Source organism: Pantoea sp. GW821-FHT03E06, from assembly GCF_059420725.1.
Genome location: NZ_JBWKUG010000001.1, coordinates 746,084 through 803,754 on the forward strand (window position 1 = coordinate 746,084; position 57,671 = coordinate 803,754).

Sequence of the window (57,671 nt, forward strand, 5' to 3'; positions counted from 1 at the left end):
GCATCGTGTTCCTGCTGATAGTGTTAGGCATTATGGTGGCGGGCGGCCTTGTGGTGCTGAAGTGGATGAATGACGCGTCGCGCTTGCCGTTATCCAGGCTGGTGGTGACGGGGCAAACCCACTACACCACGCATGATGATATTCGCCAGGCGATTTTATCGCTCGGCGCGCCTGGGACCTTCATGTCGCAGAACGTCGATATCATTCAACAGCAGATCGAGCGTTTGCCCTGGATAAAGCAGGTCAGTGTGCGGAAGCAGTGGCCTGATGAGCTGAAGATAAATTTGGTGGAGTATGTTCCGGTGGCACGTTGGAACGACTCACATATGGTTGACGCCGATGGCGTCTCCTTCAGCGTTCCGGCCAGTCACATTGGCAAAGAAACCTTGCCAATGCTTTATGGCCCGGAAGGCAGTGAAAATGAGGTGTTGGCCGGCTATCACACCATGAGTGATGTGTTAAAGGCTAACAAGTTTACCCTGAAGGTCGCGTCGATGACGGCGCGGCGCTCATGGCAATTAGTGACCAGTGACGATGTGCGCATTGAGCTGGGACGCAGCGATACCATGAAGCGTCTGAACCGTTTTATTGAGCTCTATCCGGAGCTGCAGCAGCAGGGCCAGAGTCATAATCAGCGCATTACCTACGTCGATTTGCGCTACGACTCGGGCGCCGCAGTGGGCTGGGCAGCGGCACCGATAGAGCCACAGGACAGTAATCAGCAACAGAACCAGGCACAGGCTAAACCACAATGATCAAGGCAACGGACAGAAAACTGGTAGTAGGACTCGAAATTGGCACCGCAAAGGTGTCCGCCCTGGTTGGGGAAATTCTGCCCGATGGTATGGTCAATATTATTGGGGTGGGCAGTTGCCCGTCTCGCGGTATGGATAAAGGCGGCGTAAACGACCTTGAGTCGGTGGTGAAATGCGTACAGCGCGCCATCGATCAGGCTGAACTGATGGCGGATTGCCAGATTTCTTCGGTCTACCTTGCATTATCGGGCAAACATATCAGTTGCCAGAACGAAATCGGGATGGTTCCGATTTCGGAAGAGGAAGTGACTCAGGATGATGTAGAGAACGTAGTGCATACGGCGAAATCCGTTCGCGTACGTGATGAACATCGTATCCTGCATGTGATACCGCAGGAATATGCCATCGATTATCAGGAAGGCATCAAAAATCCTGTAGGCCTTTCCGGCGTACGTATGCAGGCGAAGGTGCATCTGATCACCTGCCACAACGATATGGCAAAAAATATTGTTAAAGCCGTTGAACGTTGCGGCCTGAAAGTTGACCAACTGATTTTTGCCGGGCTGGCTTCCAGTTTTTCCGTCTTGACTGAAGATGAACGTGAGCTGGGAGTCTGTGTTGTTGACATCGGTGGCGGTACAATGGATATCGCTGTTTATACTGGCGGAGCGCTGCGTCATACCAAAGTGATCCCGTATGCCGGGAACGTGGTGACCAGCGATATTGCTTACGCCTTTGGTACACCGCCTACCGATGCGGAAGCGATTAAAGTGCGTCACGGTTGTGCATTAGGCTCGATTGTCGGCAAAGACGAAAACGTCGAAGTGCCGAGCGTCGGTGGACGTCCACCTCGCAGCCTGCAGCGCCAAACGCTGGCCGAAGTGATTGAGCCGCGTTACACCGAACTGTTGAATCTGGTTAACGACGAGATTCTGCAACTACAGGAGCAGCTGCGCCAGCAGGGCGTAAAACATCATCTGGCGGCCGGTATCGTGCTGACCGGTGGTGCGGCGCAGATTGAAGGTTTGGCAGCCTGTGCACAGCGTGTATTCCACACGCAGGTGCGCATTGGACAGCCGCTCAACATCACCGGCCTGACGGATTATGCGCAGGAGCCGTATTACTCTACGGCGGTTGGACTGCTGCATTATGGCAAAGAGTCACATATGAACGGTGATGCGGAAACGGAAAAACGTGCTTCGGTGGGCAATTGGTTTAAGCGAATCAATAGCTGGCTGAAGAAAGAGTTTTAATTTTTGAAAAAGGAGATCATGCTGGCAATGTTTATGATCTCCAGGCGACAGGCACATAACGGAGAGAAATCATGTTTGAACCTATGGAATTAACCAATGACGCGGTGATTAAAGTCATCGGCGTCGGCGGTGGCGGCGGTAACGCCGTAGAGCACATGGTACGCGAGCGTATCGAAGGTGTGGAATTCTTCGCTGTGAACACCGACGCGCAAGCGTTGCGTAAGACAGCGGTCGGCCAGACGATCCAGATCGGGACCAATATCACTAAAGGTCTCGGTGCAGGTGCGAACCCAGAAGTGGGTCGTAACTCTGCAGAAGAGGATCGCGAAGCACTGCGTGCTGCGCTGGATGGTGCAGACATGGTGTTTATCGCAGCAGGCATGGGCGGCGGTACCGGTACGGGTGCTGCGCCAGTGGTCGCTGAAGTAGCCAAAGATTTGGGTATCCTGACTGTTGCAGTGGTAACGAAGCCATTCAACTTTGAAGGCAAAAAGCGTATGGCTTTTGCTGAGCAGGGTATCGCTGAGCTTTCGAAGCACGTCGATTCATTGATCACTATTCCAAACGACAAGCTGTTGAAAGTATTAGGCCGTGGTATTTCGCTGTTGGATGCGTTCGGCGCAGCTAACGATGTACTGAAAGGCGCTGTACAGGGTATTGCTGAGTTGATCACGCGCCCTGGCTTGATGAACGTTGACTTCGCAGACGTGCGTACCGTGATGTCAGAAATGGGTTACGCCATGATGGGTTCAGGCGTGGCATGCGGTGAAGATCGTGCGGAAGAAGCCGCTGAAATGGCGATTTCAAGCCCGCTGCTGGAAGATATCGATCTTTCTGGCGCGCGCGGCGTGCTGGTCAACATCACCGCTGGCTTCGATCTGCGTCTGGATGAGTTTGAAACCGTGGGTAACACCATTCGCGCCTTCGCGTCTGACAACGCTACCGTAGTAATTGGTACTTCTCTGGATCCAGAGATGAACGACGAACTGCGTGTCACCGTGGTTGCGACCGGTATTGGCATGGATAAGCGTCCAGAAATCACCCTGGTAACGAATAAGCCAGCCACACAGCCAGTGATGGATCATCGCTACCAGCAGCACGGCATGGCGCCGCTGCCGCAGGAGCAGAAACCTGCTGCTAAAGTGGTTAATGACCAGCCAGCCGCATCAAGCAAAGAACCTGATTATCTGGATATTCCAGCCTTCCTGCGTAAACAGGCTGACTAAGAATATCCCGAGAATTGGGATTCTCCGCTCTTTGTGCTAAAGTATTCCCCCGCCGGTAATTTATACTGGCGGTCGGAAGGGTAATATTGCGAGATAATGCGATGATCAAACAAAGGACATTAAAACGTATTGTTCAGGCGACAGGTGTCGGTTTACATACCGGCAAGAAAGTCACGCTGACATTACGCCCTGCGTCGGCTAATACCGGGGTCATCTATCGTCGCACTGACTTGAATCCACCGGTTGATTTCCCGGCTGATGCAAAATATGTGCGCGACACCATGCTAAGTACGTGCCTGGTGAATGATGAAGGCGTGCGTATTTCAACAGTTGAACACCTGAACGCCGCACTGGCTGGTTTAGGCATCGACAACATTATTGTTGAAGTTGATGCACCGGAAATCCCGATTATGGATGGCAGTGCCGCACCTTTTGTCTATCTGCTGATGGATGCAGGCATTGAAGAGCTGAGCAGCGCGAAGAAATTTGTGCGTGTTAAGCAAACCGTGCGTGTGGAAGATGGCGATAAGTGGGCTGAGATCAAACCTTATAACGGGTTCTCACTCGACTTTACTATCGACTTTAAACATCCAGCGATTGACTCAAGTTCGCAGCGTTACCAGCTCAACTTTTCGGCTGAGAATTTCGTGCGTCAAATCAGCCGTGCGCGCACTTTTGGCTTTATGCGTGAAATCGAATATCTGCAGTCTAAAGGCCTGTGCCTGGGCGGTAGTTTAGATTGTGCGATTGGCCTTGATGATTTCCGCGTATTAAACGAAGACGGTTTGCGCTTTGAAGACGAGTTTGTTCGTCACAAGATGCTCGATGCGATCGGTGACCTGTTCATGTGCGGCCACAATGTTATTGGCGCATTTACCGCCTATAAATCGGGCCATGCATTGAATAACAAGTTACTGCAAGCGGTTCTGGCGAAGCAGGAAGCTTGGGAATGGGCTACCTTCGAAGACGAAGCTGAACTGCCACTGGCATTCAAAGCACCTAATTTAGTTCTGGCGTAAGTCAGACGTAATGCGGCAGGTTTCGCTGACACCCTCTCCGGTCAGTGGAATCTGCCGTTTTTTATTGCCTCGCTTTTAATCCTGCAAAACCGATCTCATTTCACTGTCGTGACTGGCGAAACCCTGTACAAAAAAACGTGAATTCCGCCGAAGCCCCTTTAATCACTGGTGTCGAAGCGCAACATAAGTGCTATCATCTGGCGCTCATATAAGCCGGGTAACGCAGACTCACGCGAAGGCTTTATCCTTTTATTCAATGCATTGTGGACGGGTTGTGATCGGGATTTTCTCACGCTGGCGACAATTAGGCAGACGCTACTTCTGGCCTCATCTCCTATTAGGGATGGTGGCGGCCAGTTTAGGTTTGCCTGCCTGTGCGCAAAGTTCTGAGCCCACGGCGAACGATTCGCCGATCAGCAGCCTGTTTGTTGGCAATGTTGTCCATTTCGATCATCTGATTCGTCTGCAGGAAAGTGCGCGTCGACCAAGTTTTAACGTCGATTACTGGCATCAACATGCCATCCGCACAGTTATCAGACATCTTTCTTTTAGCATGACGCCGCCTGCTCAGGCGGAGGCCAATCAAGCTGTACCATTAGCGGCACAAAAACTGGCGTTGATTGGTTCGCTTCAGGCGCTACTGACATCACCTACGCAACCGCTTAATGCCGTTGAGCCGCAGCTAGCACTGCGCCACCGGGAACCGCAAATCCACACTTCTGCTGACTGGCAGGCTGCTATCCATGGCATCCGCGCCGGACCTTTCATTGCCTAACTGCTAACGTTTTTTTCCACATCCTGTTTTAGATTTTGCAGTCCGTGAAGTCACGGCTGAAAAGAGAATAATTTATTATGTTAATCAAAATGTTAACTAAAGTATTTGGCAGCAGCAATGATCGTACTCTGCGTCGTATGCGCAAAGTGGTAGACATCATCAACAAGATGGAGCCGGATTTCGTTAAGCTCTCTGATGATGAACTGAAAGCAAAAACCGATCTGTTCCGTGAGCGCCTGAAAAAGGGCGAAAGCCTTGAAAGCCTGATTCCTGAGGCCTTCGCCACCGTGCGGGAAGCGAGTAAGCGTGTATTCGGCATGCGTCATTTTGACGTCCAGCTGATTGGCGGCATGGTGTTAAACGATCGCTGCATCGCTGAAATGCGCACCGGTGAAGGTAAAACCTTGACCGCGACCTTGCCTGCTTATCTGAACGCGCTAAGCGGTAAAGGTGTGCACGTGGTCACCGTCAACGACTATCTGGCGCAGCGCGACGCCGAAAATAACCGTGCACTGTTTGAGTTCCTTGGCCTGACCATCGGTATTAACCTGCCTAATATGCCAGCCGTAGCGAAGCGTGCAGCCTATGCGGCTGATATTACTTACGGTACGAACAATGAATACGGCTTCGACTATCTGCGCGATAACATGGCGTTCAGCCCTGAAGAGCGTGTTCAGCGCAAACTGCACTATGCGCTGGTGGATGAAGTTGACTCCATTCTGATCGATGAAGCGCGTACGCCGCTGATCATCTCTGGTCCAGCCGAAGACAGTTCTGAGCTGTATACCAAGGTAAACAAAATTATCCCGCACCTGATTCGTCAGGAAAAAGAAGATTCTGACACCTTCCAGGGTGAAGGCGATTTCTGGGTTGATGAGAAAGCGCGCCAGGCACACATGAGCGAGCGCGGCCTGGTTAAAGTTGAAGAGCTGCTGGTTAGCCAAAACATCATGGAAGAAGGTGAGTCTCTCTACTCTCCAACCAACATTATGTTAATGCACCACGTTACTGCGGCACTGCGTGCCCATGCGCTCTTTACCCGCGACGTGGATTACATCGTGAAAGATGGCGAAGTGGTCATCGTTGATGAACATACCGGTCGTACCATGCAAGGTCGTCGCTGGTCAGATGGTCTGCATCAGGCGGTTGAAGCGAAAGAAGGCGTGGAAATTCAAAATGAAAACCAGACGCTGGCCTCCATTACTTTCCAGAATTACTTCCGTATCTACGAGAAACTGGCCGGTATGACCGGTACCGCCGATACCGAAGCGTTTGAATTCAGCTCAATCTATAAGCTCGATACTATCGTGGTGCCAACTAACCGCCCGATGGTGCGTAAAGATATGGCCGACTTGGTTTATATGACCGAGAAAGAGAAGATCGACGCCATTATTGAAGACATTCGTAACTGCACGGCAAAAGGTCAGCCGGTATTGGTAGGTACAATTTCGATTGAAAAATCTGAAGTGGTTTCCAATGAGCTGACGCGCGCGGGCATCAAACACAGCGTACTGAACGCCAAGTTCCACGCCAGTGAAGCGGATATCGTGGCACAGGCAGGCCAGCCATCGGCAGTAACCATCGCCACCAACATGGCTGGTCGTGGTACCGATATCGTGCTGGGCGGTAGCTGGCAGGCTGAGCTTGCCGCCATGGACGAGCCGACTGAAGAGCAAATTGAGGCGATGAAAGCCGCCTGGAAACTGCGTCATGATGCAGTGCTGGCGGCGGGCGGCCTGCACATCATTGGTACTGAGCGTCACGAATCACGTCGTATCGATAATCAGCTGCGTGGTCGTGCTGGTCGTCAGGGTGATGCCGGTTCTTCACGCTTCTACCTGTCGATGGAAGATGCCTTGATGCGTATCTTCGCTTCGGACCGCGTATCAAACATGATGCGTAAACTGGGTATGAAGCCAGGTGAAGCGATTGAGCATCCATGGGTGACCAAAGCAATTGCCAACGCTCAACGCAAAGTGGAAAGTCGCAACTTCGATATTCGTAAACAGCTGCTGGAATACGATGACGTCGCTAACGATCAGCGTCGTGCTATCTATAGCCAGCGTAACGAACTGCTGGATGTTTCTGATGTGTCTGAAACCATCAACAGCATCCGTGAAGATGTCTACAAAACCACTATCGATACGTACATTCCACCGCAGTCGCTGGAAGAAATGTGGGATGTGGCGGGACTGGAAGAGCGTCTGCGTAATGACTTCGATCTGAATTTGCCGATTGCCGAATGGTTGGATAAAGAGCCAGACCTTCATGAAGAGACGCTGCGCGAACGTATTATGAGTAACGCTGCCGAAAACTATGCTGCTAAAGAAGAAGTGGTTGGCGCTGAGATGATGCGTAACTTCGAGAAAGGCGTGATGTTGCAAACGCTGGATTCACTTTGGAAAGAGCATCTGGCGGCAATGGATTATCTGCGCCAGGGGATCCACCTGCGTGGTTATGCGCAGAAAGATCCCAAGCAGGAGTACAAACGTGAATCCTTCGCAATGTTTGCCGCCATGCTGGAGTCGCTGAAGTATGAAGTGATTAGCACCTTAAGCAAGGTGCAGGTACGCATGCCAGAAGAAGTTGAAGCGATGGAGCAGCAGCGTCGTGAAGAAGCTGAGCGTTTAGCACAGCAGCAGCAGTTGAGCCATGTTGATGATGCAACTGCAGCAGCCGAAGCCTTAGCGGCACAAGGTGGCGAACGCAAAGTAGGGCGTAATGACCTTTGCCCATGCGGTTCCGGCAAAAAATACAAACAGTGCCACGGACGTTTGGCCTGATAGAAAAAGGAGCCTCAGGGCTCCTTTTTCTTTGCTATCGCGTTATGAGAATCTCTGCGTAAAAGCGATCAGTTCCTCTTCGTTTAATCGTACGCCGTGGTAAGGCAGAGTAATAAGCAGCCCATCCGGCAAGCCAAAGCGCTTAAACAATGCTCTGCTTTGAAAGAGCAGCTGATGGTAATTATTATCACTGATGCTCGGATAGCTTTCATTCCATACAGTGGCAATGATCTGATGTTTAGAGGTGATGCGCAGCAACAGGCAGGAGAGAAAACGCTTTTGCGCTTCATTTAGCGGGATGATTTTATGGTCAGGCCACCAGGTTAAGGTGTTTTGCGTACTGTCTAACGTCAACACATCGTGAAATGCCAAATGTCGAAGAGCGTGGGGATGTTCAGGTTTGTTTTGCTCCAGCAGCGTTGTATCTTCGAATTCCATAGGTAATCGGGTTTAGCAGAAGAGAGAAGCAGCGAGTATTCCCAACATTCCCGGTCGGGATCATTACGACCTGTCTCAATACGCGAGTTTTGTGCGACACCAGACGTCACTTCCCCTTCGCGGGTTAACATCGCTTAGCATCTGATTTACACTTTGCGCTCACTTATTAAAAGCGGAATCCAGCTTATGAAACACCTGCAGGTTGCGGTGGGCATCATTCGCAATACAGATGGTCAAATCTTTCTGGCTCAGCGCGCGGCAAGCTCCTACATGGCTAATAAATGGGAGTTTCCTGGTGGAAAAATCGAACAAGATGAAACTGCTGAGCAGGCGTTAAAACGTGAATTAATGGAAGAAACCGGCATTGAAGTCACTGCGGCTACTGCGATTGGCCAAGCCGATCACAGTTATGAAGACCTGCGCGTTACGCTGCATTTCTTCCTGGTGGAAGGCTGGAACGGTGCGCCTTATGGCCGTGAAGGACAGCCACAACGCTGGGTTGAACAGCAGGATTTGGTTGCGGATGAATTTCCTCCGGCAAACCATGAGCTGATAGGTCGTCTGGTAGCCGGCGAGATTTAAGTTAAGGGGCTGCTGGCCCCTTACTTTTTTGTTACTGCTGCTCTTCGCTCCAGTCATCGCTGTCCGTCAGGTCACCGCTGCTGGGAATGCGTTTTTCTTCCGCAGCCCACTCACCTAAATCAATCAACTGGCAACGTTTACTGCAAAATGGCCGCCACGGACTCAACTCATCCCAGATCACATCTCTGCGGCAATTAGGGCAAGGTACGGTAATAATCTCTTCCGGCATAACGTCCTCTAGCAACAAGCTAATTCAAAATTCAGTCGGGCTGGCACTTCTCCGCGTTCACTGTCTAACGGTAGAAAACGAATCGCATAGCGGCTTTTGTGGCCCGAGACTTGCGGGTACAACGCATCTTCCAGGGTTAACTGCAGACGCAATAGGTCAGAGCCTTCGGCGTTGTCTTGATAAAACCCATTGAGGCTGGTTTGATGACGGAAAACGCCGGACTGACGAACCAAATCGAGGATCATCGTCAAACTGTTACGCAACGGATTCAATGACTCAAGCCAGCCATTAACCTGCACATCACGTACGGATTGTTCCTGATGCAGCCAGATATGCAGGCTCGGCAGATCGAAACTACAGCAGCCGCCGGGAATGCTTAGACGCTGCCGTACCAGCGCAATCAGGCGATCTTCGCGTAACTGTTGGCCCATACGAGGTGCCGCCATTAACTCGCTCGAAAATTGCTTCAACTGCAGGCGTAAGTTATCGACGCGCAGCTCGTCAACGCCGGGCACATCCAGCCAGGCGCGTAATTTCTGCTGCTGACGCTCAAGCTCTTTCAGCAGTTCAGTGCGCATATCACCGCGTTCAAAAATATCCAGCAGGTCGCTAAGGGTACGAAAAACGCCAAGTGCCGAGACCGATCCATCTACGGGTACGGTTTCATGCAGCTGGTCGATCAGATATTCGACGCGTAACCAGGTACGCATCTTCTCGTTTAAGGGGTGTTCAAAGAGAACAACTGTACTCATGATGTTAATCCTTTCCGGTTGCTGCCAGGCGTAAATAGCACTGGTGGAGTTCAGCAACGCGCAGTAGAGCCTGTTCAGGCTTACCGCTGTTATCAATGATGTCATCCGCACAGGCGAGGCGCTGTTCACGGCTGGCCTGTGCGGCAAGAATATTCTTCGCCTGACTCAATGAAATGCCATCGCGCTGTTGTGTACGCTGCAACTGCGTCTCCGCATCCACATCAACAACTAATACCCGATCGGCCTGGTGCTGTAGGCCGTTTTCCACCAACAGCGGTACCACCCAAAGAACATAGGGTGAAGCGGCCAGTAACTTTAGCTGCTGCGTGCGGGCATTAATAAGCGGATGGAGCAAATGATTGAGCCAGTTTTTTTCTTGCGGCTGCTGGAAAATAATTTCGCGCAGGCGAGCACGATAGAGTGTGCCTTCAGCCGTCAGGATGGCATCTCCGTGGCGTTGAACAATCGCCTTTAGCGCCGGCGTTCCAGGTTCAACCACTTCTCTGGCAATGACGTCAGCGTCAATGATATCAACGCCTAGCGCGGCGAAAGCATTGGCGATCGTGGTTTTACCACTGCCGATGCCACCGGTGAGCGCAACGGTATAAGGCATAGCGTTCTCGCAAAAATTTAAATCGTGAGCAGCCATTGACCGCAGCAAGATGAGAGCAGGATCACAATCATTTTTCTCAGCTAAATTTAAGGGATTGTAGCCTAAATAAAGTGAAATTCGCAGTCTTGTCGCGGAACGAATGGCGCGTATGATAACGACACTGGAGCCGTGAGTGCTACCCGAACTGCGGTTCGTCGTCACCAACCAGGACAATCAGCTATGCGTATTGAAGAAGATTTAAAACTGGGTTTCAAGGATGTGTTGATCCGCCCAAAACGCTCCACCCTGAAAAGTCGTTCTGAGGTTGAACTGGAACGCACCTTCACCTTTAAACATTCTGGCTTAAGCTGGAGTGGCATACCGATTATTGCCGCCAATATGGATACCGTTGGCACATTCACCATGGCTGAAGCTCTCGCCAGTTTTAACCTCCTCACCGCGGTGCACAAGCATTATAGCGTCGAGGCCTGGCAAGCGTTTGTGCAGCGTGTCCCGTCAACGGTGCTGAACTATGTGATGGTTTCCTCCGGTACATCAGAATCAGATTTCACAAAGTTGTCTGCGATTCTGGCGTTATCGCCGCAGCTTAATTTTATCTGTATTGATGTGGCCAATGGCTATTCTGAGCACTTCGTGCAATTTCTGCTGCGGGTACGTGAAAGCTTCCCAGGCAAGACTATCTGCGCAGGAAACGTGGTAACCGGCGAGATGGTAGAAGAGCTTATTTTGTCTGGTGCAGATATCGTTAAAGTCGGGATTGGCCCCGGCTCGGTATGCACCACGCGAGTGAAAACCGGTGTTGGCTATCCTCAGCTTTCCGCTGTTATTGAGTGCGCCGATGCTGCGCACGGCTTGGGTGGACAAATTGTCAGCGATGGCGGATGTTCGGTTCCTGGCGATATTGCCAAAGCGTTCGGTGGCGGTGCAGATTTCACCATGCTCGGCGGAATGCTTGCGGCGCACGACGAGTGTGAAGGCACCATCGTTGAAGATCAGGGCGAGAAGTTTATGTTGTTCTACGGCATGAGCTCCGAATCTGCGATGAAGCGCCATGTCGGCGGCGTGGCGCAATACCGTGCAGCTGAAGGTAAAACTGTGCGCTTGCCGTTGCGTGGCCCGGTTGAAGATACCGTAAAGGATATCCTCGGTGGTTTGCGTTCAGCCTGTACCTATGTGGGCGCAGAGCGTTTGAAAGAGCTGACTAAGCGCACCACCTTTATCCGCGTAGCAGAACAGGAAAACCGCGTGTTTACGCGTTAAGCAGAGATAGCGGGCGCGCACTGCGCGTGCCCGTTAACGAATCGCATCCCCTAAGCCAAATACCGGCAGATACATCGCAATGACTAGTGTGCCGACAATCCCGCCAATCACCACCATCATCATCGGTTCCAGCGAGGCAGCCAAAGCGTCTGCACGCGCCAGCGTTTGTGCTTCATGCCATTCTGCTAAACGCGCAAGCATCACATCCAGCGCACCTGCCTCCTCACCCACTCTGATCAGCTGCGCGCAGAGTGGCGTAAAAAGCAGATGTTGCTGAAGAGCCTGATAGAGCGGAGCACCCGCAGCAATGTGCTGTTGCAACTGAACAATCGCATCACGCCATAGACGAGACACCAGCGTAACCTCAACCGCCTGCAGGCTTTGCAGCAAGGTTAAACCTGATTGCTGCGTGAGTTGCAGGATGGCGTAAATCTGGCTGAGTTGTCCGCCGCGCCACAGCGGAGAGAGTAGCGGCATACGTAGCAGCCATTGATGCGTGCGCTTTTGCCAGGGCACTGAACGCCGATATGTTTGCTGCGCAATCCCCAGCACAGTCGCACATATTAGCGACAGCGGAAGTGCGGCTTGCTGCAACAGCGCCGATAGCGACATCACGGCGACGGTAAATGCGGGCAACGGTGCATCAAAGCTGGCATACACCGAGACAAACTCCGGCAGGACGAACAGCAGCATGCCGGCACTGACCGCGAGCGCCACCAATAAGATAAATAAGGGATAGCGCAGCGCCTTCACTACTTTTTGCCTTAGGTATTGTTGCTTACTCTGCTGCTGAGCCAGCTGGCGACAGCATTCGTCGAGTTGTCCTGTTAACTCACCCACTTGCATCAGCGCGGGAAACAGCGGCGGAAAGATTTGCGGCCACTCCTGCAGGGCCTGCGAGAAGGGTTCTCCCGCGATGACCCGCCGCTGTAATCCTTTCAGTAGTACCCGCCAACCGCTATGTGGATGGCCTTCCGCCAGCAGTATCAGGCTCTCTGCCAACGGTAAACCGGCTTTAAGGAGAGTGGCCAGCTGTCGTACCAGATCGATCTTCTGCTGCCACTTCCAGTCACGCGTGCGCCAGCATTTACCACGCTGCCAGCTCACCGGCAGCATGCCGCGTTCGGAGAGTTGATTAAGCAGCGCATCCTGGCTGACGCTAAGCGATTCCCCCTCCTGCAGCACGCCCATCGTATCAAGTGCCTGCCAGCGGAAATGATAAAGATTAGCCATCGCCTAGCCCTACCACGCGCTGCATCTCTTCAAAGGAGGTTTCGCCTCGGCTCACCGCCTCCAGTCCTGCAGCCAGCAGCGTTTTCATTCCCTGCTCATTGGCTAGCGCCAGCAGATGCTCCAGCGGCATATCGGCCGAAATCGCATTTTGCAATTTGCTGGTAACGGGCAGTATTTCAAACAGCGCCAGCCGCCCGTAATAACCCGAAAAGCAGTGATCGCAACCGGGTGCTCGCCAGGTTTGCAGCGTGCCTGGCCAGAGTTCTGTGGGTAAATGAGCGATGGCTTGTCCTGGCTGACGACAATGCACGCACAGGCGTCTGACCAGCCGCTGCGCTACCACCAGTTGCAACGCGGGGCCCAGCAGATAACCGGGAATATCCATCTGCCGCAGGCGCGTGAGTGTTTCAGCGGTTGAGTTGGTATGCAGCGTGGAGAGCACCAGGTGGCCGGTTTGTGCTGCCTTGACGGCAATACTTGCGGTCTCGGCATCCCGGATTTCTCCTACCATAATCACATCAGGATCCTGGCGCAGCAGCGCGCGCAGCACACGATTAAAATCGAGTCCGCTACGCGGTTGTATCTGCGTTTGATTGATCCCCTCCAGCGGAATTTCGACTGGGTCTTCAACGCTGCATACATTTTTTTCGGGCACGTTAAGTGCGCTTAACCCGCTGTAGAGCGTGAAGGTTTTGCCGCTGCCGGTAGGGCCGGTAACCAATATCAACCCCTGAGGTTTTGCCAACGCGCTTTTCAGCAGCCGCAACTGTATGGCTGGCATGCCCAGTTTATCGAGCGTGATGGCGCTATTCTCACTTTGCAGTAGCCGCACCACGGCTTTTTCGCCGTGGCTAATCGGCAGCGTTGAGAGGCGGAAAGCCGCCAGTTTGCCATCCATCTCAAGGGTAAATTGCCCATCCTGCGGCAGACGTCTTTCGGCAATATCCAGTCCACCGAGGATTTTCAGGCGCGCCAGTATTGCAGCCGGCTGGGCTTCCGCAGGCTGCGGCAATTTGTGCAGCACACCATCAATGCGCAGGCGCACACGCAATCCATGCCGCTGCGGTTCGAAATGTACATCAGACGCACGGCGCTGAATGGCCTGGCGCAGTATTTGATCCACCGCGTTAATCGCCGATTCCGCATTGGCATGCTCGCGAGGGGCCGCGTCGGGCTCAGGTTCGTGCAGCAATTGCTCAATTCGCGCTGCAGGCCAGCACTCAATATCGACGTTGCATTGGCTAGCGAATCGCAGGGCCTCCAGCAGCAGCGGATCGGGTGTCTCAGCCACTGCCACGCGAAGTTGCGTGTCATCGTGATGCAAAATCACCGCCTGATAGCGTGCGCACAACGCTTGCAGTGCAGCATTAGCATTGTCCATCATTTGGCATCCTTATCAGCAAAGCGGAACTGTTCGAGACAGCTATCACGCAGGCTGCTGTTATCGCTGGTGCAGGTACGCTGCCAGCTTAAGGTGCCATCGGTGGCGTTCCAGTTTGGTGTCATTTCAACCGCCAGCCCGGTAAGGCTCTCCTGCCCAGTAAGGGTGATCGTGCCATTAACCACGCTAAGCGTTGCCACATAGCGCGAACCCTTAGCCGCAGGAATACCGCGTTGTCCTGCCTGGCATTGGGCGGGGCCGCCACGCTCAATGGCACAGAGTTCTACCGCGGTTTTGTAGGGCACCATGGTTTGCAGCATGTCGGTGAGCGCTGCGCGTTGCAGATAATTTTGGTAGGCCGGTAAACCGATGGCGCTAAGAATGGCGACGATGCCAATCACAATCATCAGTTCGATGAGGGTAAAACCGCGTTGTCTTTCCATGATAAGGCTCCTTGTTGTGGAGCCGCTACGGTAGAAAAGGGGGAGCCAAAGCGGAAGTCAGGTCTGCGCGAGGTTGGAAAGCGACGCGCAAAGAATCGTCAGAATTGCAGGTGAGAAAGCAGAAATGTGGAAGTCATCACGCAAATCCGCCGCACGACTAAGGCGGCGGAGAGAGGAAATCACAACTCGCGGAAGCGCATCGATAGATCCAGCGCGTGCACATGTTTGGTCAGTGCACCAACCGAAACATAGTCGACACCCGTCTGCGCAATGTCCGGCAGGGTGGTTTCCGTCACATTACCGGAGACTTCGAGCAACGCGCGCTTATTGGTTAGCACTACCGCTGCGTGCATCATTTCAAGGCTGAAGTTATCCAGCATGATGATATCTGCACCTGCATCAATGGCATCCTGTAGCTCGGCGATGGATTCAACCTCAACTTCTACCGGCACATCGGGTGAAAGCCACAGCGCTTTTTCTACTGCGTTGCGCACCGAACCGCTGGCAATAATGTGGTTCTCTTTGATCAAAAAAGCATCCGACAAACCTAAACGATGATTATTACCGCCACCGCACAGCACCGCATATTTCAATGCCGTGCGCAGGCCAGGCAATGTTTTGCGCGTATCAAGCAGTTGGGTTTCGCTGCCTTGCAGCAGGGCGACATAGCGACTGACTTCGGTGGCAACGCCTGACAGCGTTTGCACGAAATTAAGTGCGGTACGTTCAGCCGTTAGAAGCAGGCGCGCCGGGCCGGTAAGCTCAAACAACGGTTGATCGGCAACGAGGGCCTGGCCATCTTCAACTTGCCAATTTATCGTTACTTTGTTGCCCAGTTGAATAAACACTTCTTCCACCCAGCGTTTACCACAAAAAACACCGGGCTCACGTGTGATGACTTGTGCCACAGCCTGTTTCTCTGCGGGGAGCAGCAACGCGGTGATATCACGGTCGGCATCAATTTCACCCCCTAAATCCTCCTGAAGCGCGCGGGATACGGCTTCGGGGATGTCCTGTTCAATTCGTTTAATCAATGCCTGATGGCGTTGATCGGGATCGTAACGACGCGTTGCCATGGTTTTACCACTCTACAAGACGAAATTTCGTGCGCTCACCTTAGCGTGATTTATCATCTATTGCCAGTTATCACCAATGAAATGTTTAGTATCCTGAACTCACATGGGCGGGCGCATTAAGTCGCAAGCCCCAAGTCTGAAACATGTTATTCTCAGCCTGATTTTGCTTAGGATTTAACGGCATGAAACTGGAAGAGGGCTGGATTACCAGCGCACGCAAAGTACCTTCACCGCACTTTAATCAGCGTCCGAATGATGAAGTTCCCTCGCTGTTAGTGATTCACAACATCAGCTTGCCGCCGGGTGAATTTGGTGGGCCGTGGATCGATCGGCTGTTTACCGGCACGCTACCTGCCGATGCACATCCCTATTTTGCCGATATCGCCCATCTACGCGTGGCAGCGCACTGTTTGATTCGCCGCGATGGCGAGCTGGTGCAATATGTCTCTTTTGACCAGCGTGCGTGGCATGCTGGGGTGTCGCAGTTTGAAGGGCGCGAGAGCTGCAACGATTTTTCGATAGGCATCGAACTGGAGGGCACGGATACGTTGCCCTTTACCGACGCGCAATATGCCACCTTACAGCAGGTGACATCGTTGTTATTACAGCATTATCCGCTGACGCCCGCGCGCATCACCGGTCACAGCGATATAGCACCAGCGCGAAAAACGGATCCCGGTCCCGCTTTTGACTGGTTGCGCTATAGAGAGTCCATCAGGCAAAAGAATCCCTGAGACAGCAGGAGCAGGTATGACGTTGTTTAGCTTGTTATTAGTTTTAGGTTGGGAGCGCCTTTTTAAGTTAGGTGAACATTGGCAGCTGGATCATCGGCTTGAGGCTCTGTTCCGTGGACGCCAGCGCTTTTCGTTGTTGCGCACAGTCGTCATGACCGTCATCGCGATGCTGATTGTCTGGCTGGTGGTGTGGAGCCTAAAAGGTATTCTGTTTGGTGTGGCGCAATTGCTGTTCTGGATTGTCGTGGGGTTGCTGTGTATCGGTGCGGGCTCGGTACGCTTGCATTATCATAGCTATCTCAAGGCCGCGAGCCATGATGATGAAGCTGCGCACAAGGCGATGGCCGCTGAGCTGACGCTTATTCACGGCGTGCCGGTGGAGTGCAGTGAGCGTGAGTTCTTGCGTGAACTGCAGAATGCGCTGATTTGGATTAACTTCCGCTACTATCTTGCGCCGATGTTTTGGTTTGTGGTCGGTGGTCCTTATGGTCCGGTACTTCTGGTGGGTTATGCATTTCTGCGTGCCTGGCAGAGCTGGCTGGCAAGACATCATTCGCCGCTGGAACGCTCGCAGTCCGGGGTTGATCGCCTGCTGCACCTGCTTGACTGGGTTCCTGTGCGGCTGGCCGGCGTAGCTTACGCGCTCCTTGGACACGGCGAGCGCGCGCTGCCAGCCTGGTTTGCCGCCTTGGGCGATCTGCATCGCCCACAGTATCAGGTGCTGACCAGCCTGGCGCAGTTCTCACTGGCGCGCGATCCGCATATGGATAAGGTGGAAACGCCACGTATTGCGGTGGCGTTGGCAAAACGCATTTCCTTAGTGCTGGTGGTGGTGGTGGCGCTGTTGACCATTTACGGCACGCTGGTGTGATCGGCCGGCGGCACACCGAAATCGGGTGTGCCGTCTTCGCGCCAATGGAAGTATTTCAATCGCGTATGACGATTTGGATCCCACAGCGGATCGCCTTCAATTTCGGTGTAATTTCGTGCGTGATACACCAGCACATCTCTTCCTGCTTCATCCACCGTAAAGCTGTTATGCCCCGGCCCGTATTGTTGATTATCCCAACTGGTAGCAAAGACCGGCCGCGCCGATTTGCGCCAGGCGCTGAGGTTGAGCGGATCGGCCAATATATCGATGCTTAAAATGCCCAGGCAGTAATTTTCATCGGTCGCACTGGCGGAATAGGTGACAAACAGCTTATCGCCGTGCTGAATCACCGCCGGTCCTTCATTGACGCTAAATCCCGCGCACTCCCACTCATATTCAGGACGGCTCAGCATCACAGGCGCACTTTTCAACGTCCACGGATTGAGTAACTCGGCGAGATAGAGATTAGAGTTGCCGGGAATGGCCGGATCTTTCTGCGCCCAGAGATACCAGTGTTTACCCTGGTGTGCGAAGTAGGTGGCATCCAGAGCGAAGGAGTCAATGGGCGTATGTACGCGGCGGCAGGGCTGCCAGTTGCCACTGAGCGGATCGGCATCATTGCACACCAGCGCATACATGCGGTGCTGGAACAGACCGTCCTTGATCTCACGCGTGGGCGCCGCAGCAAAATAGATTACCCATTGCCCATTAATGTGATGCAGCTCCGGTGCCCAAATCAACGCGCTGAACGGACCGGTATCCGGTTTATGCCATACGGTAACGGCTTGCGCATCAATGAGGCCAGCCAGCGTGGGCGCAAAGCGAATCTCCAGCCGGTCATACTCTGGCACCGAGGCGATAAAATAGTAGCCATCCGCATGGCGCAGAATAAAGGGATCGGCGCGTTGGGTAATAAAAGGGTTGGGCCAGCTCATTTGATCTCTCCAGGTTGCGAAGTCGCTGAGGACACGACAGGGGATAGGTGAGGTGAATGGGCACGGCGTAGCGCCAGATCGGCCTGGATGGTACGCATCAGTTGGCGATCCACTTTCATCAGGCGCACCACGCCAGCGGTAATCAGATAACCCACGCCCGGAATCATGGTAAACAGCAGCATAATGCCGTTAATGGCGCTGGGCGCTTGCTGTTTGGCACCGGCATCGTAGCCATAAATCGACAGCAGGAAACCAACCATCGCACCCGCCACCGCCAGCCCGACTTTAAGGAAGAACAGATTGCCGGAGAAGCTCATCCCGGTGATGCGTTTGCCGGTTTTCCATTCACCGTAATCATCCACGTCGGCCATCAGCGACCAGTGCAGCGGTGATGGAATCTGATGCAGGATATTCAGCAGGAAATAGGCGATGACCACCGCCGCGGTGGCGTGCGGATCGATCCAGTAGAAACCGCAGGAGAACAGCGCCAGCGCAATATTGGTCCAGAAAAACACTTTCAGCTTGCACCAGCGATCGGTAAGGATTTTCGCCAACGTGCTGCCGAACATCATGCCAATAACACCAAGACTGATAAACAGCGTGGCGAAGTGCGTCGACTGCCCCATCACCCAGGTAACGTAATACATGGTGGCAGCCATGCGAATAAAGCCAGGGCAAACGTTGCAGAAGGTCAGCAGCAAAATACGCACCCACTGATCGTTTTTCCAGACATCGCGCAGGTCCTGTTTCAAATCATCGTTGCTTGGCGCCGCAGGCCGAATGCGTTCACGCACGGTAGCAAAGCAGAACAGGAACATCGCCAGGCCAATCAGCGCCAGCACGCTCATCGCCAACTGATAGCCACGCGCTTTGTTGTCGCCGCCAAACCATTCGGCCATCGGCAGCAGCGAAAGCGAAAGAATAAGCGTGGCGACGCCCACCATCACAAAGCGATACGACTGGCACGACACGCGTTCGCCGGGATCGTTGGTAATCACACCGCCCAGCGAGCAGTAAGGAATATTGATGGCGGTATAGGTCAGCGACATGAGGAAGTAGGTGACAAATGCCCAGATAACTTTGTTGTCATAGCTCCAGTCCGGCGTGGTAAACATCAAGACGCTGAACAGCACGTAAGGCACGGAAATCCACAGCAGCCACGGGCGGAAACGGCCCCAGCGGCTTTGCGTGCGGTCAGCAATCGCGCCCATGATCGGATCGGTGACGGCATCCAGTACGCGCACCGAAAGCAACAGCGTGCCGACCAGCGCCGGCGCTAATCCAAACACATCAGTGTAGAAATAGTTGAGGAATAACATGATAGCACCGCCAATCATGTTGCATCCGGCATCACCCATGCCATACCCCAGTTTCTCCCGGAACGAGAGGGCTGCTCCTTTCATTGATCGTCTCCAGCGACAAGATGAGCAGGAATTATCTGTGCTAAATCAGTAATCTGCTGGGGAGCAAATGGTTAGGTAGATGGACAAAACGCGCGGGCGGGGAAAAGTGTGAGCCAGATCGGTGGAACTGCCCGGCAGCGGCGTGCCGGGCAGAGAGAAACATTAAGCTTTTTGCAGTTTGTTTTTGATGGTGTAGCCGATACCCAGGATCACCAGCCAGACCGGAATCAGCCATACCGAAATCGCCATGCCAGGCGTCATTAGCATAATCACCAGAACGCCCGCGAGGAAGATCAGGCAAACCCAGTTACCCAGCGGATACAGCACCGCTTTAAAGCGCGTGGTGACACCCTGCTGATCTTTCTTCTTACGGAATTTCAGGTGCGCAAGGCTGATCATCGCCCAGTTGATTACCAGCGCAGATACCACCAGCGCCATCAGCAAGCCGAAGGCTTCGCCAGGCATCAGATAGTTAATCAGTACGCAGAGGGCCGTCGCGACGGCAGAGACCAGAATCGTTGCCACCGGCACGCCGCGACTATCGACTTTCAGCAATGCTTTAGGCGCGTTGCCCTGCTGTGCCAGACCGAACAGCATGCGGCTGTTGCAGTAAACACAGCTGTTATAGACCGACAGCGCCGCCGTCAGGATCACCACGTTTAGCGCATTCGCCACAAAGGCATCGCCCAGCTCATGGAAAATCAGTACGAACGGGCTGGTATCGGCGGTTACGCGCGTCCACGGCAGCAGTGACAGCAGCACGGCCAGTGAGCCGATATAGAAAATCAGGATACGCCACAGCACCTGGTTCGTGGCTTTGGGAATGCTCTCTTCTGGATTGTCGGCTTCGGCGGCGGTGATGCCCACCAGCTCAAGGCCGCCAAACGAAAACATAATGATCGCCATCATCATGACCAGTCCGGTCATGCCGTGCGGCAGGAAGCCACCCTGATTCCATAGGTTGCTTACGCTGGCCTGCGGGCCGCCGTTGCCGCTGAACAGCAGCCAACCGCCAAACAGAATCATGCCGATAACGGCGACGACTTTAATAATGGCGAACCAGAACTCCATCTCACCAAAGACTTTTACGTTAGTCAGGTTGATGGCGTTGATCAGCACAAAGAAGATGGCAGCCGTGGCCCAGGTGGGGAAGTCTGGCCACCAGAACTGCACATATTTGCCGACGGCGGTCAATTCAGCCATGGCAACCAGCACGTACAGCACCCAGTAGTTCCAGCCTGAAGCGAAACCGGCGAAGTTGCCCCAGTATTTGTAGGCGAAGTGACTGAAGCTACCGGCAACCGGCTCTTCAACGACCATCTCACCCAGTTGGCGCATAATCAGAAAGGCAATAAAACCGGCAATCGCGTAGCCGAGAATAACGGCAGGACCGGCCGATTTAATCACTGATGCGCTGCCCAGAAACAGGCCAGTACCTACGGCTCCGCCCAGCGCAATCAGCTGAATATGGCGATTCTTTAAGCCGCGATGCAGCGTGTCGCCATGCTGTTGTTCCATACAAACCTCGTGATGTTGTTATTGTGCACCTGCAGTGCGCGCACTGTAAGGCTGTTTATCCTAATGTACTCTTTTCTTTACGGTATCTGGCGTGCTGTGTGCATGCGTGAGCTACCAAGGCGTCCAGAATAGTGATAAGCGCGCCGCTTTGCACCTGCTTTTGCTTTTTGTGCTGAGAGATGACTGAAAAAGCAGCAGCATCCTCTGGGCACTGCGCAAATTATTTCTGCCACGAACCTGGCGAAAACACGAATAGCTTTCCCTTATATATCAGCCAGGATGAAGGTGCTAACTCAGTGTAAGGTTTGGTAAAAGTGCAATTTATTAACATTTACCTCACCCAGGAAATTTCTTGCTTTATGCCGGTAAGTTAGCGCATTCCAACAGCATTCTTCCCCTGAAGTGTGACCGCGACCATATAGACACAAGGTGAATACTTTGTTACTTTACGGGCACTATTTTTCAATTGGTATTACCAATTTACTCCGGACGTTTGGCTCATAAGAAGGGAAGATGGCTTACAGTAAAATTCGCCAACCCAAGCTCTCCGATGCGATTGAGCAGCAGCTGGAATCCCTGATTATGGAAGGGACGCTCCAGCCGGGTGAAAAACTGCTCCCCGAGCGCGAACTGGCGAAACAGTTTGATGTCTCACGTCCATCCTTGCGCGAAGCGATTCAGAGCCTGGAAGCCAAAGGCCTGCTGATGCGCCGTCAGGGCGGTGGCACCTTCGTCCAGAAAAATCTCTGGCAAAGCCTGAGCGACCCGCTGGTCGGTCTGCTTGCCGAACATCCAGAATCTCAGTTTGACCTGCTGGAAACCCGCCATGCGCTGGAAGGTGTTGCTGCCTACTACGCGGCGCTACGGGGTACCGATGAAGATCTGCAGCGCATCCGCGACTGCCATGTTCATATTCAGCAGGCACAGGACAGCGGCGATCTCGACGCCGAAGCTGATGCGGTGATGAAGTATCAGATCGCTGTCACAGAAGCAGCCCATAATGTGGTGCTTCTGCATTTGCTGCGTTCCATGGGCCCTATGCTGGAACAAAACGTCCGCCAGAATTTTGAATTGCTCTACGCTCGCCGGGAGATGCTGGCGAAAGTGAGCGGTCACCGCGCCAGTATTTATGAGGCGATTGTGGCTCGTGAGCCAGAACAAGCACGCGAGGCCTCTCATCGTCACCTGGCGTTCATTGAGGAAATCTTGCTGGATAGAAGTCGGGAGCAGAGTCGTCGTGAACGCTCCCTGCGTCGTTTACAGCAACGTAAGGAATAACGCACGGCAACGAACGTGCGGAAAACACGACGGGCCTGTCTTCTTGTGCTGTGAACCAGAAGCAAAGCACAAGCAGACAGGCTCCTGATAATTTCAACGTATTAGACACAGATAAGGAATACACCCCATGTCAGAACGTTTACAGAATGACGTGGATCCGATCGAAACTCGTGATTGGCTACAAGCGATCGAATCGGTCATCCGTGAAGAAGGTGTTGAGCGCGCGCAGTATCTGATTGATCAGGTAATGAGTGCAGCACGCAAAGGTGGCGTGAAAGTTGCCGCAGGTTCCTCTGCAATCAGCAACTACATTAACTCTATTGCTGTTGAAGATGAGCCGGAATACCCGGGCAACACCTCTCTTGAACGTCGTATCCGTTCCGCAATTCGTTGGAACGCCATCATGTCGGTGCTGCGTGCGTCGAAGAAAGATCTGGAGTTGGGTGGCCATATGTCCTCCTTCCAGTCTTCCGCGACCATTTATGAAGTGTGCTTCAACCACTTCTTCCGCGCGCGTAGCGACAAAGACGGTGGCGATCTGGTTTACTTCCAGGGTCATATCTCTCCAGGCATCTATGCACGTGCGTTCCTTGAAGGTCGTCTGACTGAAGAGCAGATGAACAACTTCCGTCAGGAAGTGCATGGCAACGGCCTGTCGTCTTATCCGCACCCGAAACTGATGCCAGACTTCTGGCAGTTCCCGACCGTTTCTATGGGCCTGGGCCCGCTGTCGGCGATCTATCAGGCGAAATTCCTGAAGTATCTGGAGCACCGCGGTCTGAAAGACACCTCAGCCCAAACCGTTTATGCCTTCCTTGGTGATGGCGAGATGGATGAGCCGGAATCCAAAGGTGCGATCACCATCGCTACCCGTGAGAAGCTGGACAACCTGGTGTTCATCATCAACTGTAACCTGCAGCGTCTGGATGGCCCGGTCACCGGTAACGGCAAGATCATCAACGAGCTGGAAGGCATCTTTGCCGGTGCTGGCTGGAACGTGATCAAAGTGATCTGGGGCGGTCGTTGGGATGAGCTGCTGCGTCAGGACACCAGCGGCAAGCTGATTCAGCTGATGAACGAAACCGTTGACGGCGATTACCAGACCTTCAAATCCCGTGACGGCGCCTACGTGCGTGAGCACTTCTTCGGTAAATATCCGGAAACCGCCGCGCTGGTGAAAGACTGGTCAGACGAAGAGATCTTCGCCCTGAACCGCGGCGGCCACGATCCGAAGAAAGTCTATGCAGCACTGAAAAAAGCGCAGGAAACCAAAGGTCAGCCAACGCTGATTCTGGCGCATACCATTAAAGGCTATGGTATGGGTGACACGGCCGAAGGTAAAAACATCGCGCACCAGGTTAAGAAGATGAACATGGATGGCGTTCGCTACATCCGCGATCGCTTCAACGTGCCGGTTGCTGACGAGAAAATCGAAGAGCTGCCGTACGTGACCTTCGAAAAAGGCTCTGAAGAGTACAACTATCTGCACGGTCAGCGTGAGAAGTTGGGCGGCTATCTGCCAACGCGTCAGGCGCAGTTCAGCGAGAAGCTGGAAATGCCAACGCTGGAAGAGTTCCGTCCGCTGCTGGAAGAGCAGAACAAAGAGATCTCTACCACCATCGCCTTTGTGCGTGCCCTGAACGTGATGCTGAAGAACAAGTCGATCAAAGATCGTCTGGTTCCGATCCTCGCGGACGAAGCCCGTACCTTCGGGATGGAAGGTCTGTTCCGTCAGATTGGTATCTACAGCCCGAACGGTCAGCAGTACACCCCGCAGGACCGCGAGCAGGTTGCTTACTATAAAGAAGACGAGAAAGGCCAGATTCTGCAGGAAGGGATCAACGAGCTGGGCGCAGGTTCATCCTGGCTGGCGGCGGCGACCTCTTACAGCACCAACAACCTGCCGATGATTCCGTTCTACATCTATTACTCGATGTTCGGCTTCCAGCGCATCGGCGATCTGATGTGGTTGGCGGGCGACCAGCAGGCGCGCGGCTTCCTCGTCGGCGGTACCTCCGGTCGTACCACGCTGAACGGCGAAGGTCTGCAGCACGAAGATGGTCACAGCCACATTCAGTCGCTGACTATTCCGAACTGTATCTCTTACGATCCGTCTTACGCGTACGAAGTGGCGGTCATCATGCAAGATGGCCTGGTGCGTATGTATGGCGAAGCGCAGGAAAACATCTACTACTACATCACCACGCTGAACGAAAACTACCACATGCCGGCGATGCCGCAGGGTGCGGAAGAGGGTATCCGTAAGGGTATCTACAAGCTGGAAACCGTAGACGGTAGCAAAGGCAAAGTACAGCTGCTGGGCTCAGGTTCCATCCTGCGTCACGTGCGTGAAGCCGCGCAGATTCTGGCGAAAGATTACGGCATCGGTTCTGACGTCTACAGCGTGACCTCGTTCACCGAGCTGGCGCGTGATGGCCAGGATTGCGAGCGCTGGAACATGCTGCACCCAACCGAAGAGCCACGTGTACCGTACATCGCGCAGGTGATGAACGAAGCGCCGGCCGTGGCATCAACCGACTACATGAAGCTGTTCGCAGAACAGGTTCGCAGCTACGTGCCTTCCAGCGATTATCGCGTGTTGGGAACTGACGGCTTCGGTCGTTCAGACAGCCGTGAAAACCTGCGTCACCACTTCGAAGTGGATGCATCGTATGTGGTTGTGGCTGCGCTGGGTGAGCTGGCTAAACGCGGCGAAATCGATAAGAAAGTGGTGGCAGAAGCAATCACCAAGTTCAACATCGACGCCGATAAAGTTAACCCGCGTCTGGCTTAAGAGGTAAGAGAGTAATGGCTATTGAAATTAACGTGCCGGACATCGGGGCAGACGAAGTTGAAGTCACCGAAATTCTGGTGAAGGTGGGCGACAAAGTTGAAGCTGAACAGTCGCTGATCACCGTAGAAGGCGATAAAGCCTCAATGGAAGTGCCTTCGCCGCAGGCCGGCGTGGTGAAAGAGATCAAAATCTCAACCGGTGACAAAGTGGAAACCGGCAAACTCATCATGATCTTTGACGCAGAAGGTGCCGCAGAAGCGGCGCCAGCGCCAGCAGAAGAGAAGAAAGCGGAAGCCGCTCCTGCTCCAGCTGCTGCCGCTGCTGCGGTCAGTAAAGAGGTCAACGTACCGGACATCGGCGGCGACGAAGTTGAAGTTACCGAGATCCTGGTGAAAGTGGGCGACAAAGTTGAAGCTGAACAGTCACTGATCACCGTTGAAGGCGACAAAGCCTCGATGGAAGTCCCTGCACCGTTCGCGGGTGTGGTGAAAGAGATCAAAATCGCCACCGGCGATAAAGTGAATACCGGTTCACTGATTATGGTGTTCGACGCAGAAGGCGCAGCGCCTGCTGCGGCTCCAGCCGCCAAACAGGAAGCGGCTCCAGCAGCAGCCCCTGCGGCCGCTGGCGCGAAAGACGTCAACGTGCCGGACATTGGTGGCGATGAAGTTGAAGTTACCGAGATCCTGGTGAAAGTGGGCGACAAAGTGGCGGCTGAGCAATCACTGATCGTGGTTGAAGGCGACAAAGCGTCAATGGAAGTGCCTGCACCGTTCGCCGGTACCGTGAAAGAGTTGAAAGTGGCAACGGGCGATAAAGTCAGCACCGGTAAACTCATCATGGTGTTCGAAGTGGAAGGCGCGGCACCGGCTGCGGCTCCAGCAGCGAAGCAGGAAGCCGCTCCGGCAGCCGAAGCGGCCAAACCTGCCGCTGCGCCAGCGCCTGCGAAAGCGGATGCTAAGGGTGAGTTTGCTGAGAACGATGCTTACGTGCACGCAACGCCGGTGATTCGTCGCCTGGCGCGCGAGTTCGGTGTTAACCTGGCGAAAGTCAAAGGCACCGGCCGTAAAGGTCGCATCCTGAAAGAAGACGTACAGTCTTACGTTAAAGACGCGGTGAAACGCGCTGAAGCGGCTCCGGCTGCTGCAGCCAGCGGCGGAAGCCTGCCTGGTCTGCTGCCTTGGCCGAAAGTGGACTTCAGTAAGTTCGGCGAAATCGAAGAAGTGGAACTGGGCCGTATCCAGAAAATCTCGGGTGCCAACCTGAGCCGTAACTGGGTGGTTATCCCACACGTTACGCACTTCGACAAAACCGACATCACCGATCTGGAAGCCTTCCGCAAACAGCAGAATGCTGAAGCGGAGAAACGTAAACTGGATGTGAAATTCACGCCAGTGGTGTTCATCATGAAAGCGGTTGCTGCGGCGCTTGAGCAGATGCCACGCTTCAACAGTTCACTGTCTGAAGATGCACAGAAACTGACGCTGAAGAAATACATCAACATCGGTGTGGCGGTGGATACGCCAAACGGTTTGGTGGTTCCGGTGTTCAAAGATGTGAACAAGAAAGGCATCACTGAACTGTCTCGCGAGCTGATGGCGATTTCGAAGAAAGCGCGTGATGGCAAGCTGACGGCAGGCGATATGCAAGGCGGTTGCTTCACCATCTCCAGCCTTGGTGGCCTGGGTACCACGCACTTCGCGCCGATCGTTAACGCGCCGGAAGTGGCTATCCTCGGTGTTTCCAAGTCAGCGATGGAGCCGGTGTGGAACGGAAAAGAGTTTGAGCCGCGTCTGATGATGCCAATCTCACTCTCCTTCGACCACCGCGTGATCGACGGTGCTGATGGTGCGCGCTTTATCACCATCATCAACAACACGCTGTCCGACATCCGCCGTCTGGTGATGTGAAGTTAATCAAGGCCGGCGAATGCCGGCCTTGTTGTAAGCATTCAATGTTGCCGCGGTTGGCAGTTTGTTAACAATTCTGTAAACTCTCGCGGTGAAATGTCCCGGCGGATATAGGGCATTAGAGCTTGGGAAAAGCTTTCTCCTGACTGCCGGTAATCAAACAAGAGGTCATGATGAGTACAGAGATTAAAACTCAAGTCGTGGTACTTGGGGCAGGTCCTGCAGGTTACTCTGCAGCCTTCCGTTGCGCTGATTTAGGTCTGGAAACCGTAATCGTTGAGCGTTACAGCACCCTTGGCGGTGTTTGTCTGAACGTAGGCTGTATCCCGTCAAAAGCGCTGCTGCACGTCGCCAAAGTGATTGACGAAGCAAAAGCCCTGGAAGAGCACGGTATCGTGTTTGGCCAGCCGCAAACTGACATCGACAAAATTCGTAGCTGGAAAGAGAAGGTAATTAACCAACTCACTGGCGGCCTCGCGGGTATGGCGAAAGGTCGTAAAGTGAAGGTGGTGACTGGCCTCGGCAAATTCACCGGTGCGAACACGCTGGTGGTAGAAGGTGAAGGTGGTGCCACCACCATCAACTTCGACAACGCGATTATCGCGGCCGGTTCTCGTCCAATCGAACTGCCATTTATTCCGCACAACGATCCGCGCGTGTGGGACTCTACCGATGCGCTGGAACTGAAAGAAGTGCCGAAGCGTCTGCTGGTTATGGGTGGCGGTATCATCGGCCTGGAAATGGCCACCGTTTATAAAGCGCTGGGTTCAGAGATCGACGTGGTTGAGATGTTCGACCAGGTGATCCCGGCTGCCGATAAAGACGTGGTGAAAGTGTTCACCAAACGCATCAGCAAGAAATTCAACCTGATGCTGGAAACCAAAGTCACCGCGGTTGAAGCGAAAGACGACGGTATCTACGTTTCAATGGAAGGCAAAAAAGCACCTGCCGATGCACAGCGCTACGACGCGGTGCTGGTGGCCATTGGTCGCGTACCGAACGGTAAAGGCCTGGATGCCGGTAAAGCGGGCGTGGAAGTGGACGATCGCGGCTTCATCCGCGTCGATAAGCAGATGCGCACTAACGTACCGCACATCTATGCTATCGGTGACATCGTAGGTCAGCCAATGCTGGCGCACAAAGGCGTGCACGAAGGCCACGTAGCGGCAGAAGTGATCTCCGGTCTCAAGCACTACTTCGACCCGAAAGTGATCCCATCTATTGCCTACACCGAGCCAGAAGTTGCCTGGGTTGGCCTGACCGAGAAAGAAGCGAAAGAGAAAGGCATTAGCTACGAAGTGTCCACCTTCCCGTGGGCAGCTTCAGGCCGTGCGATCGCTTCTGACTGTGCCGACGGTATGACCAAGCTGATCTTCGATAAAGAAACGCACCGTGTCATCGGTGGCGCAATTGTCGGTACCAACGGCGGCGAGCTGCTGGGTGAAATTGGTCTGGCGATTGAAATGGGCTGTGATGCCGAAGATATCGCACTGACCATTCACGCGCACCCAACGCTGCATGAGTCTGTCGGCCTGGCGGCTGAAGTGTTCGAAGGTAGCATCACTGACCTGCCGAATCCGAAAGCGAAAAAGAAATAAGCTTACCTAAGCGAGCTTATTGCTAAAAAACGGCCCAGAGCGGCCGTTTTTTTATGCATAAAATAGCGATAATAATATTTTCGGTGGATTACTTTTTTAATCGTTATGCATTGTCACGCATTGATTTAGAATTAACAGGTGTATGTAATAACTTCTTTCCGGATAATAAGAAATAACTGATAGCTTAATAAGTCATTACTGATGGCATATAATTATTCCTCTCCTTCCCCCCAAAATAATCTTGAATGCCTATTGCTAAATAACAATAATCAAATGATTCATGCAGTCATGTGTATTTTATTATCAACGCTTAAGATGCGTTGAATAAATCCATATGTGAAATGATGAGTTCAAATCTTGATTTACGCTGCTAACAAACCTCAGGATGAGGGTGGTGTTTCAGGTTTAGTCTTCAGCCTAATTATGAGTGATATATATAATGATTATTGCAATGGTTTTGCGCAGTGGTGGTGAATACAATGCTCGCCATGTGCATTGGCTTCATCGTCAGTTACCTAAAGGATATAGGATTGTATGTTTTTCTGATGTAAATATTGAAGGAATTGAAACTATTCCGCTTCAATATGATTGGCCGGGATGGTGGGCGAAAATGGAACTTTTCCGTCCAGATATTCCCGACGATATATTTTATCTTGATCTCGATACGGTCATTACCGGCGACATCACGGGAATGCTCAGCGTTCATCGCCCGATGATGTTGAAAGACTTTTATAATCCACAACAATTTGGCAGCGGGTTAATGTTTATCCCTCATGAGGCGAAAGCGCGCGTATGGTCTGCCTTCCTGAAAAATCCAGAAGAACATATGAATCACTGCAGCACGCCAGAATGCTGGGGCGATCAGGGTTTTATCTCGCGCGAAATGGAAGGGATTACGGCATGGCAGAGTGTCTTTTTTGATCAAGTCGTCAGCTTTAAAGCGCATGTCATGCATTCCGCAAATCCTAAACCTGGAGAGCTACCAATGAATACGCGTATTTGCTGTTTTCATGGCAAGCCGCGTCCATGGGATTTGAGAATACCCTATCACTGGCTACCAAAATTCAATTAACGCCTCATCAGCCCTGGGATCTTAACGCAGCCGGATAGATTAACGAGATTGTTAAATTCCCAGGCTTTTTCCATTAACCATAGCTATCCATTCTTAATGAGCAATAGCTTCAGGTAATGGATTTTCAGCCCTGACTTACTCCGTCAGGCCTTATAGTTGAGTGGTCGTAGGGAGGTTAGGCAGTGATATATCGGGTTTATGTTGCTTTTTTGTAAACAGATTAACAATCGTTCGAAATGCTGCTATGCTGCCCCTCGCGGAACCGGGCACCTCACCCTACTGTTTGACAGCATCCAGGGGTGCACCGGAAAGCTATACAATGAGAGCGAGGAGAACGTCGTGCTAGAAGAATACCGTAAGCACGTTGCCGAGCGTGCTGCCCAGGGAATCGTACCTAAGCCGTTAGATGCTTCCCAAATGGCCGCGCTGGTTGAACTGCTGAAAAACCCGCCAGCGGGTGAAGAAGAATTCCTTATCGACCTTTTGGTCAACCGTGTTCCACCAGGTGTTGATGAAGCGGCGTATGTTAAAGCCGGTTTCCTGGCAGCTGTCACTAAGGGCGAAGCCCACTCTCCTCTGGTTACTCGCGAAAAAGCCGTTGAGCTGCTGGGCACCATGCAGGGCGGTTATAACATCCACGCGCTGATTGAAGCGCTTGATGATGAAGCCTTAGCACCGATTGCTGCTGAAGCCCTGTCCCACACGCTGCTGATGTTCGATAACTTCTACGATGTCGAAGAGAAAGCCAAGGCGGGTAACCCACACGCGAAAAAAATTATCCAGTCCTGGGCCGATGCCGAATGGTTCCTGAAGCGTCCAAAACTGGCTGAAAAAATCACCACTACCGTGTTCAAAGTGACCGGCGAAACCAACACCGACGACCTCTCTCCGGCGCCGGATGCATGGTCACGTCCGGATATTCCACTGCACGCGCTGGCGATGTTGAAAAACGCCCGTGAAGGCATCGAACCCGATGATGCTGGCAACATTGGCCCGATCAAACAGATTGAAGCGCTGCAGACCAAAGGCTTCCCGCTGACCTATGTCGGCGACGTAGTGGGTACCGGTTCTTCACGTAAATCCGCCACCAACTCGGTGCTGTGGTTTATGGGTGACGATATCCCATACGTACCGAATAAAAAGGGCGGCGGTCTGTGCCTTGGCGGTAAAATCGCACCGATCTTCTTCAACACCATGGAAGATGCGGGCGCACTGCCGATTGAACTTGATGTTGATCGTCTGAACATGGGCGACGTTATTGACGTTTACCCGTACAAAGGCGAAGTACGTAATCATGAAACTGATGAAGTGCTGGCGACCTTCGAACTGAAGACCGACGTGCTGCTGGACGAAGTTCGTGCCGGCGGTCGTATTCCGCTGATCATCGGCCGTGGCTTGACCACCAAAGCGCGTGAATCACTGGGCCTGCCGCACAGCGATGTGTTTGTGCAAGCCAAAGATGTGGCTGCCAGCACCCGTGGTTACTCACTGGCGCAGAAAATGGTTGGTCGTGCGTGCGGCGTAGAAGGTGTCCGTCCAGGTGCTTACTGCGAACCGAAAATGACCTCAGTGGGTTCTCAGGACACCACCGGTCCAATGACGCGTGATGAACTGAAAGACCTGGCGTGCCTTGGCTTCTCCGCCGATTTGGTGATGCAGTCATTCTGTCACACCGCGGCCTATCCAAAGCCGGTTGACGTTACCACGCACCATACGCTGCCTGACTTCATCATGAACCGTGGCGGCGTATCGCTGCGTCCGGGCGATGGCGTTATCCACAGCTGGCTGAACCGCATGCTGCTGCCGGATACCGTCGGTACCGGCGGTGACTCGCATACCCGTTTCCCGATCGGCATTTCCTTCCCGGCAGGTTCGGGTCTGGTGGCGTTTGCTGCTGCCACCGGCGTGATGCCGCTCGACATGCCGGAATCGGTGCTGGTGCGCTTCAAAGGCGAAATGCAGCCGGGCATCACCCTGCGCGATCTGGTCCATGCCATTCCGCTGTACGCCATCAAAGCGGGTCTGCTGACCGTGGAGAAGAAAGGGAAGAAAAACATCTTCTCTGGCCGCGTGCTGGAAATCGAAGGCTTGCCGAAGCTGAAAGTTGAGCAGGCCTTTGAGCTGACGGATGCCTCTGCTGAGCGTTCTGCTGCCGGTTGTACCATCAAGCTGGATAAAGAGCCGATCATCGAGTACCTCAACTCGAACATTGTGCTGCTGAAGTGGATGATCTCTGAAGGTTACGGCGATCGCCGTACGCTGGAGCGCCGCGTTGAGGGCATGCAGAAATGGCTGGCCAATCCGCAACTGCTGGAAGGTGATGCCGATGCCGAATACGCTGCGGTGATCGATATCGATCTGGCGGAGATCAAAGAGCCAATTCTGTGTGCACCGAACGATCCAGACGATGCGCGTTGGTTGTCTGACGTGCAGGGCGAGAAGATCGACGAAGTGTTCATCGGTTCGTGCATGACCAACATTGGTCACTTCCGCGCAGCCGGTAAACTGCTGGATGCCCATAAAGGCCAGCTGCCAACCCGTCTGTGGGTTGCGCCGCCAACCAAGATGGATGCCGCTCAGCTGACCGAAGAGGGCTACTACAGCGTCTTTGGTAAGAGTGGTGCGCGTATTGAGATTCCAGGCTGTTCACTGTGCATGGGTAACCAGGCGCGTGTGGCGGACGGCGCGACGGTGGTTTCCACCTCAACCCGTAACTTCCCGAACCGTCTCGGTACCGGGGCTAACGTGTTCCTCGCATCGGCTGAGCTGGCAGCAGTCGCTTCACTGCTCGGTAAACTGCCAACGCCGGACGAGTACCAACAGTTTATGCTGCAGGTAGATAAGACCGCCGCTGACACCTACCGTTACCTCAACTTTGATCAGCTGGGACAATACACTGACAAAGCGGATAGCGTGATCTTCCAGACTGCCGTTTAAGCGGTTTTCAGGATGAACAAGGGGACGATGAAAATCGTCCCTTTTTTTATGCGCTTTTTTCCGCTGACATCTCCAGGCATAATGCGAGCGCGATCCCACTTTATTCAGCGTGCTGCGCACAAAATGCACTAAGACGGTGCCGCACGGCGCGTCATCAGTATGAGGCAAACCCATGGAGTATGAATTTCTGCGTGATTTGACCGGTCAGGTCAAAGTGCGTATGTCGATGGACCACGAAGCAGTGGGGCACTGGTTCAACGAAGAGGTCAAAGACAATCTGCCGTTGCTGGATGAAGTTGAGGCCGCTGCCCAGCAGGTAAAAGGCACCATTAATCAATGGCAGCGCGTGGGGCATGAATACACGCTGTGGCTGGATGAAGAAGAGGTGATGATTCGTGCCAACCAGCTGGCGCTGGAAGATGACGGCATGGAAGAGGGCATGACCTATTACGACGAAGAGAGCCTGTCGTTTTGCGGGGTGGAAGATTTCCTCGCAGTGATCGCTGCTTATCGGCGGTTTTTAGCCGGGAAGTGAAATCGGTGCGCATTCACGCGCACCTCACACCCTACTGTCACCATTCATGGCGACCACGCCGATATCTACACTGTCGCAATCGGCGTAGCGGGCGAGCCCACTGCGCCCGGCAAACGTAGCGGCGGCGCGGTAAGCAGAAACGCATGGCGCTGGTGCTGTGCCAGCCAGTCTGCCAGCGGACTCAGCAGCATCAACTCTCCGAGATAGACGCCCAGCCGGAACAAGCAGAGATCGTGCAGCGGATGCGACGGATAGAAATCATCATTCATTGGCCGCGCTGGGAGAATTTCCACCGCCGGGTTATCTGCGATTAATGCCACCACGCCGCTCTCGTCAATCCAGTTACGTAAGGCCCGATCGCTTCCGTCCAGTCCGGCAAAATGCGTATTGAGGAAGTCCATATTCGGCTCACCCTGCATGGCGAGAATGGCTTCGTCCATGCCGGTGCGGAAGCAGACGAAATCGCCCGCTCGCACCTCAATATTATCGGCCTGCAGAATCTGTTGCAGATGCGGATAACCAAAGGCAAACCGTCGGTTACCGAAATGGCGTTTGATATCAATCATCACCGCACGGCCTTGCATACCGTGCGCTGCCATGTTCTCAATGCCCAGCGCTTTGGCACCGAGATGGCTGCCGCGATCGCAGCCACAGCCAGCGCGGTAATCGGTCTCGCCGATAATATCCACATTGGCCTTGTACCCGTTGTAGAACACCATTTCCGGCTCGCCGTTATCGTTGACGTCAAACCATTGGCCCATGTGCGCCAGACTGTCCCATTGCGTTGAATATTGCAGCGCCAGCGTTACGCTATCGTCGCAGATCACATCGGTGAGCTGCGGATTGTCACGCGAAAGAGGATAGGTCATATTGGCGTGTTCACCGCGTCGCGTGGCATTAAGCTGAGGCGGTGGACGCCGTGGATTCATCGCCGTACCGCCGGGTAAATCGAGTGGCAAACTCAGGCAGAAGGTTTCCCCCGTCTTCACCTCTGCGACACCTTCTCGCACTTTGGCAGCAGTAAGCAGATTAAGCCGGCCGAGCTGATCGTCCGAACCGAAATCGCCCCATGTCGATTGGGCTGGGCGTTTTTTCCAACGTGCATTCATACTTCTCTCCTTAAGGTGCCATCCAGCGCGGCGTTGTGGTCTGCACCCATTGGCTGTACGCGCGGCAACCAGAACGCGTAAATCAGCGCGCCAACCACGCCGATGACACCGGCAATTTCCAGTGGAATCACGAACGAATGGGTGAATTGCATCAGCACGCCAATCAAAATCGGTGAGATGATCCCGGCAAGATTAGCCGCCATGTTTTGAATGCCGCCGATGGTGGCCACGTTGGCGCGGTTGGGCGCAACGTCCGAAGGTAGCGCCCATAAGGCTGCCGAAGCAAACGTGGCGGCGAAGTTAGCAAAGCACAGTGCCGTCAACGCCAGGCCTACGGTTGGCGAGAAGGCCGCCAGCCCAATGGTCGCGCTGCCGAGCATGCCGCCTACCAGCGGGATCTTGCGTGCCACGCTGAGTGAATAGCCGCGACGTACCAGCGCATCCGACAGCAATCCGCCACACCAGCCACCGACAATCGCGGCTACGCCCGGCAGCATGCCGAGCAAGCCGAACTTCATCAGCGACAGATGAAAGGTTTCCACCAGATAGGTGGGGAACCAGGTGAAGAAAAAGTACGAGACGAAGTTGATGCAGAAGAATCCGGCCATCATCGCCTGCACGGTACGTTGACTAAGTAGCTGACGTACACTCATCGGATCGCCGGTTTGCGGATCCTGGTTGGTTTCGATGAATTCCACTTCTTCGCGCGTTACGCTGGGGTGCTGGCGTGGATCGCGATACCACAGATACCACGCCAGCGCCCACACGACCGCCACCACGCCAGAAATAACGAAGGTCATACGCCAGCCAACCAGTGCAATCAGAAACGAGATGATCGGAATGGCCAGCGTGCCGCCAATTTTGCTGCCGTTGTTAAAGGTCGCTGCGGCGAAGCTGCGCTCCTGACGCGGGAACCAGCGTGTAACCGTAGAGGAGCTAGCGGGATAACTTGGCGCCTCCACGGCACCGAGCACAAAGCGAAAGCCAACCAGCGCCGCAATCGAACTGGCAAGTCCGCATGCGGCAGTGGCTAATCCCCAGCCGAGGCTGCTTAGCGCAAAGGTAATGCGCGGTCCGAGTTTATCCACCAGCCAGCCACCGGGCAGTTGAAACAGCACGTAGCTCCAAAAGAAGGCGGAGAGCAGCAAGCCGCTGTCGGTGGGCGAAAAGTTCAGCTCCTGGCTCATAAACGGCATCGCTACGCTCATTGCGGCGCGATCGATATAGTTGATGGCGATGCCGACGGACAGCACCGTAAGAATGACGAAACGAAATTTCCCTTTCGCTTTACTTGCCGAAATTGCAGCAGGTGATCCATTGGAATTTAGCGACATCATCGCCTCCAATTATTTTTTATTTTCAGTAGGGGAAAAGCCGCATCAGAACGATGCGGCGGGTTTGGCGCTTATGCGCCGCTTGCGACAGAGTGGGCATGCGTCACCTGTTCCTCATCCACGATAGGTTCAACTTTTCCCATCAGGAACAGATAGTTAAGAATACCAATCACCACCAGCACCGCCGAGAACACCAGCGCCCAGGTAAAGTGGCCGGTCGCACCGACGATGGCACCGGTAATAATCGGGCCAACGGCACCGCCCATATTGGAGACGGTGTTTTGCAGCCCGGCGACAATCGATACGCTATTTTGCGGCGCAACATCGCCCGGCAGCGCCCATACCTGTGAGGCCGCAACGGTGGTGCCTGATTTTGCGATACACAGCAGCAGCACGGTCATGAACACCGAGTCGGTGAACGGCGCAAAGCCGATGCACAGCGCCATCAACAGGCCAATGGTCAGGAACAGTTTGCGCGTGGCGGTCAGCGACAGCACTTTGTTATGCACCATACGATCCGATGCCCAACCGGCCAGCACTTCAATCACCATGCCGCAAATCAGCGGTAGCGCAGCCACCATTCCCATTTTGAGGAAATCCATACCTTTATCTTTCACCAGATAGGTCGGCAGCCAGGTGATAAAAAAGTAGGAGGTGTAGTTGATGGTAAAGAAACCAATGCACATCGCCCAGATATTGCGATAGCGCAGCAGCTTGTACCACTTCATCGGACGCACGCTTTTATCGCCATGCTTCTGCGTCTGACCGCCGCGGATAAAGCGTACTTCTTCTTTGCTGATCGACTGATGATCTTCCGGGTTTTCGGCGTAGATAAAGTACCAGGCGATAACCCAGAACAACCCTAGTGCACCAATGGCGAGGAAGGTCAGACGCCAGTCGAACATGGCAATCATAAACACAATCAGCGGCATCGCCACCGCACCACCAAACTTCGAGGCGCTGTCGAACAGGCCCGACACCGTGGCGCGTTCGCGGTCCGGGAACCAGCGCGCGGTGATGCCCGCGTTGCTCGGATAGGCTGCTGCTTCACCCACGCCCAACGCTAAACGCAGTGCCAGCAGCGATTTAAAGCCGGTCGCCAGACCCATCGCCATGGTGGCGATTGACCACCAGCCGACGGCAATCCCCAGGCCTTTTTTCTGACCGAAGCGATCGGCGAACCAGCCCGCAGGGATCTGCAGCAGCGCGTAAGACCAGAAGAATGCCGCCATGATAAAGCCCATCATTTCCGGATTGATATCGAGCTCTTTGATCAGATGCGGTGCCGCCGCTGAGAGAACGGTGCGGTCAATGTAGTTAATGGCGATGGCCAGCCACATCAGGCCAGCGATCCACCAACGGATACGACTCGAGCGCGCAGAGTTAGTCATAATAATTATCCACTCGAAAAAGGGTTACAGGGAGAGGCGGCGAATTATTACAGCCCGTTCATCACGTTAAGCGGGCGTTCGCCCTGACAAATGCACTGCACGATTTGCGTCACGCAACGTTCGCCTATCGCGCTGATGGCGCCGTCGGTGTAACCGGCGATGTGCGCAGTGGGAATGAAGTTGCTGAGCGTGAACAGCGGATGCTCCGTCAGCGGTTCTTGTACGAACACGTCAGCCGCAGCCCCGGCAATCACGTTATCCCGCAGCGCCTGATAGAGATCCTGCTCATTCACCACACCGCCGCGTGAGGCATTAATCAGGAAGGCGCTCTTCTTCATGCGTTTCAGCCGGGCGGCATCGAACAAGTGGTGGGTTTTGTCGGTCAGCGGCATATGCAGGGTGATGAAATCGCTGGTTTCCGTCAGCTGATCCAACGTGACGAATTCGATGCCGTGCTCGGCAGCAAATGTCTCGTCTGGATAAAAATCGAAGGCAATCACCCGCATGTTGAAGCCTTTAGCGCGCAGCGCGACCTGCTTGCCGATATTGCCCAGCCCAATAATGCCCAGCGTTTTGCCGTAAACATCGGTGGCAAAAATGCGCGGCCACGTGCCGGCGCGCGTTTCAATCGCCGCCTGCGTCACCTGGCGCGCGCAATTTAGCATTAGCGCGAAGGCGAAATCGGCTACCGCATGTTTGTTGGCGTCCGGCACGTTGGTGACGTAAATACCGCGCTTGCGTGTGGCATCCAGATTGATATTGTCGACGCCCACGCCGTGCTTACAGACGATTTTCAGCTGTGGCGCCAGCGCCAGTAACGCGTCGTTGACGTCGGTAAAAGCGACGATCAGCGCGACCGTATCAGCCAGATGCGGCTCAAGCGCGCTCAGCGGCGCATCGGCGGGCAGCGTGATCAGCTCAAAACCCTGTTGTTGCAGGATTTCAATGGGCGTCGCGTCATATTTCGCAAACGACGGTGAAGTACAGATGACTTTCATAAATCTTCCCGATGTTGAAAATACAGCTAAGAGCCGGTGCGGCGATTAACAGGGTGCGCATAAATGCGCACCCTACAAAACACCTGGGGGCGCCATTTATGGCGACCTGGCAGGCCGCTCATCCGCTAATTACTGCAAATACTGGTTCACAATCTGGCGAATTTTCTGCTCTTCCTCGGCAGAGAAACTCACCGCATAGCGGCTATCGCCCACGTCAAAGCCGAGCAGCGACACCGCTTTTTTTACTGCAGCCGGCGAGAAGCCGACGCTATACAGATCGGTGCGCAAGCCGGTGACATTTTCCTGCGCCAGACGTGAACCTTCGATGTCGCCAGCATGGAAGCGCGCCCAAATGGCGTTGATCTCGTTGGGGGCAACGTTGGCGAGCCCTGAAATACAAGCCGAGCAGCCGTCGACGAAGCCCTGATGAATCAGCGAATCCGGACCATTCAGCACATCGAAGCTATCGATGCCTGCTGCCGCCTGCAGAAAACCGCTCAGGCTTTCATAGCTGCCTGCGCTATCTTTGATGCCGATGATGTTCGGATGCGCAGCCAGCGTGCGCACGGTCTCTGGCTGCAGCGTGTTGCCAGTGCGCGCCGGGATGTTATAGAGGAACAGCGGCACATCAATGGCGTCGGCTACCGCGCGATAGTGGGCGATCAGCTCTTCCTGTTTCAGCGGCACGAAATAGGGCGTAATCACCGAAACCGCATCCACGCCCAGCTTCGCCACTTGCTTGCCGAGGCGAATGGTTTCACGCGTGGAGATTTCGCCAATGTGCGCCACTACCGGCGCCGTGCCATTAACTTCATCGACGCAGGTTTGCGTCACCGCCAGCTTCTCCTGCTCGTTCAGCACGAAGAATTCACCGTTGGTGCCGCCGCAGAAAATACCGTTGCCAGCCCTTAACTGGCGTTTGACCTGCTCACGCTGGGCAACGGGATTAAAGGCACCGTCGCGATCGAAGGTGGTAACGATGGCGGTTAATACGCCCTGAATTTTCTTACTCATGGTGTCCTCGATAATGCTTAGTGGCTCAAAGCGGGAAACAGCGTCAGGTAAACGTTGCGTACGTCATCGGCGCCCACTTTCATCGGTACATTCTTCATCAGGCGCTGCACGTCGAGTGCGGCTTCAACCAGATACGGCAGGTGATCCGGGCCGATACCCAGCTCTTCCAGACTGGCGGGCAGCTTCAGGCGTTTTACCAGCGCGGCAAAGTATTCAACCAGCGCATGAGATTTGGCTTCTTCATCCAGTGACGTATCGACATTGGGCAACAAATCGTAAGCCTGAGCGAATTTGCTCACCGCCGCTGGACGCACAAAGCGCATGCACGGCGCGAGCAGAATGGCGTTAGCCACGCCGTGCGGAAGGTGATATTTGCCACCTAGCGGATAAGACATCGCGTGCACCAGATGCGTACCGGCATGCGCAATCGATGCGCCGCCATAATAAGATGCCCACAGCATGTTCAGGCGCGCTTCAAGGTTATCTGGCTCTGCAATAGTGGTTTCGAGGCTGGTAAACAGCTTTTTCATGCCGATCAGCGCATAGTTATCGCTTACCGGATTTGACACGGTAGCGGTAAAGCATTCGATCAGGTGGCACAGCGCATCGATACCGGTAGAAGAGGCGATATGCGGCGGCATGCTGGTGGTGAGTTCCGGTATCAGCGCGACATAATCCGGCAGCATCACCGGCGTGATAATGCCGACTTTGGTCTCTTTCTCCGGGATAGCCAGAATGGCGTTCGGCGTGGCTTCCGAGCCGGTACCTGCCGTGGTGGGAATCAGCAGCGAAGGAGTGCGCGTCTGCGGTTTTTCACCGGCCAGTAACGCATCCAGCGTTGGCGCGCCCGCGACGCACAGAATAGAGAGCAGCTTCGCGACATCCAATACGCTGCCGCCGCCGACGCCAATCACCAGATCGATATCGCTGCCTGGTAGCGCAGCGACAATGGACGCCACATCATGCTGGCTTGGTTCTGGCGGCACCGTATTGATGATGCATAGGCTACCCATTTGCTGCTGCAGCTGGGCGATCAGCCTCTGAACCGCCGGAATGCCTTCGATATTCTTATCGGTCACCAGCAGGGTTTGCTTCTTACCTCGCAGCAGATAGCTGAGGTCATTAAGCGCCTGAAAGCCACTTATCACGGTGCTGTTGATATTCATTACATACCCTTATCGCGTTTTTCGTGCTGAATGATTAATTTTGCTCAAACGGCGCGAGGTCCATCACTACAGAGCCTAATTTTATAGGACAAATTGATTTCGATTAATTTGATCTTGCTCACATATAATCAATCATGATTGAATATAATCATTACCGCGCGGCGGTAGCCGATTAAGGAGAGAGAATGACTTCACAGCCATGGAAAACACCCGTCTTAGTGATTGCCGATGATTTTACCGGTGCTAATGATGCGGGGAGCGGGCTGGCACGCGTCGGAGCGCGCGTGCATGTGCTGTTTGACAGCAGCACGCCGCATCCAGCTGGCAGCGCCGATGTGCTGGTGATCAGCACCGATAGCCGCGCGGTGAGCGCGCAAGAAGCGGCGCGTCGCACCCGTACTGCGCTGGAGCAGCATCAGGCGATGGCCAACGATGGCTGGCTGTTTAAGAAAATCGATTCCACGCTGCGCGGCAATCCCGGTGCGGAAATCAGCGCGGCGCTGCAGGCCTGCGGCAAAAAATTAGCATTGGTCGTGCCGGCGGTGCCAAAACTGGGCCGTACTACACGCGACGGTGAAGTCTGGATCGATCGGCAGCGTTTGATCGATACCGAATTCGCCAGCGATCCCAAAACCCCGGTCACCAGCAGCCATGTGCTGACGCGTTTGCAAATGCAAAGCGCGCTGACCGGCGAAACTCTCGACCTCGCCACGGTACGCGGCGACCAACTCACGCAGGTACTGGCGAGCAAACAGGGCTTACTGGTGGTGGATATCGAGCAGGATGCCGATCTTGCCTTATTAATGGCGGCGGCGGCCGCGTTAGATGAGCGGCCGCTATTGGCCGGAGCCTCTGGCCTGAGCGATGCGCTGGGCGAACTGCTGGCTGCCCGTCAGCCGCGTCCGGTGCTGGCGGTGGTGGGGTCGATGAGCGCGATGGCGCAGCAGCAAATTGCGCGCCTCGCCAGTCAGCGCGACATCCGCATTATCGATATTGATATCCGCCAGCTGTTTGCCCAGCCGGCCTGGCCGCAAGCCGCCGATTGGCAACAGGCGATACTGCAGGCGCTGCACGATGGCGCACATTGCGTGGTGCGGACCACGCAGCATGCCGATCAGCGTCACGACATTGAGCAACTCTGTCTGCAGCATCAGGTTTCGCGCCAGGCATTAGGTGAACGCATTTGCCAGTTTCTCGCGCAGTTAACCAGCACCGTTTGTCGTCAGGTGCAGCCTGCGGGGCTTTATCTCTCTGGCGGAGATGTGGCGATTGCCGTGGCGCAGGCGTTAGGTGCCAGCGGTTTCCAGATTCAGGGCCTGGTGGCGGGCTGTGTGCCGCACGGGGTTCTGCTTGACAGTGAATTACACCTGCCGGTGATGACCAAAGCAGGTGGCTTTGGTGACGAAAATACCCTGGTAGAAGCCATTCGTTTTATTGAGGAGAAGTTGAGTGAATAAAATTATTGCGATTACCATGGGCGATCCGGCGGGCATTGGCCCGGAGATCATCATTAAAGCGTTGGCAGAAGGTGAGTTAGCGGGCGTGCCGGCCGTGGTGGTTGGCTGTGCAAATACGCTGCGCCGGGTGATGGGGCTAAATGTGACCCCGCAAGCTGAGCTACGGGTACTTGATCAGATTAAAGAGGCACATTTCGCGCCGGGCATTATCAACGTGATTGATGAACCGCTGGCGGATGCTGATGCGCTAAAACCGGGCGTGGTGCAGAAAGAGGCGGGCGATCTGGCCTGGCGCTGTGTTAAACGTGCTACCGAGTTAGCGCTGGCCGGGGAAGTACACGCTATTGCGACCGCCCCCCTGAATAAAGAAGCGCTGCACTCGGCAGGTCATCTTTATCCTGGTCACACCGAGCTGCTGGCCCAGCTAACCAATACGAAAAATTACGCCATGGTGCTTTACACCGATAAGCTGAAAGTGATTCACGTCACCACACATATCGCGCTGCGTAAGTTCCTCGATACCTTAAACGGTGAACGTATTCAGACGGTGATCGGCATGGCCGACAGCTTCCTGCGCCGCGTGGGATTTGATAAGCCGCGCATCGCGGTAGCGGGGGTTAATCCTCATGCCGGTGAAAACGGTCTGTTCGGCGATGAAGAGATCGCTATCGTCGCGCCAGCGATTAAAGAGATGAAACAACAAGGCATTGATGTACATGGCCCATGCCCGCCCGATACCGTGTTCCTGCAGTGTCAGGAAGGGCAATACGATATGGTGGTGGCGATGTACCACGACCAAGGGCATATTCCACTCAAATTATTGGGTTTCTATGATGGCGTAAATATTACTGCGGGCTTGCCCTTTATCCGCACCTCGGCGGACCACGGCACCGCATTTGATATCGCCTGGACAGGTAAAGCGAACTCTGCGAGCATGGCAATCTCCATTAAACTCGCGATGCAGCTTGCATAGGGAAATATGAAGGGACAAAGCCGTCTCGACCAGATTATGGACTATCTGAAGAGTCATAATCTGGTCACCGTTGAACAACTGGTGAGCGCTATTTCCGCCTCGCCAGCGACCATCCGCCGCGATCTGATTAAGCTGGACATGGAAGGCGTGATTAGCCGCAGCCACGGCGGCGTTACGCTGAATCGCTTTATTCCCAATCAGCCCACTACGCTGGAGAAGATGCAGCGTAATCTGGCGGAAAAACAGGCCATCGCTCAGTTTGCCGCCCGTTATGTGCAGTCGGGTGATGCGGTAGTATTGGATGCTGGCACCACCATGCTGGAGCTGGCGCGCCAGCTGACGCATCTCAAGCTGCGCGTCATCACCGCCGATCTGCATATCGCGCTGTTTTTATCCGAGTTTAAGCAAATCGAAACCACCATAATCGGCGGACGCATTGATGATTCCAGCCAGTCCTGTATTGGTGAGCACGGGCGTCGCCTGTTGCGCAGCATCAATCCGGATATCGCCTTTGTCAGCTGTAACTCGTGGAGTATCGAACGCGGTATTACCACGCCAACCGAAGATAAAGCCGGATTGAAGATGGACCTGCTGGCCAATGCGCGCCGCCGGGTACTATTGGCTGACAGCAGTAAATACGGGTCGTGGTCGCTGTACTGCGCGGCACCCATTGATAGCCTGACCGATGTGGTGACGGATGCGCGTCTGGATGAAGCGGTATGTCGCGACCTGCGCGAGCGTGGATTGGGTTTGCAGTTAACCTAACATGTTGCAGCGTCTCCCTCTCCCGTGGGAGAGGGCATCAGCCCGCATCCAATCTGATTATTTAACGTAAGCCAGCAAACTCAGCGAATCGCGCGCTAACGACTTACACTTCTGGTCGTTGGTAATGGCGATGCCGCTCAAATCCTTGTAGCTCTCTTCACCGAGCGACTTCATGTTGTAGTTGCTGTAGTTGCTCAAATCCCAACGGTTCTGTTGGGCAAAAAACACCAGCGCTTTACGAATCTGCGCGTCCGGCAAATCCTGATAGCCACAATCGTTCTTTAGATAAACGAACACCGCGGTGAGGTCGGCCAGATCTTCTGCTTCGGATTCACTCAGGGCAAAACTGGTGGAGGAGAAGCCAAGGAGTCCCGCCAGCAGCAGGATCTTGATGCTTTTCGTCATAATCATTCTCAACAAGGGACAATTTATTGACGTTAGCACAGTTATTGCCGCTATTCCGCTAAATTTGCCCTTTTGGGCCATCTGCGGCCTTTTTATCAGCCCATTCTGTTTCAGTGCTTGACCCTCCCGCAGGGTAAAGGTTTACGCTGTGCCCTTATTCACGACAAGGATAAGAATATGCAACGTCGTCATTTTCTAAAGTTGACTGCCGCACTCAGCGCCGCCGGCGCGCTGCCGTTGTGGAGCCGCTCGCTTATGGCCGCCACGCGCCCGTTATTGCCGATTCCTTCCATTTTGGAACCTGATGCGCGCGGGCAATATACCTTAACCGCCATGACCGGCAGCAGCCAATGGAATGGCAAAGCCGTGCCTACATGGGGCTACAACGGCAGCTTGCTGGGGCCAGCTCTGCGACTACAGCGCGAAAAAGCCGTTACGGTGAACATTCATAACCAACTGCCCGAAGCCACGACGTTGCATTGGCACGGCCTGGAAATACCCGGCGATGTCGATGGCGGACCGCAGGGCATTATCGCCCCAGGCGCCACGCGACAGGTGAGTTTCACCCCGGATCAACCGGCGGCGACCTGTTGGTTCCATCCGCATCAACATGGCAAAACCGGCTATCAGGTGGCGCAAGGCCTGGCGGGTTTGGTGCTGCTGGAAGATGAGGCCTCCGGCAAGCTGCGTCTGCCGATGCAGTGGGGTGAAGACGATGTCCCCTTGATCTTCCAGGATAAACAGCTGAACAAAGCGGGCACGAAAATCGATTATCAGCTCGATATCATGCAGGCCGCCGTCGGCTGGTTTGGCGATTTAATGCTGACCAACGGCGTGCCTTATCCACAGCATGCGGTACCGCGCGGCTGGCTGCGTCTGCGCTTATTGAACGGCTGTAACGCGCGTTCGCTAAACATCTCCACCAGCGATCGTCGCCCACTGTATGTGATTGGCAGCGACGGCGGTTTGCTCGCTGAGCCAATAAAAGTGCAGAACCTGCCACTGCTGCCGGGTGAACGTTTTGAAGTGATGGTGGATACCTCGGATGGCAAAACCTTCGACGTGGTAACGCTACCCGTGACGCAAATGGGCATGACGTTAGCGCCGTTTGATCAACCCCTTCCGCTGGTGCAGATCCTGCCGCTGCGTGTGATGGCGAGCGGCACGTTGCCGGATAAGCTGGTGGATCTGCCGCCGATCCCGTCGACCGATGGCCTGCAAAGCCGCTGGCTGCAGCTAATGATGGATCCGCAGCTTGATCAGCAAGGTATGCAGGCGCTTATGGATCGTTATGGCGATAAAGCCATGGGCGACATGAAAATGGACCACGGCAACATGGACATGAGCAGCGGCGACAAGCCGATGGACCATGGCAATATGGCGATGGATCACAGCAGCCACGGCAAAGCCGCCGCGTATGATTTCCACAACGGCAACAAGATCAACGGCCAGGCTTTCAACATGACCAAGCCGATGTTCCATGCTGAACTCGGCAAGCTGGAAAAGTGGACCATCTCCGGCGAAGGCGATGCGATGCTGCATCCGTTCCACATTCACGGCACTCAGTTCCGCATCCTGTCAGAAAATGGCAAGCCGCCGGAGCCGCACCGCGCCGGATGGAAGGACATTGTCAGCGTCAACGGCTGGCGCAGTGAAGTGCTGGTGCGCTTCAACTATGTTGCTAACGCTGAAAATGCCTATATGGCGCATTGTCATCTGCTGGAACATGAAGATACCGGCATGATGCTCGGTTTTAGCGTTAGTTAAGCGCTGCCTCGAGCGCCAGGCGCATATCTTCAATCAAATCATCGGCGTGTTCGATGCCAATTGATAAGCGAATGGTCGCGTCGGTGATACCGATACGCTGACGCACTTCCTGCGGCACGCCTGAATGGGTGGTGCTACCTGGATGGCTGGCGAGCGATTCCGTGCCGCCGAGGCTCACCGCCAGCTTGAACAGCGCCAGCGTATTGAGGAAGCGGAATGCGGCCGGTTGTCCGCCTCGAATATCAAACGAGAACGTCGATCCCGCGCCGCTGCACTGGCGCTGATAGGTCTGGCCCGCCGGGCTCTCTGCATCCAGATACGGCAGCCAATGCAGTTTTTCCACTTGCGGATGATCGCGTAAAAATGCCGCCACTTTCTCCGCATTACTCGCCGCTTTCTCCATCCGCAGCGACAGCGTTTCCAGCGATCGACCAATCATCCAGCTAGAGTGTGGATCGAGTTGCGTACCGATGGCGCTGCGCAGCGATCGCACTTTACCGATCAACGCTTTGCTGCCCAGCACCGCGCCGGCAATCAAATCCGAATGGCCGCCCACGTATTTGGTTAACGAATAGAGTGACAAATCCGCGCCATGCTGCAGCGGATGCTGAAACACCGGGCCCAGCAGCGTGTTATCGCAGGCGAGAATGGGGCGCGAGCCTTGCTGCTGAGCAATCACCTCCGCGACCTCCTGCATCAGTTTGATATCCACCAAACTGTTGGTGGGATTGGCTGGCGTTTCAATCAAAATTAGCGCCACGCGCCCGCGTTGCCATGCCATTTTCGCCGCTTCATGCACCTTGTTTTCACTGGTGCCATCGCTAAAACCGACCGCTTTGATTTCCAAATCGTGCAGCGTTTTACTTAACAGCGTTTCGGTGCCGCCGTACAGCGGCTGAGAATGCAGAATCACTTCGCCCGGGCGGGCAAACGTCAGCAGCGTGGTGGCAATTGCCGACATGCCAGAAGAAAACAGCGCAGCGCTCTCGGCACCTTCATAGATGGCCAGCCGATCCTCAACGATTTCGCTGTTGGGATGGTTAAAGCGCGAATAGACCAGGCCGCCACTTTTGCCTTCCGGCGGCTGCTTGCGTCCGGCGACAAAATCGAAAAAGTCCTGTCCCTCTTCGGCGCTGTTAAACACAAAGGTGGAGGTAAGAAACACCGGCGGTTTAACCGCGCCTTCTGACAACTGCGGATCGTAACCGTAATTCAGCATCTGCGTTTCCGGATGCAAATCGCGCGTACCCATCTGTGTTTTTTTACTGGATGAAGCGGTCATAGGAACTCCAGAACCAAGCGGTGAAGGGGCGAACTCATCCATACAGTTAACGTCAGCGCGATAAATTTCGCCACGAAATCGTTTGCGTTGTGTGCGCAGCGTTAGACGCCCGTTCGTCTATGATAGACTTCGTGGCTTTCCAAAAACCGTTATTGGACGCATGCAATGAAACATACCGTCGACGTGATGATCTCCGAGCAAGAGATTGCAACCCGCATTGCCGAACTGGGCACGCAGATTAACGAACATTACCGCGACAGCGGCAGCGAAATGGTGTTGGTGGGTCTGCTGCGCGGCTCCTTTATGTTTATGGCCGATCTGTGCCGCGCTATCGACGTGCCGCATGAAGTCGACTTTATGACGGCGTCAAGCTATGGCAGCGGAATGTCGAGCACCCGCGACGTGAAAATTCTCAAGGATCTTGATGAAGATATTCGCGGCAAAGATGTGTTGATCGTCGAAGACATCATCGATTCCGGCAACACCCTGAGCAAAGTACGCGAGATTCTGCGCCTGCGCGAGCCAAAGTCGCTGGCGATTTGTACGCTGCTGGATAAGCCAGAGCGCCGCGAAGTGGATGTGACCGTGGAATATGTCGGCTTCACCATTCCGGATGAATTCGTGGTGGGCTTCGGTATCGATTACGCCCAGCGCTATCGCCATTTGCCGTATATCGGCAAAGTTATCCCAACTGGCGAATAACCGCACAATCTTCCAAGGCTAATCTCTCCCGCCTGAGATAAACTGCGCAGCCCGTGAGCCAGCGGCTTATGGGCTGGCTCGACTCTCTGCTAAACTCCATTGATTTCTTAATCTTAATGACCTGCGACAGCGCATGCAGATTCGCGCGCATCGGCTTTTTTCATCTGGCTTTGATGTCACTACAACAAGGTATGGATTCGCAATGACATATGCACTGGAAATTTCCGGGCTAACCAAAACCTATCCCGGCGGCGTACAGGCGCTGAAAGGACTCGATCTCAACGTAGAAGCGGGGGATTTTTACGCCTTGCTGGGCCCCAACGGCGCCGGAAAATCGACCACCATCGGTATTATCAGCTCGCTGGTGAATAAATCCGGCGGCAGCGTGCGCGTATTTGGTTATGACCTGCAAAAAGATGTGGTCAATGCCAAGCGTCAGCTCGGGCTGGTGCCGCAGGAGTTCAACTTTAACCCGTTTGAAACTGTGATGCAGATTGTGGTCAATCAGGCCGGTTATTACGGTGTTGAACGCGCTGAAGCCAATAAACGCGCGGAAAAATACCTCAATCAGCTCGATCTATGGGGCAAACGCAACGAACGTGCACGCATGCTCTCGGGCGGCATGAAGCGTCGCCTGATGATTGCGCGTGCGCTGATGCATGAGCCGAAGCTGCTCATCCTCGATGAACCCACTGCCGGCGTTGATATCGAACTGCGCCGCTCTATGTGGAGCTTCCTGAAAGAGCTGAACATCAAAGGCACCACCATTATCCTCACCACGCACTACCTGGAAGAGGCGGAGATGCTGTGCCGCAATATCGGTATTATCCAGAGCGGCGAGCTGGTGGAAAACACCTCGATGAAAGGGTTGCTCTCCAAGCTGCAATCCGAAACCTTCATTCTGGATCTCGCTCCGCGCAGCCCGCTGCCGCAGCTGGAGGGCTTCCAGTATCGTTTGGTGGATACCTCCACGCTGGAAGTGGAAGTGATGCGCGAGCAGGGGCTGAACAGTGTGTTCAGCCAGCTGAGCGCGCAGGGCGTGCAGGTGCTGAGTATGCGTAACAAAGCTAACCGCCTTGAGGAGCTGTTCGTCAGCCTGACGCAGGGAAAAACAGGAGTGAAAGCATGACGCACTTGTATTGGGTGGCGCTCAAGAGTATCTGGAGCAAAGAGATTAACCGCTTCGCCCGCATCTGGATTCAGACGCTGGTACCGCCTGTCATCACCATGACGTTGTATTTCATCATCTTCGGCAACCTGATTGGTTCACGTATCGGTGATATGCACGGGTTCAGCTACATGCAGTTTATCGTGCCGGGCCTGATTATGATGGCGGTGATCACCAACGCTTATGCCAACGTGGCGTCGTCGTTTTTCAGCGCCAAGTTCCAGCGCAATATTGAAGAGCTGCTGGTGGCGCCGGTGCCGACGCACATTATCATTGCCGGTTATGTCGGCGGTGGCGTGGCGCGTGGCGTGTGCGTGGGCATTTTGGTTACTGCGATTTCCCTGTTCTTCGTGCCGTTCCACGTGCATTCGTGGTCGATGGTGGCGCTGACGCTGCTGCTCACTGCCATCCTGTTCTCGCTGGCGGGCCTGCTGAATGCGGTCTTCGCGCGCACTTTTGATGATATCAGCCTGATTCCTACCTTCGTGCTGACACCGTTAACCTATCTGGGCGGCGTGTTCTACTCGCTGACGCTGCTGCCGCCGTTCTGGCAAGCGGTGTCGAAGCTGAATCCGGTGGTGTATATGATCAGCGGCTTCCGTTACGGTTTCCTCGGCATCAACGATGTGCCGCTGGTGTTTACGCTCTCGGTGCTGATTGCCTTTATCGTGGTGTTTTACGTGCTGGTGTATACGCTGATTCAGCGTGGCAGGGGATTACGTACGTAATGACGGTCGCGGTCGCCAGCAGTGGCGACCCGCCGAGTAACAAGGGCGCGGTGTAAAAACCGCGCCCTTGTTGCATCAGGCGACCTGAACTGGCAACGCCTTGGCAAGGCGCTTCATCTCATTATCACCTTCGAAATAGGCGACTTTCGGCTGCCAGCTGCGGGCGACTTCATCTTCTACCTGCACATAAGAACAGATGATCATAATATCGCCAGCGCAGGCGCAGCGTGCGGCGGCACCGTTGACGGAGATGATCTTCGAGCCGCGTTCTGCGGCGATAGCGTAGGTGGAAAAACGCTGGCCGTTGGTGACGTTATAGATATCGATGGCTTCATATTGCAGAATGCCGGACGCGTCGAGGAAATCCTGGTCAATGGCGCAGGAACCTTCGTAATGCAAATCCGCCTGGGTCACTTTAACGCGATGCAGTTTGCCTTGAAGTACGGTACGTATCATAGCGGGATAACCTTTGTATGCTGCTAATAAACGACGGAACGTTACTCCGTCAGATCCACTTGCTGATTATCGATCAGACGCGCATTGCCCAGCCAGGCTGCCATCAGGATCACCGCGCGTTGGCTATCAACCGTCAACGCTTGCAGCGTGGCGGCATCGCAAATGGCCAGTCCGTCTGGACGGAACCCCTTTTCACGTAGCGCGGCTTCCGCTTGTTCAATAATCTCTTCCACACGACGTTCGCCCTTGCTCAGGCGTTCAGCCATGCTGTTCATCACCTGGCTTAAGCCCGCCGCGATTTTACGCTCGTCGGCGGTGAGATAGCCATTGCGCGAGCTTAGCGCCAGGCCATCTTTGGCCCGCACGGTAGGTACGCCAACAATTTCAATATCGAAGCCCATATCCGCCACCATCTTGCGGATAATCGCCAGCTGTTGAAAATCTTTCTCGCCGAAGCAGGCGATGTCGGGCTGCACCAGATTGAACAATTTGCTGACGACGGTGGAGACGCCGCGGAAATGGCCCGGACGGCTGGCGCCTTCCAGCAGCGATGAGAGTCCCGGTACTTCGACAAACGTCTGGCTATCGAGACCTTGCGGGTAAACCTCCGCTGGCGCCGGCGCAAATACCACATCGACGCTGTGACGATTGAGCTTCTCGCAATCGTCCTGCAACGTGCGGGGATAACGCGCCAAATCGTCGGGGCGATCAAACTGCATCGGGTTTACGAAAATCGACACCACCACAATATCGGCCCGTTCTCGCGCTTCATCGACTAACGTCAGATGACCGTCATGCAGGTTGCCCATGGTGGGCACCAGCGCGATACGTTTGCCTGCCTGACGCCAGCGACGAATTTCACGACGCAGCAACGGCAGTGTTTCAATGATCAGCACTGCAAATCTCCTGATTTACTGGAAACTGTGTTCAGCGGCTGGATAGGTGCCCGCCTCAACGTCGGCAATATATTGGCGAATCGCCGCACGAATGTCGCCGGTTTCGGCGAGGAAATTTTTGGCAAATTTGGGAATGTGGCCGCCGGTAATGCCAAAGGCATCATGCATCACCAGAATCTGACCGTCGGTGACATTACCGGCACCGATACCAATTACCGGCATCGACAGCGCTTTAGTGACGCGTTCGGCTAATGCCACCGGCACGCACTCCAGCACCAGCAGCTGCATGCCAGCGGCTTCCAGCGCCAGCGCATCGGCCAGCAGACGTTCGGCGGCGGCTTCATCGCGTCCCTGAACCTTGTAGCCACCGAATACATTCACCGACTGCGGCGTCAGGCCCAGATGACCACATACCGGCACGGCGCGCTCGGTCAGCATGCGCACGGTTTCTGCCAGCCACTCGCCGCCTTCCAGCTTCACCATGTTGGCGCCGGCACGCATTAGCTGCGCGGCGCTGGTGAAGGTCTGCTCCGGCGTGGCGTAACTCATAAACGGCAAATCGGCCATCACCAGCGCATGCGGTGCGCCGCGACGGACGGCGGCGGTGTGATAAGCGATATCCGCCACGGTGACGGGCAGGGTCGATTCATGGCCCTGCACGGTCATGCCCAGCGAATCACCAATCAGCATCACCTGAATGCCCTGGTCGGCAAACAGGCGGGCAAAACTGAAGTCATAAGCCGTTAGCGTGGCGAATTTGCGGCCGCTGGCTTTCAGTTGGCGTAAATGGGAGATAGTTGTCGGTTTCATCACACACTCCAGAGTTTTCTGATGCGCGCAGTGTACTACGGGTTACTCAGACCACAAACGGATAGCGCTGCGATCGAGCGTGGCAAGAATGGCGGACAATGCTTGTCCATTCGGCAGCGACAGCTGCGGGGCAATTTCCAGCAGCGGCACCAGCATAAAAGCGCGGTTGTGCATGTCGTAGTGCGGCACGGTAAGACGTGGCGTAGTTATCGTGGCGTCGCCAAACAGCATGATGTCGAGGTCCAGCGTGCGCGGTCCCCAGCGTTCGGCTTTGCGCACGCGCCCGTGTTTCAGCTCAATGCGTTGGGTGTGATCGAGCAGGGCTTCGGCGTCCAGCGCGGTTTCCAGTTCAACCACCGCATTAAGGTAATCGGGCTGATCCGGCGGGCCGTAGGGCGGTGTGCGATACAGCGAAGAGGTTTTGATGCGCGAGGTGTGTGGGATGGCATCGAGCGCGGCCAGCGCTGCATCAACCTGATGCAGCGGATCGGCCAGATTACTGCCTAAAGCGAGGTAAACGCGGGTCATTGCGCGCTATTGGTATCGCGACGTGGCCCGGTTGGACGGCGACGCGGACGACGCGGTTTACGGCGTGGTGCCGGATCGTCGCCCAGCGTGGTCATCATGGTTTTTTGCTGAACCGGCGCGGCCGCCTGGAACTCACCCCACCAATGCGTCAGCTTTTGCAGCTCTGGATTGTTTTCCACCTCGGCACGCAGCGCCAGCAAATCGTAGGCCGCGCGGAACTTAGGATGCTCCATCAGCTTCCACGCACGCTTGCCGTGACGGCGTGACATACGCAGTTGCAGCTGCCAGATATCGCGAATCAGCGTGGTAATACGCTTCGGAATCGCCAGAGCACGGCAGGCTTCATCCAGCGTTTCGTTCATCGACAGTGCGAAGGCATCGTAATAGGTCAGGCCGCTTTCCTGCGCTATACGCTCGGCGGATTCCAGCTGTGGATACCAGAACATTGCACCGAACAGGAACGCCGGATTCACGCGCATATCATTCTGAATACGGGTATCGGTGTTTTTCAGCACCTGCGCCAGCATGCGTTCCATCAGGCTATCGCTTTCAGCGGTGAAGCCGCGCGTTAGCGTTGGGAACAGCGGCTGGAAAAGCTGATATTCACGCATCATTTGATAGGTGCGGTAGCCGTAACCGGCCTGCAGCAGCTTCAGCGACTCTTCAAAAAGACGCGCCGGAGGAATATCGTTGAGCAGGGTAGCCAGACGTGGAATCGGCTCGGCGGTTTCTGCCGCGATGCGCATCTCGAGCTTGGCGGCGAAGCGCACCACGCGCAGCATGCGCACCGGATCTTCGCGGTAGCGGGTTTCCGGATCGCCAATCAGTCGAATGATGCCTTCCTGCAAATCGTGCAGGCCACCAACATAATCACGGACGGTGAAATCCGCCACGCTGTAATAGAGGCTGTTGATGGTGAGATCGCGGCGCTGAGCATCGTCTTCTATGCTGCCGAAAATGTTGTCGCGCAACAGCATGCCGTTCTGGCCGCGCTGCGAACTATTGCGATCTTCTTCACTCTCTTCCTGATGATGACCACGGAACGTCGCCACTTCGATCACTTCCGGACCGAACATCACGTGCGCCAGACGGAAACGACGTCCCACCAGGCGGCAGTTGCGGAACAGCTTACGCATCTGCTCAGGCGTGGCGTTGGTGGTGATATCAAAGTCTTTCGGCTTGGTGCCCAGCAGCAAATCGCGCACGCCGCCGCCAACCAGGTAGGCTTCGTATCCGGCTTTATTCAGACGATAGAGCACTTTGAGGGCGTTTTCGCTGATATCTTTGCGTGAGATGTTGTGGCTTTCTCGTGGAATGACGGTCATCAGACTCTCAGCTTCCACCTCTTCAGGCGCCTCCTCATCACGCTTGAGGACTCTCCGGCAAAAATTAGCGACTCGGGTAAAAATGGGACACCTCGACAGTGATAAAAGGGTGTTAATAAAATCAGCGGCTAATCATAGCCTGTTGAGAACCATTTAGGAATGGCGATGTCATTTCATCGGGCTTCATGGCGTTCTGCAACGGAATCAGGCGGATATTCCACTGTGCGACAGCCTGTTTCAGCAGGCTTTCCAGCGATTCATCCTGCCAACCTTCACCTACCGGCTGGCCCAGGAAGCGCAATGCCTGGACTAAAAGCGGTCGCGCATCACCAGTGGGCAGCGCGGGCGCATGATTCTGTTTGGAAAGCTTATTGCCATCCTGATTGATTGCCAGCGGCAAATGCAGGTACGCCGGCACCGGCCAGCCGAACTGCTGATAGAGCGCAATTTGCCGTACGGTGGGTTCAATTAAATCCGCGCCGCGTACAATCTCGTTCACGCCCTGAAAATGGTCGTCAACCACCACCGCCAGGTTATAAGCAAACAGCCCATCACGGCGATGAATAATAAAATCTTCCTCTGCTAACCGTTCTTCCGCCTGTAAATGCCCGCGCAGGCAATCGTCAAAGCCATACACCGGCGCATGCTGGCGCAGGCGCAGTGCGGCATTCTCCCGCGGCAGCTGCAAATCGCGGCAATGGCCGTCATAACTGCCGCCGAGCAGCTGAATACGGCTGCGCGGGCAGCTGCAAAAGTAACTTTGACGATGGGTTTGGAGCCAGCTGAGTGCGTCACGATAGGCTTCATGACGCTGTGACTGCCATAGAACGTCGCCATCCCAATGCAAACCATAATGTTCCAGCTGCTGCAAAATACGCGTTGCCGCACCGGGAACTTCACGGGGGGGATCAATATCTTCAATACGAACCAGCCAGCGTCCCTGTTGCGCGCGCGCGCTCAGGTAACTGCCTAATGCGGCGATGAGCGAACCAAAATGCAGGTCACCAGAAGGAGAGGGAGCGAAGCGCCCGATGCAGGGAGAGGTTGAAGTGTTCATAAAGAAGTGTACCGCACGGCGGGAAAACCAGCATTTTCCCGGCTGTGCGGTAACAGTCTGCTCACGGCCATTAGCCTGCCATCTGCTTCTCGCGGATTTCTGCCAGCGTTTTGCAGTCAATGCAGAGATCGGCAGTCGGACGCGCTTCAAGGCGGCGAATACCAATTTCTACACCGCAGGAATCACAGTAACCGAAATCGTCGTCATCCACTTTCTTGAGCGTTTTCTCAATCTTTTTAATGAGTTTGCGCTCACGATCGCGGTTACGCAATTCCAGGCTGAACTCTTCTTCCTGTGCGGCACGGTCGACCGGATCCGGGAAGTTGGCAGCTTCGTCCTGCATATGTGACACAGTGCGATCTACTTCATCCCGAAGTTGGTTGCGCCAGGCTTCCAGAATCTTACGGAAGTGACCTAGCTGGGCGTCGTTCATATACTCTTCGCCCGGTTTCACCTGATACGGCTCCACTCCAGCAATGGCGAGGATACTCAGGGACGATGTTTTACGGTTTTGCCCTTCTTGCATGTTGTTTCTCCTGGATAACACGCACTATCGATTCCCTTAAAGGGAAAAAAACAGGCCGCTATAAATAGCAGAAGCAATCAAGGTTGGCAATTAATCCTGACCACTACTTGACAAGCCTCTGAAGAATCGCGTATTCAGCGCCTCGCCCAGAACATTCCTATCACAGCAAATTGCTATAAATATTACAACGCTACGTTAATTGGATGCGTAAGTAATATCTGTAAAGGTGATATCTGAGCACGGTACGCTAACACTTCCACACCACAGCGTTGCGCCTGTTCCAGTAGTTCTGCGTATTGCACGTCGATATGGCGTGCCGGGGAAACGTCCTCAATCCCCGTATGCAAAACAGCGAACAACAAAACGGCCCGATGGCCTTCTGCCACGATAGTGCTAAGTTCGCGCAGATGTTTCTGGCCCCGAGTCGTCACAGCATCCGGAAAGTAGCCTTTACCTAGATGTAAAAGGGTGACGGACTTGACTTCAATATAGCAGTTCGATCGGCCCTCCGCTTGCAGCAGGAAGTCAATTCGGCTTTTTTCCGTGCCGTATTTCACTTCAGGCTGGCAATGGCTGTAAGCGGATAATTCCGGAATCGTATTGAGAGTCAGCGCCTCACGCACCAATTGGTTAGCGCGCAGGGTATTCACGCAGATCCAGTGGCCTTGTTGGGTCTCGGTGAGCTCCCAGCTGTGCGGATATTTGCGCGTGGCGCTGGTGGAGGTTGAGTACCACACGGTATCACCCGGCGTGGCGCAGCCGGTCATCGCGCCGGTGTTAGCGCAGTGAATGGTCAGCGTTTCGCCTTCTGGCGTTATCACATCGGCTAAAAAACGTTTGTAGCGGGCGATTAAGCGGGCGGGTCTGAGCGGCGGATCGAACTGCATTTATACTCCTGTCGATGAGGGCAGCGGCCAGCGGGCTAGCGCCTGATAGCGCGTGCGCCCGCCAGCAACGTTCGATGCAAACAAGGTGAAATGGCGGATATCAGCGCGCCAGTGAAAGCCGCGCGGCGGCAGCGTAACCTGATGCGCGGCGTGACGCAGCAGCGTGACGTGTGGATGAAAAGGCTGTGGACTCTGCGCACAACCATGACGTGCGGCCTGTGCGCGTAGCAGGCTGGCAAGTTGCAATAAACCGCGCGGCGCACGCTGGCAACCTAGCCACACCACGCCGGGACGCGGCCAGTGGCCGGCATCATCCAGATCCAGCGCAAAGCCCGGTTGCACGATGCGCGAGGCTAACCGCTGCAGCTTGCGCGATGTCTCATCGCTCACCTCGCCAAGAAACGCCAGCGTCAGATGCAAATTGGCCGCCGCCACCGGTTTACCCGCCTCCGCAGCAAAGTTATCTGCACGCCACTGCACCAGCTGTTGCTGAAGCGGAGCGGGCAGTTCAAGGGCAAAAAACAGACGTTGCGTTGCCAGGTTGGCCTCCGGTAATCCGCGTCGTAGAGTGCTACAATGCGCGCCATCTTAGCACAGGCATTTTGGGAGTTGAGTTTGAGTGAGTTACCGGTAAGCGAGGTGCTGCCCGAATTGCTGGCCGCGCTGGCGCAGTCGCCACAGGTGCTGCTGGCGGCGCCAACGGGCGCAGGTAAATCCACCTGGCTGCCGTTACAGCTGCTGCAACACGGTCAATTACCGGGCCGCATCATCATGCTGGAACCGCGTCGGTTAGCTGCACGCAACGTGGCACAGCGTCTGGCAGAGCTGCTCGACGAGCAGCCAGGCGGGACTGTCGGCTATCGCATGCGCGGCGAAAGCTGTTGCGGCGCCACTACCCGACTGGAAGTGGTAACGGAAGGCATTCTGACGCGCATGCTGCAGCACGATCCGATGCTGGAAGGCGTGTCGCTGGTGATCCTCGACGAATTCCACGAGCGCAGTTTGCAAGCGGATTTAGCGCTGGCGCTGCTGCTCGATGTGCAGCAGGGACTGCGCGACGATCTGAAGATCTTGCTAATGTCAGCGACGCTCGATAACCAGCGTTTGCGTCAGCTGCTGCCGGACGCGCCCTTTATTGTGTCGGAAGGCCGCAGCTTCCCGGTCACACGCCGTTATGCCTCGCTTAATAGCCAGCAACGTTTTGAAGAAGCGGTAGCGCGCGAAGTGGCGCAGCTACTGCGCGAAGAAGCCGGTTCGCTGCTGCTGTTCTTACCCGGCGTGGCAGAGATTGAGCGGGTGAAGCGCGAGCTGGAAGCGCGCGTCAGTGAAGAGGTGGATCTGGCACCTTTATATGGCGTGTTATCGCTGGATGCCCAGCGGCGGGCAATTTTACCGTCACCGGCGGGGCGTCGTAAAGTGGTGCTGGCGACCAACATCGCGGAAACCAGTTTGACCATCGAGGGCATTCGCCTGGTGGTCGACAGCGCGCTGGAACGCTCGGCGCAGTTTGATGCGCGCAGCGGC

General features: G+C 54.6%; 53 protein-coding genes (2 of these 53 running past the window's edge). 25 read left to right on the forward strand and 28 right to left on the reverse strand.

The genetic code is table 11. The annotated features are described in order from the left end of the window. The 6 genes from ftsQ to secA form a co-directional block, all read left to right on the forward strand. A protein-coding gene (ftsQ, locus tag AC07WB_RS03370; RefSeq protein WP_097094934.1) for a cell division protein FtsQ crosses the window boundary here: on the forward strand, positions 1-755 show its 3' portion. Its footprint begins 85 nt before the window's first position; only the last 755 of its 840 coding nucleotides appear in the window; its start codon lies off the left edge, out of view; it ends in the stop codon at positions 753-755. Next, a complete protein-coding gene (gene ftsA, locus AC07WB_RS03375) occupies positions 752-2,008 on the forward strand; it encodes a cell division protein FtsA (RefSeq protein WP_007888634.1) in 1,257 nt (418 codons plus the stop codon). Before ftsQ ends, ftsA begins: the two co-directional genes overlap by 4 nt. 71 nt (positions 2,009-2,079) lie before the next feature. Then, positions 2,080-3,234 carry a cell division protein FtsZ gene (gene ftsZ, locus AC07WB_RS03380; RefSeq protein ID WP_008108602.1) on the forward strand — a complete coding sequence of 385 codons (1,155 nt, stop codon included), beginning with the start codon at positions 2,080-2,082 and terminating at the stop codon, positions 3,232-3,234. A gap of 101 nt (positions 3,235-3,335) precedes the next feature. Next, complete coding sequence (gene lpxC / locus AC07WB_RS03385; protein ID WP_494940036.1) at positions 3,336-4,253, forward strand: UDP-3-O-acyl-N-acetylglucosamine deacetylase; 918 nt, start codon at positions 3,336-3,338, stop codon at positions 4,251-4,253. Between the two features lie 274 nt (positions 4,254-4,527). After that, positions 4,528-5,028, forward strand: coding sequence for a secA translation cis-regulator SecM (gene secM / locus AC07WB_RS03390; RefSeq protein ID WP_320204463.1), 501 nt, complete (start codon positions 4,528-4,530; stop codon positions 5,026-5,028). Between the two features lie 77 nt (positions 5,029-5,105). After that, the gene (gene secA, locus AC07WB_RS03395; protein ID WP_494940037.1) at positions 5,106-7,811 is read left to right on the forward strand and encodes a preprotein translocase subunit SecA; all 2,706 of its coding nucleotides are present in this window, start codon (positions 5,106-5,108) and stop codon (positions 7,809-7,811) included. 42 nt (positions 7,812-7,853) lie between these two features. On the opposite strand, the gene AC07WB_RS03400 is transcribed toward secA, so the two are convergent. After that, entirely contained in the window at positions 7,854-8,249 is a 396-nt protein-coding gene (locus tag AC07WB_RS03400; RefSeq protein WP_494940038.1) for a winged helix-turn-helix domain-containing protein, read from the reverse strand. Positions 8,250-8,435: 186 nt separating this feature from the next. Between AC07WB_RS03400 and mutT the strand changes: the two genes are divergently transcribed. Then, positions 8,436-8,831, forward strand: a complete 396-nt coding sequence (mutT, locus tag AC07WB_RS03405) for an 8-oxo-dGTP diphosphatase MutT (RefSeq protein WP_494940039.1) — start codon at positions 8,436-8,438, stop codon at positions 8,829-8,831. 31 nt (positions 8,832-8,862) lie between these two features. On the opposite strand, the gene yacG is transcribed toward mutT, so the two are convergent. Genes yacG through coaE form a run of 3 tightly spaced genes read right to left on the reverse strand, consistent with a single transcriptional unit; the run spans position 8,863 to position 10,425 of the window. Continuing rightward, on the reverse strand, positions 8,863-9,060 hold the full coding sequence (gene yacG / locus AC07WB_RS03410; RefSeq protein ID WP_097094928.1) for a DNA gyrase inhibitor YacG: 198 nt from the start codon (positions 9,058-9,060) through the stop codon (positions 8,863-8,865). An 8-nt stretch (positions 9,061-9,068) separates the two neighbouring features. Continuing rightward, positions 9,069-9,812 carry a cell division protein ZapD gene (gene zapD, locus AC07WB_RS03415; RefSeq protein WP_097094927.1) on the reverse strand — a complete coding sequence of 248 codons (744 nt, stop codon included), beginning with the start codon at positions 9,810-9,812 and terminating at the stop codon, positions 9,069-9,071. 4 nt (positions 9,813-9,816) lie between these two features. After that, on the reverse strand, positions 9,817-10,425 hold the full coding sequence (coaE, locus tag AC07WB_RS03420; RefSeq protein WP_097097596.1) for a dephospho-CoA kinase: 609 nt from the start codon (positions 10,423-10,425) through the stop codon (positions 9,817-9,819). A gap of 219 nt (positions 10,426-10,644) precedes the next feature. Here coaE and AC07WB_RS03425 point away from each other — a divergent pair, with 219 nt between their 5' ends. Next, complete coding sequence (locus AC07WB_RS03425; protein ID WP_345827266.1) at positions 10,645-11,685, forward strand: GMP reductase; 1,041 nt, start codon at positions 10,645-10,647, stop codon at positions 11,683-11,685. A gap of 33 nt (positions 11,686-11,718) precedes the next feature. Here AC07WB_RS03425 and hofC read toward each other — a convergent pair whose 3' ends face one another. From hofC to nadC, 4 genes are all read right to left on the reverse strand, one after another. Next, positions 11,719-12,918, reverse strand: coding sequence for a protein transport protein HofC (gene hofC / locus AC07WB_RS03430; protein ID WP_494940040.1), 1,200 nt, complete (start codon positions 12,916-12,918; stop codon positions 11,719-11,721). Then, positions 12,911-14,299: a type II secretion system protein GspE gene (gene gspE / locus AC07WB_RS03435; protein ID WP_494941049.1), complete on the reverse strand. Its 1,389-nt coding sequence runs from the start codon at positions 14,297-14,299 to the stop codon at positions 12,911-12,913. The genes hofC and gspE overlap by 8 nt, the downstream gene beginning before the upstream one ends. Continuing rightward, positions 14,299-14,742 carry a prepilin peptidase-dependent pilin gene (gene ppdD, locus AC07WB_RS03440; protein ID WP_097094924.1) on the reverse strand — a complete coding sequence of 148 codons (444 nt, stop codon included), beginning with the start codon at positions 14,740-14,742 and terminating at the stop codon, positions 14,299-14,301. The genes gspE and ppdD overlap by 1 nt, the downstream gene beginning before the upstream one ends. A 179-nt stretch (positions 14,743-14,921) precedes the next feature. Beyond that, the gene (gene nadC / locus AC07WB_RS03445; protein WP_494940041.1) at positions 14,922-15,818 is read right to left on the reverse strand and encodes a carboxylating nicotinate-nucleotide diphosphorylase; all 897 of its coding nucleotides are present in this window, start codon (positions 15,816-15,818) and stop codon (positions 14,922-14,924) included. Positions 15,819-16,000: 182 nt separating this feature from the next. Between nadC and ampD the strand changes: the two genes are divergently transcribed. Further along, the gene (gene ampD, locus AC07WB_RS03450; RefSeq protein ID WP_345827262.1) at positions 16,001-16,552 is read left to right on the forward strand and encodes a 1,6-anhydro-N-acetylmuramyl-L-alanine amidase AmpD; all 552 of its coding nucleotides are present in this window, start codon (positions 16,001-16,003) and stop codon (positions 16,550-16,552) included. A 16-nt stretch (positions 16,553-16,568) separates the two neighbouring features. Then, positions 16,569-17,423 carry a beta-lactamase regulator AmpE gene (gene ampE, locus AC07WB_RS03455; protein ID WP_097094921.1) on the forward strand — a complete coding sequence of 285 codons (855 nt, stop codon included), beginning with the start codon at positions 16,569-16,571 and terminating at the stop codon, positions 17,421-17,423. Here ampE and AC07WB_RS03460 read toward each other — a convergent pair. The 3 genes from AC07WB_RS03460 to aroP all read right to left on the reverse strand — a co-directional run bounded on the left by AC07WB_RS03460 (position 17,405) and on the right by aroP (position 21,279). Then, positions 17,405-18,358, reverse strand: coding sequence for a glycoside hydrolase family 43 protein (locus AC07WB_RS03460; protein WP_097094920.1), 954 nt, complete (start codon positions 18,356-18,358; stop codon positions 17,405-17,407). The two genes, ampE and AC07WB_RS03460, sit on opposite strands and share 19 nt — an antisense overlap. Further along, complete coding sequence (locus AC07WB_RS03465; RefSeq protein ID WP_400457983.1) at positions 18,355-19,761, reverse strand: glycoside-pentoside-hexuronide (GPH):cation symporter; 1,407 nt, start codon at positions 19,759-19,761, stop codon at positions 18,355-18,357. Before AC07WB_RS03465 ends, AC07WB_RS03460 begins: the two co-directional genes overlap by 4 nt. Before the next feature lie 162 nt (positions 19,762-19,923). Beyond that, on the reverse strand, positions 19,924-21,279 hold the full coding sequence (aroP, locus tag AC07WB_RS03470; RefSeq protein ID WP_097094918.1) for an aromatic amino acid transporter AroP: 1,356 nt from the start codon (positions 21,277-21,279) through the stop codon (positions 19,924-19,926). Positions 21,280-21,792: 513 nt separating this feature from the next. Between aroP and pdhR the strand changes: the two genes are divergently transcribed. From pdhR to yacL, 7 genes are all read left to right on the forward strand, one after another. Next, on the forward strand, positions 21,793-22,557 hold the full coding sequence (gene pdhR, locus AC07WB_RS03475; RefSeq protein ID WP_097094917.1) for a pyruvate dehydrogenase complex transcriptional repressor PdhR: 765 nt from the start codon (positions 21,793-21,795) through the stop codon (positions 22,555-22,557). Between the two features lie 127 nt (positions 22,558-22,684). Continuing rightward, positions 22,685-25,351 carry a pyruvate dehydrogenase (acetyl-transferring), homodimeric type gene (gene aceE / locus AC07WB_RS03480; protein WP_097094916.1) on the forward strand — a complete coding sequence of 889 codons (2,667 nt, stop codon included), beginning with the start codon at positions 22,685-22,687 and terminating at the stop codon, positions 25,349-25,351. 14 nt (positions 25,352-25,365) lie between these two features. Next, positions 25,366-27,261 (forward strand): pyruvate dehydrogenase complex dihydrolipoyllysine-residue acetyltransferase, encoded by a 1,896-nt coding sequence (gene aceF, locus AC07WB_RS03485; protein WP_345827258.1) that lies wholly within the window; start codon positions 25,366-25,368, stop codon positions 27,259-27,261. 173 nt (positions 27,262-27,434) lie between these two features. Continuing rightward, entirely contained in the window at positions 27,435-28,859 is a 1,425-nt protein-coding gene (lpdA, locus tag AC07WB_RS03490) for a dihydrolipoyl dehydrogenase (protein WP_008108560.1), read from the forward strand. A 439-nt stretch (positions 28,860-29,298) separates the two neighbouring features. Beyond that, entirely contained in the window at positions 29,299-29,931 is a 633-nt protein-coding gene (locus AC07WB_RS03495) for a hypothetical protein (RefSeq protein ID WP_400457982.1), read from the forward strand. Between the two features lie 339 nt (positions 29,932-30,270). Next, entirely contained in the window at positions 30,271-32,868 is a 2,598-nt protein-coding gene (acnB, locus tag AC07WB_RS03500) for a bifunctional aconitate hydratase 2/2-methylisocitrate dehydratase (protein WP_097094913.1), read from the forward strand. Between the two features lie 172 nt (positions 32,869-33,040). After that, positions 33,041-33,403, forward strand: coding sequence for a protein YacL (yacL, locus tag AC07WB_RS03505; protein ID WP_097094912.1), 363 nt, complete (start codon positions 33,041-33,043; stop codon positions 33,401-33,403). Between the two features lie 65 nt (positions 33,404-33,468). On the opposite strand, the gene AC07WB_RS03510 is transcribed toward yacL, so the two are convergent. From AC07WB_RS03510 to AC07WB_RS03535, 6 genes are all read right to left on the reverse strand, one after another. Next, complete coding sequence (locus AC07WB_RS03510; RefSeq protein WP_494940042.1) at positions 33,469-34,512, reverse strand: cyclase family protein; 1,044 nt, start codon at positions 34,510-34,512, stop codon at positions 33,469-33,471. Further along, the gene (locus AC07WB_RS03515) at positions 34,509-35,846 is read right to left on the reverse strand and encodes an MFS transporter (RefSeq protein WP_494940043.1); all 1,338 of its coding nucleotides are present in this window, start codon (positions 35,844-35,846) and stop codon (positions 34,509-34,511) included. The genes AC07WB_RS03510 and AC07WB_RS03515 overlap by 4 nt, the downstream gene beginning before the upstream one ends. Positions 35,847-35,917: 71 nt before the next feature. Next, on the reverse strand, positions 35,918-37,237 hold the full coding sequence (locus AC07WB_RS03520; protein WP_494940044.1) for an MFS transporter: 1,320 nt from the start codon (positions 37,235-37,237) through the stop codon (positions 35,918-35,920). A gap of 47 nt (positions 37,238-37,284) precedes the next feature. Next, positions 37,285-38,235, reverse strand: a complete 951-nt coding sequence (locus AC07WB_RS03525) for a phosphoglycerate dehydrogenase (RefSeq protein ID WP_494940045.1) — start codon at positions 38,233-38,235, stop codon at positions 37,285-37,287. Positions 38,236-38,364: 129 nt separating this feature from the next. Beyond that, positions 38,365-39,249 carry a dihydrodipicolinate synthase family protein gene (locus AC07WB_RS03530; protein WP_345827255.1) on the reverse strand — a complete coding sequence of 295 codons (885 nt, stop codon included), beginning with the start codon at positions 39,247-39,249 and terminating at the stop codon, positions 38,365-38,367. Positions 39,250-39,266: 17 nt separating this feature from the next. Next, positions 39,267-40,415, reverse strand: coding sequence for an iron-containing alcohol dehydrogenase (locus AC07WB_RS03535; protein WP_494940046.1), 1,149 nt, complete (start codon positions 40,413-40,415; stop codon positions 39,267-39,269). A gap of 185 nt (positions 40,416-40,600) precedes the next feature. Here AC07WB_RS03535 and dtnK point away from each other — a divergent pair, with 185 nt between their 5' ends. From dtnK to AC07WB_RS03550, 3 genes are read left to right on the forward strand one after another with little or no spacing between them, the layout of a single operon-like run. Beyond that, a complete protein-coding gene (gene dtnK, locus AC07WB_RS03540; protein ID WP_494940047.1) occupies positions 40,601-41,872 on the forward strand; it encodes a D-threonate kinase in 1,272 nt (423 codons plus the stop codon). Then, on the forward strand, positions 41,865-42,845 hold the full coding sequence (locus AC07WB_RS03545) for a D-threonate 4-phosphate dehydrogenase (protein WP_097094904.1): 981 nt from the start codon (positions 41,865-41,867) through the stop codon (positions 42,843-42,845). Before dtnK ends, AC07WB_RS03545 begins: the two co-directional genes overlap by 8 nt. Before the next feature lie 6 nt (positions 42,846-42,851). Continuing rightward, on the forward strand, positions 42,852-43,610 hold the full coding sequence (locus tag AC07WB_RS03550) for a DeoR/GlpR family DNA-binding transcription regulator (RefSeq protein ID WP_097094903.1): 759 nt from the start codon (positions 42,852-42,854) through the stop codon (positions 43,608-43,610). Positions 43,611-43,667: 57 nt separating this feature from the next. Here AC07WB_RS03550 and AC07WB_RS03555 read toward each other — a convergent pair whose 3' ends face one another. Then, entirely contained in the window at positions 43,668-44,015 is a 348-nt protein-coding gene (locus AC07WB_RS03555) for a YacC family pilotin-like protein (RefSeq protein WP_097094902.1), read from the reverse strand. A 177-nt stretch (positions 44,016-44,192) separates the two neighbouring features. On the opposite strand from AC07WB_RS03555, the gene cueO reads away from it, so the two are divergent. After that, positions 44,193-45,782: a multicopper oxidase CueO gene (gene cueO, locus AC07WB_RS03560; RefSeq protein ID WP_345827252.1), complete on the forward strand. Its 1,590-nt coding sequence runs from the start codon at positions 44,193-44,195 to the stop codon at positions 45,780-45,782. Here the strand turns inward: cueO and AC07WB_RS03565 are convergent. After that, complete coding sequence (locus tag AC07WB_RS03565) at positions 45,775-47,064, reverse strand: cystathionine gamma-synthase family protein (RefSeq protein WP_494940048.1); 1,290 nt, start codon at positions 47,062-47,064, stop codon at positions 45,775-45,777. The genes cueO and AC07WB_RS03565 overlap by 8 nt on opposite strands. 165 nt (positions 47,065-47,229) lie before the next feature. On the opposite strand from AC07WB_RS03565, the gene hpt reads away from it, so the two are divergent. From hpt to AC07WB_RS03580, 3 genes are all read left to right on the forward strand, one after another. Next, positions 47,230-47,766, forward strand: coding sequence for a hypoxanthine phosphoribosyltransferase (gene hpt / locus AC07WB_RS03570; protein ID WP_097094899.1), 537 nt, complete (start codon positions 47,230-47,232; stop codon positions 47,764-47,766). Between the two features lie 202 nt (positions 47,767-47,968). Next, positions 47,969-48,895 carry an ABC transporter ATP-binding protein gene (locus AC07WB_RS03575; RefSeq protein WP_049851473.1) on the forward strand — a complete coding sequence of 309 codons (927 nt, stop codon included), beginning with the start codon at positions 47,969-47,971 and terminating at the stop codon, positions 48,893-48,895. Continuing rightward, on the forward strand, positions 48,892-49,662 hold the full coding sequence (locus AC07WB_RS03580) for an ABC transporter permease (RefSeq protein ID WP_007888752.1): 771 nt from the start codon (positions 48,892-48,894) through the stop codon (positions 49,660-49,662). Before AC07WB_RS03575 ends, AC07WB_RS03580 begins: the two co-directional genes overlap by 4 nt. 75 nt (positions 49,663-49,737) lie before the next feature. Here the strand turns inward: AC07WB_RS03580 and panD are convergent, their stop codons facing one another. The 9 genes from panD to thpR form a co-directional block, all read right to left on the reverse strand. Further along, positions 49,738-50,118: an aspartate 1-decarboxylase gene (gene panD / locus AC07WB_RS03585; protein WP_007888760.1), complete on the reverse strand. Its 381-nt coding sequence runs from the start codon at positions 50,116-50,118 to the stop codon at positions 49,738-49,740. A gap of 41 nt (positions 50,119-50,159) precedes the next feature. Beyond that, positions 50,160-51,014, reverse strand: a complete 855-nt coding sequence (panC, locus tag AC07WB_RS03590) for a pantoate--beta-alanine ligase (protein ID WP_494940049.1) — start codon at positions 51,012-51,014, stop codon at positions 50,160-50,162. Between the two features lie 15 nt (positions 51,015-51,029). Beyond that, positions 51,030-51,824, reverse strand: a complete 795-nt coding sequence (panB, locus tag AC07WB_RS03595) for a 3-methyl-2-oxobutanoate hydroxymethyltransferase (RefSeq protein ID WP_494940050.1) — start codon at positions 51,822-51,824, stop codon at positions 51,030-51,032. 42 nt (positions 51,825-51,866) lie between these two features. Beyond that, on the reverse strand, positions 51,867-52,352 hold the full coding sequence (folK, locus tag AC07WB_RS03600) for a 2-amino-4-hydroxy-6-hydroxymethyldihydropteridine diphosphokinase (RefSeq protein WP_097094896.1): 486 nt from the start codon (positions 52,350-52,352) through the stop codon (positions 51,867-51,869). After that, entirely contained in the window at positions 52,349-53,761 is a 1,413-nt protein-coding gene (gene pcnB / locus AC07WB_RS03605) for a polynucleotide adenylyltransferase PcnB (protein WP_320204508.1), read from the reverse strand. The genes folK and pcnB overlap by 4 nt, the downstream gene beginning before the upstream one ends. A gap of 37 nt (positions 53,762-53,798) precedes the next feature. Next, positions 53,799-54,734 carry a tRNA glutamyl-Q(34) synthetase GluQRS gene (gene gluQRS / locus AC07WB_RS03610; RefSeq protein ID WP_097094894.1) on the reverse strand — a complete coding sequence of 312 codons (936 nt, stop codon included), beginning with the start codon at positions 54,732-54,734 and terminating at the stop codon, positions 53,799-53,801. A 70-nt stretch (positions 54,735-54,804) separates the two neighbouring features. After that, positions 54,805-55,260 carry an RNA polymerase-binding protein DksA gene (dksA, locus tag AC07WB_RS03615; protein WP_007888770.1) on the reverse strand — a complete coding sequence of 152 codons (456 nt, stop codon included), beginning with the start codon at positions 55,258-55,260 and terminating at the stop codon, positions 54,805-54,807. A 182-nt stretch (positions 55,261-55,442) separates the two neighbouring features. After that, positions 55,443-56,147, reverse strand: coding sequence for a DNA/RNA nuclease SfsA (sfsA, locus tag AC07WB_RS03620; protein WP_097094893.1), 705 nt, complete (start codon positions 56,145-56,147; stop codon positions 55,443-55,445). After that, a complete protein-coding gene (gene thpR, locus AC07WB_RS03625) occupies positions 56,148-56,687 on the reverse strand; it encodes an RNA 2',3'-cyclic phosphodiesterase (RefSeq protein WP_494941050.1) in 540 nt (179 codons plus the stop codon). It abuts the gene before it with no gap. A gap of 36 nt (positions 56,688-56,723) precedes the next feature. Here thpR and hrpB point away from each other — a divergent pair, with 36 nt between their 5' ends. Then, positions 56,724-57,671 carry the 5' portion of an ATP-dependent helicase HrpB gene (gene hrpB, locus AC07WB_RS03630; protein ID WP_494940051.1) on the forward strand. 1,527 nt of this gene lie beyond the right edge of the window, so 948 of the gene's 2,475 nt are visible here — the first part of the coding sequence; its start codon is at positions 56,724-56,726; the stop codon falls past the right edge of the window.

Coding starts and splice junctions, on each gene's coding strand:
- ftsA (WP_007888634.1), top strand. CDS start 752: ATGATCAAGGCAACGGACAGAAAACTGGTAGTAGGACTCGAAATTGGC.
- ftsZ (WP_008108602.1), top strand. CDS start 2,080: ATGTTTGAACCTATGGAATTAACCAATGACGCGGTGATTAAAGTCATC.
- lpxC (WP_494940036.1), top strand. CDS start 3,336: ATGATCAAACAAAGGACATTAAAACGTATTGTTCAGGCGACAGGTGTC.
- secA (WP_494940037.1), top strand. CDS start 5,106: ATGTTAATCAAAATGTTAACTAAAGTATTTGGCAGCAGCAATGATCGT.
- AC07WB_RS03400 (WP_494940038.1), bottom strand. CDS start 8,249: ATGGAATTCGAAGATACAACGCTGCTGGAGCAAAACAAACCTGAACAT.
- mutT (WP_494940039.1), top strand. CDS start 8,436: ATGAAACACCTGCAGGTTGCGGTGGGCATCATTCGCAATACAGATGGT.
- yacG (WP_097094928.1), bottom strand. CDS start 9,060: ATGCCGGAAGAGATTATTACCGTACCTTGCCCTAATTGCCGCAGAGAT.
- zapD (WP_097094927.1), bottom strand. CDS start 9,812: ATGAGTACAGTTGTTCTCTTTGAACACCCCTTAAACGAGAAGATGCGT.
- coaE (WP_097097596.1), bottom strand. CDS start 10,425: ATGCCTTATACCGTTGCGCTCACCGGTGGCATCGGCAGTGGTAAAACC.
- AC07WB_RS03425 (WP_345827266.1), top strand. CDS start 10,645: ATGCGTATTGAAGAAGATTTAAAACTGGGTTTCAAGGATGTGTTGATC.
- hofC (WP_494940040.1), bottom strand. CDS start 12,918: ATGGCTAATCTTTATCATTTCCGCTGGCAGGCACTTGATACGATGGGC.
- gspE (WP_494941049.1), bottom strand. CDS start 14,299: ATGGACAATGCTAATGCTGCACTGCAAGCGTTGTGCGCACGCTATCAG.
- ppdD (WP_097094924.1), bottom strand. CDS start 14,742: ATGGAAAGACAACGCGGTTTTACCCTCATCGAACTGATGATTGTGATT.
- nadC (WP_494940041.1), bottom strand. CDS start 15,818: ATGGCAACGCGTCGTTACGATCCCGATCAACGCCATCAGGCATTGATT.
- ampD (WP_345827262.1), top strand. CDS start 16,001: ATGAAACTGGAAGAGGGCTGGATTACCAGCGCACGCAAAGTACCTTCA.
- ampE (WP_097094921.1), top strand. CDS start 16,569: ATGACGTTGTTTAGCTTGTTATTAGTTTTAGGTTGGGAGCGCCTTTTT.
- AC07WB_RS03460 (WP_097094920.1), bottom strand. CDS start 18,358: ATGAGCTGGCCCAACCCTTTTATTACCCAACGCGCCGATCCCTTTATT.
- AC07WB_RS03465 (WP_400457983.1), bottom strand. CDS start 19,761: ATGAAAGGAGCAGCCCTCTCGTTCCGGGAGAAACTGGGGTATGGCATG.
- aroP (WP_097094918.1), bottom strand. CDS start 21,279: ATGGAACAACAGCATGGCGACACGCTGCATCGCGGCTTAAAGAATCGC.
- pdhR (WP_097094917.1), top strand. CDS start 21,793: ATGGCTTACAGTAAAATTCGCCAACCCAAGCTCTCCGATGCGATTGAG.
- aceE (WP_097094916.1), top strand. CDS start 22,685: ATGTCAGAACGTTTACAGAATGACGTGGATCCGATCGAAACTCGTGAT.
- aceF (WP_345827258.1), top strand. CDS start 25,366: ATGGCTATTGAAATTAACGTGCCGGACATCGGGGCAGACGAAGTTGAA.
- lpdA (WP_008108560.1), top strand. CDS start 27,435: ATGAGTACAGAGATTAAAACTCAAGTCGTGGTACTTGGGGCAGGTCCT.
- AC07WB_RS03495 (WP_400457982.1), top strand. CDS start 29,299: ATGATTATTGCAATGGTTTTGCGCAGTGGTGGTGAATACAATGCTCGC.
- yacL (WP_097094912.1), top strand. CDS start 33,041: ATGGAGTATGAATTTCTGCGTGATTTGACCGGTCAGGTCAAAGTGCGT.
- AC07WB_RS03510 (WP_494940042.1), bottom strand. CDS start 34,512: ATGAATGCACGTTGGAAAAAACGCCCAGCCCAATCGACATGGGGCGAT.
- AC07WB_RS03515 (WP_494940043.1), bottom strand. CDS start 35,846: ATGTCGCTAAATTCCAATGGATCACCTGCTGCAATTTCGGCAAGTAAA.
- AC07WB_RS03520 (WP_494940044.1), bottom strand. CDS start 37,237: ATGACTAACTCTGCGCGCTCGAGTCGTATCCGTTGGTGGATCGCTGGC.
- AC07WB_RS03525 (WP_494940045.1), bottom strand. CDS start 38,235: ATGAAAGTCATCTGTACTTCACCGTCGTTTGCGAAATATGACGCGACG.
- AC07WB_RS03530 (WP_345827255.1), bottom strand. CDS start 39,249: ATGAGTAAGAAAATTCAGGGCGTATTAACCGCCATCGTTACCACCTTC.
- AC07WB_RS03535 (WP_494940046.1), bottom strand. CDS start 40,415: ATGAATATCAACAGCACCGTGATAAGTGGCTTTCAGGCGCTTAATGAC.
- dtnK (WP_494940047.1), top strand. CDS start 40,601: ATGACTTCACAGCCATGGAAAACACCCGTCTTAGTGATTGCCGATGAT.
- AC07WB_RS03550 (WP_097094903.1), top strand. CDS start 42,852: ATGAAGGGACAAAGCCGTCTCGACCAGATTATGGACTATCTGAAGAGT.
- AC07WB_RS03555 (WP_097094902.1), bottom strand. CDS start 44,015: ATGACGAAAAGCATCAAGATCCTGCTGCTGGCGGGACTCCTTGGCTTC.
- cueO (WP_345827252.1), top strand. CDS start 44,193: ATGCAACGTCGTCATTTTCTAAAGTTGACTGCCGCACTCAGCGCCGCC.
- AC07WB_RS03565 (WP_494940048.1), bottom strand. CDS start 47,064: ATGACCGCTTCATCCAGTAAAAAAACACAGATGGGTACGCGCGATTTG.
- hpt (WP_097094899.1), top strand. CDS start 47,230: ATGAAACATACCGTCGACGTGATGATCTCCGAGCAAGAGATTGCAACC.
- AC07WB_RS03575 (WP_049851473.1), top strand. CDS start 47,969: ATGACATATGCACTGGAAATTTCCGGGCTAACCAAAACCTATCCCGGC.
- AC07WB_RS03580 (WP_007888752.1), top strand. CDS start 48,892: ATGACGCACTTGTATTGGGTGGCGCTCAAGAGTATCTGGAGCAAAGAG.
- panD (WP_007888760.1), bottom strand. CDS start 50,118: ATGATACGTACCGTACTTCAAGGCAAACTGCATCGCGTTAAAGTGACC.
- panB (WP_494940050.1), bottom strand. CDS start 51,824: ATGAAACCGACAACTATCTCCCATTTACGCCAACTGAAAGCCAGCGGC.
- folK (WP_097094896.1), bottom strand. CDS start 52,352: ATGACCCGCGTTTACCTCGCTTTAGGCAGTAATCTGGCCGATCCGCTG.
- gluQRS (WP_097094894.1), bottom strand. CDS start 54,734: ATGAACACTTCAACCTCTCCCTGCATCGGGCGCTTCGCTCCCTCTCCT.
- dksA (WP_007888770.1), bottom strand. CDS start 55,260: ATGCAAGAAGGGCAAAACCGTAAAACATCGTCCCTGAGTATCCTCGCC.
- sfsA (WP_097094893.1), bottom strand. CDS start 56,147: ATGCAGTTCGATCCGCCGCTCAGACCCGCCCGCTTAATCGCCCGCTAC.